The 57,671-nt window shown below is 63.6% G+C and carries 39 protein-coding genes and 6 rRNA genes (2 of these 45 only partly in view); 31 read left to right on the top strand and 14 right to left on the bottom strand.

Going from position 1 to position 57,671, the window contains the following annotated elements:
- The 3 genes in view from AC1MCD_RS18935 to AC1MCD_RS18925 are tightly spaced (each overlapping or abutting the next) and all read right to left on the bottom strand, a layout consistent with a single transcriptional unit that may run on beyond the window.
- Window positions 1–313, bottom strand: the start of a protein-coding gene (locus AC1MCD_RS18935) for an FAD:protein FMN transferase (protein WP_498674226.1). 509 nt of this gene lie to the left of the window's left edge; only the first 313 of its 822 coding nucleotides appear in the window; its start codon is at window positions 311–313; its stop codon lies beyond the left edge, outside the window.
- Window positions 297–869, bottom strand: a complete 573-nt coding sequence (locus AC1MCD_RS18930) for an FMN-binding protein (RefSeq protein WP_498674223.1) — start codon at window positions 867–869, stop codon at window positions 297–299. The genes AC1MCD_RS18935 and AC1MCD_RS18930 overlap by 17 nt, the downstream gene beginning before the upstream one ends.
- Window positions 866–2,353 (bottom strand): ferredoxin reductase family protein, encoded by a 1,488-nt coding sequence (locus AC1MCD_RS18925; RefSeq protein WP_498674221.1) that lies wholly within the window; start codon window positions 2,351–2,353, stop codon window positions 866–868. Before AC1MCD_RS18925 ends, AC1MCD_RS18930 begins: the two co-directional genes overlap by 4 nt.
- Before the next feature lie 327 nt (window positions 2,354–2,680).
- Between AC1MCD_RS18925 and rpmB the strand changes: the two genes are divergently transcribed.
- From rpmB to AC1MCD_RS18860, 13 genes are all read left to right on the top strand, one after another.
- Complete coding sequence (gene rpmB / locus AC1MCD_RS18920; protein ID WP_026532175.1) at window positions 2,681–2,917, top strand: 50S ribosomal protein L28; 237 nt, start codon at window positions 2,681–2,683, stop codon at window positions 2,915–2,917.
- The gene (rpmG, locus tag AC1MCD_RS18915; RefSeq protein WP_013602737.1) at window positions 2,917–3,084 is read left to right on the top strand and encodes a 50S ribosomal protein L33; all 168 of its coding nucleotides are present in this window, start codon (window positions 2,917–2,919) and stop codon (window positions 3,082–3,084) included. Before rpmB ends, rpmG begins: the two co-directional genes overlap by 1 nt.
- 3 nt (window positions 3,085–3,087) lie before the next feature.
- Entirely contained in the window at window positions 3,088–3,393 is a 306-nt protein-coding gene (gene rpsN / locus AC1MCD_RS18910) for a 30S ribosomal protein S14 (RefSeq protein WP_164204161.1), read from the top strand.
- A gap of 709 nt (window positions 3,394–4,102) precedes the next feature.
- A 16S ribosomal RNA gene (locus AC1MCD_RS18905) occupies window positions 4,103–5,626 on the top strand.
- Between the two features lie 543 nt (window positions 5,627–6,169).
- Window positions 6,170–9,318: ribosomal RNA gene (locus AC1MCD_RS18900) — 23S ribosomal RNA — on the top strand.
- 209 nt (window positions 9,319–9,527) lie between these two features.
- A 5S ribosomal RNA gene (gene rrf, locus AC1MCD_RS18895) occupies window positions 9,528–9,644 on the top strand.
- Together the 16S, 23S and 5S rRNA genes form the textbook arrangement of a ribosomal RNA operon.
- 777 nt (window positions 9,645–10,421) lie before the next feature.
- The gene (locus tag AC1MCD_RS18890) at window positions 10,422–10,763 is read left to right on the top strand and encodes a YciI family protein (RefSeq protein ID WP_498674215.1); all 342 of its coding nucleotides are present in this window, start codon (window positions 10,422–10,424) and stop codon (window positions 10,761–10,763) included.
- A 1,119-nt stretch (window positions 10,764–11,882) separates the two neighbouring features.
- Window positions 11,883–13,406, top strand: a 16S ribosomal RNA gene (locus AC1MCD_RS18885).
- Window positions 13,407–13,949: 543 nt separating this feature from the next.
- Window positions 13,950–17,098, top strand: a 23S ribosomal RNA gene (locus tag AC1MCD_RS18880).
- A 209-nt stretch (window positions 17,099–17,307) separates the two neighbouring features.
- A 5S ribosomal RNA gene (gene rrf, locus AC1MCD_RS18875) occupies window positions 17,308–17,424 on the top strand.
- Between the two features lie 448 nt (window positions 17,425–17,872).
- On the top strand, window positions 17,873–18,160 hold the full coding sequence (locus AC1MCD_RS18870; protein WP_056341443.1) for an HU family DNA-binding protein: 288 nt from the start codon (window positions 17,873–17,875) through the stop codon (window positions 18,158–18,160).
- A 110-nt stretch (window positions 18,161–18,270) separates the two neighbouring features.
- Window positions 18,271–20,418 (top strand): bifunctional copper resistance protein CopD/cytochrome c oxidase assembly protein, encoded by a 2,148-nt coding sequence (locus tag AC1MCD_RS18865; protein ID WP_498674212.1) that lies wholly within the window; start codon window positions 18,271–18,273, stop codon window positions 20,416–20,418.
- Window positions 20,418–22,436, top strand: coding sequence for an NHL domain-containing thioredoxin family protein (locus tag AC1MCD_RS18860; RefSeq protein ID WP_498674210.1), 2,019 nt, complete (start codon window positions 20,418–20,420; stop codon window positions 22,434–22,436). Before AC1MCD_RS18865 ends, AC1MCD_RS18860 begins: the two co-directional genes overlap by 1 nt.
- 77 nt (window positions 22,437–22,513) lie before the next feature.
- Here the strand turns inward: AC1MCD_RS18860 and AC1MCD_RS18855 are convergent, their stop codons facing one another.
- From AC1MCD_RS18855 to catA, 4 genes are all read right to left on the bottom strand, one after another.
- On the bottom strand, window positions 22,514–23,506 hold the full coding sequence (locus tag AC1MCD_RS18855; RefSeq protein ID WP_498674208.1) for a hypothetical protein: 993 nt from the start codon (window positions 23,504–23,506) through the stop codon (window positions 22,514–22,516).
- 129 nt (window positions 23,507–23,635) lie between these two features.
- On the bottom strand, window positions 23,636–25,345 hold the full coding sequence (locus tag AC1MCD_RS18850; RefSeq protein WP_498674206.1) for a helicase HerA-like domain-containing protein: 1,710 nt from the start codon (window positions 25,343–25,345) through the stop codon (window positions 23,636–23,638).
- Between the two features lie 9 nt (window positions 25,346–25,354).
- Window positions 25,355–26,692, bottom strand: coding sequence for a benzoate/H(+) symporter BenE family transporter (locus AC1MCD_RS18845; protein ID WP_498674204.1), 1,338 nt, complete (start codon window positions 26,690–26,692; stop codon window positions 25,355–25,357).
- A gap of 107 nt (window positions 26,693–26,799) precedes the next feature.
- A complete protein-coding gene (gene catA / locus AC1MCD_RS18840) occupies window positions 26,800–27,696 on the bottom strand; it encodes a catechol 1,2-dioxygenase (RefSeq protein ID WP_498674202.1) in 897 nt (298 codons plus the stop codon).
- A gap of 320 nt (window positions 27,697–28,016) precedes the next feature.
- Between catA and benA the strand changes: the two genes are divergently transcribed.
- The 5 genes from benA to AC1MCD_RS18815 all read left to right on the top strand — a co-directional run bounded on the left by benA (window position 28,017) and on the right by AC1MCD_RS18815 (window position 35,385).
- Complete coding sequence (gene benA, locus AC1MCD_RS18835; RefSeq protein ID WP_498674200.1) at window positions 28,017–29,399, top strand: benzoate 1,2-dioxygenase large subunit; 1,383 nt, start codon at window positions 28,017–28,019, stop codon at window positions 29,397–29,399.
- A 36-nt stretch (window positions 29,400–29,435) separates the two neighbouring features.
- Window positions 29,436–29,972, top strand: a complete 537-nt coding sequence (gene benB, locus AC1MCD_RS18830) for a benzoate 1,2-dioxygenase small subunit (protein WP_498674197.1) — start codon at window positions 29,436–29,438, stop codon at window positions 29,970–29,972.
- A gap of 121 nt (window positions 29,973–30,093) precedes the next feature.
- Window positions 30,094–31,665 (top strand): benzoate 1,2-dioxygenase electron transfer component BenC, encoded by a 1,572-nt coding sequence (gene benC, locus AC1MCD_RS18825; protein WP_498674195.1) that lies wholly within the window; start codon window positions 30,094–30,096, stop codon window positions 31,663–31,665.
- On the top strand, window positions 31,665–32,492 hold the full coding sequence (locus AC1MCD_RS18820) for a 1,6-dihydroxycyclohexa-2,4-diene-1-carboxylate dehydrogenase (protein ID WP_498674193.1): 828 nt from the start codon (window positions 31,665–31,667) through the stop codon (window positions 32,490–32,492). The genes benC and AC1MCD_RS18820 overlap by 1 nt, the downstream gene beginning before the upstream one ends.
- A gap of 61 nt (window positions 32,493–32,553) precedes the next feature.
- Window positions 32,554–35,385 carry an ATP-binding protein gene (locus AC1MCD_RS18815; RefSeq protein ID WP_498674190.1) on the top strand — a complete coding sequence of 944 codons (2,832 nt, stop codon included), beginning with the start codon at window positions 32,554–32,556 and terminating at the stop codon, window positions 35,383–35,385.
- A gap of 44 nt (window positions 35,386–35,429) precedes the next feature.
- On the opposite strand, the gene catC is transcribed toward AC1MCD_RS18815, so the two are convergent.
- From catC to AC1MCD_RS18795, 4 genes are all read right to left on the bottom strand, one after another.
- Window positions 35,430–35,708 (bottom strand): muconolactone Delta-isomerase, encoded by a 279-nt coding sequence (catC, locus tag AC1MCD_RS18810; protein ID WP_498674188.1) that lies wholly within the window; start codon window positions 35,706–35,708, stop codon window positions 35,430–35,432.
- Between the two features lie 42 nt (window positions 35,709–35,750).
- On the bottom strand, window positions 35,751–36,854 hold the full coding sequence (locus AC1MCD_RS18805) for a mandelate racemase/muconate lactonizing enzyme family protein (protein WP_498674186.1): 1,104 nt from the start codon (window positions 36,852–36,854) through the stop codon (window positions 35,751–35,753).
- Window positions 36,851–37,795: a LysR substrate-binding domain-containing protein gene (locus tag AC1MCD_RS18800; protein WP_498674184.1), complete on the bottom strand. Its 945-nt coding sequence runs from the start codon at window positions 37,793–37,795 to the stop codon at window positions 36,851–36,853. The genes AC1MCD_RS18805 and AC1MCD_RS18800 overlap by 4 nt, the downstream gene beginning before the upstream one ends.
- A gap of 127 nt (window positions 37,796–37,922) precedes the next feature.
- Window positions 37,923–39,308 carry an MFS transporter gene (locus AC1MCD_RS18795; protein WP_498674181.1) on the bottom strand — a complete coding sequence of 462 codons (1,386 nt, stop codon included), beginning with the start codon at window positions 39,306–39,308 and terminating at the stop codon, window positions 37,923–37,925.
- Window positions 39,309–39,590: 282 nt separating this feature from the next.
- Between AC1MCD_RS18795 and AC1MCD_RS18790 the strand changes: the two genes are divergently transcribed.
- Entirely contained in the window at window positions 39,591–40,289 is a 699-nt protein-coding gene (locus AC1MCD_RS18790) for a maleylpyruvate isomerase family mycothiol-dependent enzyme (RefSeq protein ID WP_498674178.1), read from the top strand.
- Here AC1MCD_RS18790 and AC1MCD_RS18785 read toward each other — a convergent pair.
- Both AC1MCD_RS18785 and AC1MCD_RS18780 read right to left on the bottom strand, forming a co-directional pair.
- Window positions 40,275–40,751: a GNAT family N-acetyltransferase gene (locus AC1MCD_RS18785; RefSeq protein ID WP_498678426.1), complete on the bottom strand. Its 477-nt coding sequence runs from the start codon at window positions 40,749–40,751 to the stop codon at window positions 40,275–40,277. The genes AC1MCD_RS18790 and AC1MCD_RS18785 overlap by 15 nt on opposite strands.
- A gap of 123 nt (window positions 40,752–40,874) precedes the next feature.
- The gene (locus tag AC1MCD_RS18780) at window positions 40,875–42,890 is read right to left on the bottom strand and encodes an FAD/NAD(P)-binding protein (protein WP_498674176.1); all 2,016 of its coding nucleotides are present in this window, start codon (window positions 42,888–42,890) and stop codon (window positions 40,875–40,877) included.
- A 334-nt stretch (window positions 42,891–43,224) separates the two neighbouring features.
- Here AC1MCD_RS18780 and AC1MCD_RS18775 point away from each other — a divergent pair, with 334 nt between their 5' ends.
- From AC1MCD_RS18775 to AC1MCD_RS18720, 12 genes are all read left to right on the top strand, one after another.
- A complete protein-coding gene (locus AC1MCD_RS18775; protein ID WP_498674174.1) occupies window positions 43,225–44,334 on the top strand; it encodes an amino acid ABC transporter permease in 1,110 nt (369 codons plus the stop codon).
- Window positions 44,331–45,188, top strand: a complete 858-nt coding sequence (locus tag AC1MCD_RS18770; RefSeq protein WP_498674173.1) for an amino acid ABC transporter ATP-binding protein — start codon at window positions 44,331–44,333, stop codon at window positions 45,186–45,188. Before AC1MCD_RS18775 ends, AC1MCD_RS18770 begins: the two co-directional genes overlap by 4 nt.
- Window positions 45,189–45,198: 10 nt before the next feature.
- Window positions 45,199–46,242 carry a transporter substrate-binding domain-containing protein gene (locus AC1MCD_RS18765; RefSeq protein WP_498674171.1) on the top strand — a complete coding sequence of 348 codons (1,044 nt, stop codon included), beginning with the start codon at window positions 45,199–45,201 and terminating at the stop codon, window positions 46,240–46,242.
- Window positions 46,239–47,381, top strand: a complete 1,143-nt coding sequence (locus AC1MCD_RS18760; RefSeq protein ID WP_498674169.1) for an LLM class flavin-dependent oxidoreductase — start codon at window positions 46,239–46,241, stop codon at window positions 47,379–47,381. The genes AC1MCD_RS18765 and AC1MCD_RS18760 overlap by 4 nt, the downstream gene beginning before the upstream one ends.
- Window positions 47,365–48,198, top strand: coding sequence for a DUF1684 domain-containing protein (locus tag AC1MCD_RS18755; protein WP_498674167.1), 834 nt, complete (start codon window positions 47,365–47,367; stop codon window positions 48,196–48,198). The genes AC1MCD_RS18760 and AC1MCD_RS18755 overlap by 17 nt, the downstream gene beginning before the upstream one ends.
- Entirely contained in the window at window positions 48,195–49,280 is a 1,086-nt protein-coding gene (locus tag AC1MCD_RS18750; protein WP_498674166.1) for an LLM class flavin-dependent oxidoreductase, read from the top strand. Before AC1MCD_RS18755 ends, AC1MCD_RS18750 begins: the two co-directional genes overlap by 4 nt.
- A 10-nt stretch (window positions 49,281–49,290) precedes the next feature.
- Window positions 49,291–50,664: an NtaA/DmoA family FMN-dependent monooxygenase gene (locus AC1MCD_RS18745; protein ID WP_498674164.1), complete on the top strand. Its 1,374-nt coding sequence runs from the start codon at window positions 49,291–49,293 to the stop codon at window positions 50,662–50,664.
- A gap of 658 nt (window positions 50,665–51,322) precedes the next feature.
- Complete coding sequence (locus tag AC1MCD_RS18740) at window positions 51,323–52,471, top strand: FAD-dependent monooxygenase (protein ID WP_498674163.1); 1,149 nt, start codon at window positions 51,323–51,325, stop codon at window positions 52,469–52,471.
- Window positions 52,472–52,536: 65 nt separating this feature from the next.
- The gene (locus AC1MCD_RS18735) at window positions 52,537–53,700 is read left to right on the top strand and encodes a sugar ABC transporter substrate-binding protein (RefSeq protein ID WP_498674161.1); all 1,164 of its coding nucleotides are present in this window, start codon (window positions 52,537–52,539) and stop codon (window positions 53,698–53,700) included.
- Window positions 53,697–55,223, top strand: coding sequence for a sugar ABC transporter ATP-binding protein (locus tag AC1MCD_RS18730; protein WP_498674159.1), 1,527 nt, complete (start codon window positions 53,697–53,699; stop codon window positions 55,221–55,223). The genes AC1MCD_RS18735 and AC1MCD_RS18730 overlap by 4 nt, the downstream gene beginning before the upstream one ends.
- The gene (locus AC1MCD_RS18725; protein ID WP_498674154.1) at window positions 55,220–56,245 is read left to right on the top strand and encodes an ABC transporter permease; all 1,026 of its coding nucleotides are present in this window, start codon (window positions 55,220–55,222) and stop codon (window positions 56,243–56,245) included. The genes AC1MCD_RS18730 and AC1MCD_RS18725 overlap by 4 nt, the downstream gene beginning before the upstream one ends.
- 55 nt (window positions 56,246–56,300) lie before the next feature.
- Window positions 56,301–57,251, top strand: coding sequence for a LysR family transcriptional regulator (locus tag AC1MCD_RS18720; RefSeq protein ID WP_498674152.1), 951 nt, complete (start codon window positions 56,301–56,303; stop codon window positions 57,249–57,251).
- Window positions 57,252–57,324: 73 nt separating this feature from the next.
- Here the strand turns inward: AC1MCD_RS18720 and AC1MCD_RS18715 are convergent, their stop codons facing one another.
- Window positions 57,325–57,671: the 3' portion of an acyl-CoA thioesterase gene (locus AC1MCD_RS18715; protein ID WP_498674150.1), read on the bottom strand. The gene runs 28 nt beyond the window's last position; only the last 347 of its 375 coding nucleotides appear in the window; its start codon lies beyond the right edge, outside the window; the stop codon is at window positions 57,325–57,327.

Raw genomic sequence — 57,671 nt, 5'->3', positions numbered from 1 at the left:
GGAGCCGCCACTCCAGCGCCTCCGCATACCGCTCGCGCATGCCCGGCGACGCGTCGCGGAGCGAAAGCTCGCCACGCGCCAGGCTGCTGGCCTCGGAATCCTCCTTGTACAGGCTGAAGGTCTTGTCCAGGTCATGGAAAATGCGTTCGACGACGGCGGTTGCAGCTGCGAGCTCGTCGTTGGCTGGGTGCCCTTCCGGACCGGGGTCGCCGGGCATTGTCAGGCTGATCACCGTGCCCATGCAGTGGAAGGTGGCGGCCTTGAGCGGCGGGATCGCCTTGGGGCGTGCCGGGTTCTCAGAGGTTCGCGGCATCGATGGCTGCCTGGAGGGATGAGAGGTAAGCATTGCTGGTGACCGTGGCGCCGCTGATGGTCTTGACCGCGGCGGACTGCGCTGACAGGACTTCGGTGCGGAGGAGCGGCGCGGCCCGGTTGCTGATCTGGATCGATTTGCGGTCGTCATCGGTCAGTTGGAGGGCGGTTACCTCGGAAATTTTTCCGGCGCTGACAGTTATCTGGACCTGCACGGCGCCGAATCTCGTCTGCACCACCGATCCTTTGAAGGTCCCTGCCGTGGCCGCGCTGCCGGATGTGCCGGAGCTACCTGCCGAGCCCGAGGAACCCGAGCTGCCTGTGGAACCGGAGGAACCCGACGCGCCGGACGAACCGGAGGTGCCCGACGAACCGGAGCTGCCGCTTCCCGACGCCGACGCGGCACCGCCGGAGGTTCCGGCACCGCTGGTGCCGGCCGCCGTCGTATTGCTGTTGTTGTTGGTGCTGACCCCCGCGACCTGGGTTCCGGCCTGCCAGCCGGCCAGGAGGATTCCCGCGGAGGCAATGGCTGCGGACAGTGCTCCTCGTGCTTTCACCAGTCAAACCTTTCGTGATGGATCTGGTCGGGCCGGACACCCGCGGCGCGGGCATCGGCAATGACGTTGCCCGTCCAGCGGGCCGGACCGCAGACATAAACGTCGGCATCCGCAATCTCCGGGATGTAGGACGGGAGGCTGTAGCCGCTGCGGACGGCGTCATCGGGAAGCCAGGTGGTGGAATTCCACCGCGCACGGGGGCCGGTGAGGTGGAACAGCCTTGCGCCGCGCTGCCGGCAGAGCTCGAGGATTTCGTCCTTGAGGTAGAGCTCCTGCTCGGTGTGGCCGCGAAGCAGGACGGTGGCCTGGCCGGGGGCAAACGGTGTGGTTTCCAGGAGTGCCCTCAGCGGGGTGATGCCGATGCCGGCGCCGATCAACACCACCTTGTCCCGGCTCCTGGCCGCAGTGCTGAACAAGCCGTAGGGGCCTTCCAACGCCACCTTGGTTCCAGGCCGCAGCCGGACCAGCTGGGCGGACCCGCGGCCCAGGTTTCGGACCGTGATGCGGAGGGTGCCCTGACCGTCCGGACCGTATGCGGCAGGTTCGGCGGACAGGCTGAACGGGTGGGGATGCCACCACAGGCCGGGTGCCAGGAACCGCCAGACGAAGAACCGGCCGCCCGCCCCGGCCAGCCGTTCAAGCTGCCGGCCTGTCATCTCAATGTTCACCACGCCCGGAGCCACACCGGTGACCCTGCTGACTGTCAGCTGGTGCCGTGAGGTGGCCACCAGGGGCTGGGCCACCCGGTAATAGAGGAGAGCTGCGCCGGTCGCGATGCAGACGGCGAGCCAGTACCACCGCTGCCACGTGCCTTCAGCAAAGAGCCCGCCCACACTGAACTGGTGGGGGAGGGAGGTCCCGACGGCGGCGTACGTCAGCAGGTGCACCACGTACCAGAATTCGTATGGGAAACGGCGCCGGACGGCCACCAGTGACGTCACCACCACCGCGATGAACAGGGCTATGGACACAAACGCGAGCCACATGTCCGGGACCAGCGTCCACAGTGCGATTGACTCGCTAATGGGGTCCAGCCCTTCGGCCATCCCGTAGCCCACGGCGACCAGCAGCCCATGTGCCAGGAGGAGGTAGAGCGAGGGTTTGCCGAGCTTCCGGTGGAATTCCAGGGCACGGTCGTGGCCCACGGTCCGATCGATGAACGGAATGCGGGCCACCAGCAGCAGCATCAGCAGGACAAGGTCCATACCCGCCAGGCCCGCAACGATTCCTGCGGCGGTGAAGAATGCGGCCGGTGAGCTGACCGCTGATACGCCGCCGTCGGCCAACCAGAGGGCCACCGCAGCCGCCACCGAACCCCACGCGAAAACGGTGAGGAGGTCGGCCCGCAGCATCCGCTGCCGGTTTTGCCTGGCGAAGCGGCCACGGTCGGTTCGTCCGCGCGAAGGGGCGCGGGAAGGGGAAGGGAGCCCGGGTTGGCCGGGGCGGCTTGTCGCCGGAGTGGCCGGCAGGAGCTGTGTCTTCATGCTTCAAAGGTGCGCCCCCAAGCTTTCATTTTGCTGTGAAAATGAGGGGTTGCGGGCTGTGATCTTCTGGAAAGCGCCGACGGTGCTTATACACCCTTCGCCGGCGGATTGGTCTTTAATTGCCTGAACTCGTAGACTTGGTGGGCGCTAAGTGCGCGGAGCGTGCGCAATTGCTCCGGTGGCCCGGTAAATTTCTCCAGGGTAGCCGGTAGTTAGGGGCTCAAGTTGCGTGACTAACCGTTCACCCTGATCACTTTGGGTCGCTCTTAGACGCATGATCCTGCAGCAGATATGCGGATCATTACTTTCAATTCTTGAGGAGAAGTCATGGCAGCACACTGCCAAGTGACCGGAGCCGAGCCGGGCTTTGGGCACAGCATTTCGCACTCGCACCGCCGCAACAAGCGTCGGTTCGATCCGAACATTCAGAAGAAGCGCTACTGGGTTCCGTCCCTGCGCCGTAACGTCACGCTGCAGGTTTCTGCACGTGGCATCAAGACCATCGACGTACGCGGCATCGACGCAGTCGTCGCCGCAATCCTGGCTCGTGGGGTGAAGCTCTAGTGGCTAAGGACAAGGACGTACGTCCGATCATCAAGCTCAAGTCGACCGCGGGCACGGGTTACACCTACGTAACCCGTAAGAACCGTCGTAACGATCCGGACCGCATGGTTCTGAAGAAGTACGACCCCAAGATCCGCCAGCACGTCGAATTCCGAGAGGAGCGCTAAACCATGGCTAAGAAGTCCAAGATTGCTCGCAACGAGCAGCGCAAGGTCATCGTTGAGCGTTACGCTGCAAAGCGCCTCGAACTGAAGAAGGCTCTGGTTGACCCCAACTCAACCGACGAAGCACGCGAAGCTGCACGCCTCGGCCTGCAGAAGCTGCCCCGCAACGCGTCCCCGATCCGTCTGCGTAACCGCGACATCATCGACGGCCGTCCCCGCGGTACCTTCCAGAAGTTCGGTATCTCCCGTGTTCGCTTCCGCGATATGGCTCACCGCGGTGAGCTCCCGGGCATCACCAAGTCTTCCTGGTAATTCAGCACCGCTGATTCCAGCTGCTTGAGAAGGGCCGGCAACCGATTGGTTGCCGGCCCTTCTGCGTTTAAAGTCATCGGTGAGCGAACTCGGTATAGCTCGCGCACCGATGCTATGTCTTAGCGGTCCGCGTGGACTTCCCCAAGCTGTGGGGCAGCGCACAGAAACCGAATACGACGGCGGCGGGAGACTTTGCGTGTTTGCCGGGCATGTGGGCCCGGATTGGCGGGGAAGCGGACCCCTTGAGGGGTCGATTTGCGGTGGGGGTTGGGTGGGTGTATTGTTTTCTAAGTCGCCGCGAGGGGAACAGCGAGTAGCTGGTTACCGCGGGCGGCCAAACCCCCCAATTTCAAGACCATGTTCTGGTTGCTCTTTTGAGGCGCCGATTTGTGGTGGGGGATGGTGTTTTCTGCTGGTGCGGGTCCTGGAAGATGGATTTGCGTCGGGGCGGGAAACCGGGTAACTTTGAAAAGTTGCTCCGGAGCGATCCACGGTTGTTTAGTGCTGGTGGTGGTGCCGGGTGTGTCTGTTGTTTGAGAACTCAATAGTGTGCCAAGTTTGTTGATACCAATTTATTATTAATTGGTTGAATTGACTGGATCGTGCCGCCCCTGTGGTGTGGTCTGGTTTTTACAGCTGGTTTCAAATTTTGCAGTGCGGTTTCCGCGTTATTTCCGTGGTTCCGTGTTGTGTTCGTTTTTGTTTTACTTCAACGGAGAGTTTGATCCTGGCTCAGGATGAACGCTGGCGGCGTGCTTAACACATGCAAGTCGAACGATGAACCTCACTTGTGGGGGGATTAGTGGCGAACGGGTGAGTAACACGTGAGTAACCTGCCCTTGACTCTGGGATAAGCCTGGGAAACTGGGTCTAATACCGGATATGACTCCTCATCGCATGGTGGGGGGTGGAAAGCTTTTGTGGTTTTGGATGGACTCGCGGCCTATCAGCTTGTTGGTGAGGTAATGGCTCACCAAGGCGACGACGGGTAGCCGGCCTGAGAGGGTGACCGGCCACACTGGGACTGAGACACGGCCCAGACTCCTACGGGAGGCAGCAGTGGGGAATATTGCACAATGGGCGAAAGCCTGATGCAGCGACGCCGCGTGAGGGATGACGGCCTTCGGGTTGTAAACCTCTTTCAGTAGGGAAGAAGCGAAAGTGACGGTACCTGCAGAAGAAGCGCCGGCTAACTACGTGCCAGCAGCCGCGGTAATACGTAGGGCGCAAGCGTTATCCGGAATTATTGGGCGTAAAGAGCTCGTAGGCGGTTTGTCGCGTCTGCCGTGAAAGTCCGGGGCTCAACTCCGGATCTGCGGTGGGTACGGGCAGACTAGAGTGATGTAGGGGAGACTGGAATTCCTGGTGTAGCGGTGAAATGCGCAGATATCAGGAGGAACACCGATGGCGAAGGCAGGTCTCTGGGCATTAACTGACGCTGAGGAGCGAAAGCATGGGGAGCGAACAGGATTAGATACCCTGGTAGTCCATGCCGTAAACGTTGGGCACTAGGTGTGGGGGACATTCCACGTTTTCCGCGCCGTAGCTAACGCATTAAGTGCCCCGCCTGGGGAGTACGGCCGCAAGGCTAAAACTCAAAGGAATTGACGGGGGCCCGCACAAGCGGCGGAGCATGCGGATTAATTCGATGCAACGCGAAGAACCTTACCAAGGCTTGACATGGACTGGAAATACCTGGAAACAGGTGCCCCGCTTGCGGTCGGTTCACAGGTGGTGCATGGTTGTCGTCAGCTCGTGTCGTGAGATGTTGGGTTAAGTCCCGCAACGAGCGCAACCCTCGTTCTATGTTGCCAGCGCGTTATGGCGGGGACTCATAGGAGACTGCCGGGGTCAACTCGGAGGAAGGTGGGGACGACGTCAAATCATCATGCCCCTTATGTCTTGGGCTTCACGCATGCTACAATGGCCGGTACAAAGGGTTGCGATACTGTGAGGTGGAGCTAATCCCAAAAAGCCGGTCTCAGTTCGGATTGGGGTCTGCAACTCGACCCCATGAAGTCGGAGTCGCTAGTAATCGCAGATCAGCAACGCTGCGGTGAATACGTTCCCGGGCCTTGTACACACCGCCCGTCAAGTCACGAAAGTTGGTAACACCCGAAGCCGGTGGCCTAACCCCTTTATGGGGAGGGAGCTGTCGAAGGTGGGACTGGCGATTGGGACTAAGTCGTAACAAGGTAGCCGTACCGGAAGGTGCGGCTGGATCACCTCCTTTCTAAGGAGCACCTACAACAACCCTGCCAGGCGTTATGTCTGTGTGGTGGTGTTGTCAGGAGTACGCCCGTTGCGCAGACGCAAGTTCTGCGGCGGGTGCTCACGGGTGGAATATCAGCAAATAGGTGCCTGGCGGCACATGCCGGCGGCTAGTACGAATCATGGTTCCCTTCGGGGGGTGTGGTTCTGGAACGTTCGCCGGTGTTCTATCGCTGGGTAGTGTTTGGCACACTGTTGGGTCCTGAGGCAACAGGGCCGGGTGGGATGCGTTGTGGCTTACGGGCTGTGGTGTGTTCTTGTCCTGGTACTTGTTTGTTTCTGGTTTCCTGGCTGCACCGATCACACGGTTGCTTGTCTCTTTGCGGGGGCGGGTGTGTGTGGGGTGTGTGGTTTGGGGTTGTTGTTTGAGAACTACATAGTGGACGCGAGCATCTTTTATAAGAAGCAATTTCCAAGAATATGAACCTGGATCTGTTGTTCTGTCTTTCGGGATGGAGCAGTGGTTTCTGTGGTTCTCTCGAAAATTTCTGAATTGATCTTTTGTGGTCAAGTTTTTAAGAGCACACGGTGGATGCCTTGGCATTAGGAGCCGAAGAAGGACGTAGGAATCTGCGATAAGCCTGGGGGAGTCGATAACCGGACTGTGATCCCAGGGTGTCCGAATGGGGAAACCCCGCCAGGGGAGCGATCTGCCTGGTGACCCGCATCTGAACACATAGGGTGCGTGGAGGGAACGCGGGGAAGTGAAACATCTCAGTACCCGCAGGAAGAGAAAACAATAGTGATTCCGTTAGTAGTGGCGAGCGAACGCGGATCAGGCTAAACCGTTCCATGTGTGATAGCCGGCGGGCGTTGCATGGTCGGGGTTGTGGGACTTTCCATACCAGTTCTGCCGGATTGGTGGGGTGTGATGTGCAGGCATAGGTGAACGGTCTTGAAAGGCCGGCCAGAGAGGGTGTGAGCCCCGTAACCGAAATGTTTTGTGCCGCCTGTGAGAGTATCCCAAGTAGCACGGGGCCCGAGAAATCCCGTGCGAATCTGTCAGGACCACCTGATAAGCCTAAATACTCCCTAATGACCGATAGCGGACCAGTACCGTGAGGGAAAGGTGAAAAGTACCCCGGGAGGGGAGTGAAACAGTACCTGAAACCGTGTGCTTACAATCCGTCGGAGCATCTGCAGCTTGCTGTATGGGTGTGACGGCGTGCCTTTTGAAGAATGAGCCTGCGAGTTAGTGTTACGTCGCGAGGTTAACCCGTGTGGGGAAGCCGTAGCGAAAGCGAGTCTGAATAGGGCGTTGCAGTGGCGTGATCTAGACCCGAAGCGAAGTGATCTACCCATGGCCAGGTTGAAGCGACGGTAAGACGTCGTGGAGGACCGAACCCACTTCAGTTGAAAATGGAGGGGATGAGCTGTGGGTAGGGGTGAAAGGCCAATCAAACTTCGTGATAGCTGGTTCTCCCCGAAATGCATTTAGGTGCAGCGTTGCGTGTTTCTTACCGGAGGTAGAGCTACTGGATGGCTAATGGGCCCTACAAGGTTACTGACGTCAGCCAAACTCCGAATGCCGGTAAGTGAGAGCGCAGCAGTGAGACTGTGGGGGATAAGCTTCATAGTCGAGAGGGAAACAGCCCAGACCACCAACTAAGGCCCCTAAGCGTGTGCTAAGTGGGAAAGGATGTGGAGTTGCGAAGACAACCAGGAGGTTGGCTTAGAAGCAGCCATCCTTAAAAGAGTGCGTAATAGCTCACTGGTCAAGTGATTCCGCGCCGACAATGTAGCGGGGCTCAAGTACACCGCCGAAGTTGTGGATTTCAAATTTTTGCCAAGCCGCTCACTTGTTGGGTTGGTTCAGGCGTTTGGAGTGGTAGGGGAGCGTCGTGTGGGCAGTGAAGTCGCGGTGTAAACCAGCGGTGGAGCCTACACGAGTGAGAATGCAGGCATGAGTAGCGAAAGACGGGTGAGAAACCCGTCCGCCGAATGATCAAGGGTTCCAGGGTCAAGCTAATCTGCCCTGGGTAAGTCGGGACCTAAGGCGAGGCCGACAGGCGTAGTCGATGGACAACGGGTTGATATTCCCGTACCGGCGAAAAACCGTCCATGTTGAACAGGGGATACTAACCGCCCGAGACCTGCCCAATCACCCTTGTGGTGTGCGGGTTTTGGTGGAGCGCGGGACCTGATCCTGGGAGGCAAGCGTATTAACAGGTGTGACGCAGGAAGGTAGCCGAGCCGGGCGATGGTTGTCCCGGTCTAAGGATGTAGGGCGAACGGTAGGCAAATCCGCTGTTCATGATGCCTGAGATCTGATGGGACCCCCGTAAGGGGGGATTTGGTGATCCTATGCTGCCGAGAAAAGCATCGACGCGAGGTTTTAGCCGCCCGTACCCCAAACCGACACAGGTGATCAGGTAGAGAATACTAAGGCGATCGAGAGAATTATGGTTAAGGAACTCGGCAAAATGCCCCCGTAACTTCGGGAGAAGGGGGGCCCCAACCTTGAACACCACGTGCTGGTGGGAGGGGATCGGGGCCGCAGAGACCAGGGGGAAGCGACTGTTTACTAAAAACACAGGTCCGTGCGAAGTCGCAAGACGATGTATACGGACTGACTCCTGCCCGGTGCTGGAAGGTTAAGAGGACCGGTTAGCCCTTACGGGCGAAGCTGAGAATTTAAGCCCCAGTAAACGGCGGTGGTAACTATAACCATCCTAAGGTAGCGAAATTCCTTGTCGGGTAAGTTCCGACCTGCACGAATGGAGTAACGACTTCCCCGCTGTCTCAACCATAAACTCGGCGAAATTGCAGTACGAGTAAAGATGCTCGTTACGCGCAGCAGGACGGAAAGACCCCGAGACCTTTACTATAGTTTGGTATTGGTGTTCGGAGTGGCTTGTGTAGGATAGGTGGGAGACGTTGAAGCCCGGACGCCAGTTCGGGTGGAGTCATCGTTGAAATACCACTCTGGTCACTTTGGACATCTAACTTCGGCCCGTAATCCGGGTCAGGGACAGTGCCTGATGGGTAGTTTAACTGGGGCGGTTGCCTCCTAAAAAGTAACGGAGGCGCCCAAAGGTTCCCTCAGCCTGGTTGGCAATCAGGTGTCGAGTGTAAGTGCACAAGGGAGCTTGACTGTGAGAGAGACATCTCGAGCAGGGACGAAAGTCGGGACTAGTGATCCGGCGGTACATTGTGGAATGGCCGTCGCTCAACGGATAAAAGGTACCTCGGGGATAACAGGCTGATCTTGCCCAAGAGTCCATATCGACGGCATGGTTTGGCACCTCGATGTCGGCTCGTCGCATCCTGGGGCTGGAGTAGGTCCCAAGGGTTGGGCTGTTCGCCCATTAAAGCGGTACGCGAGCTGGGTTTAGAACGTCGTGAGACAGTTCGGTCCCTATCCGCTGCGCGCGCAGGAAATTTGAGAAGGGCTGTCCTTAGTACGAGAGGACCGGGACGGACGAACCTCTGGTGTGTCAGTTGTACTGCCAAGTGCACCGCTGATTAGCTACGTTCGGATGGGATAACCGCTGAAAGCATCTAAGCGGGAAGCTCGCTTCGAGATGAGATTTCCATACACCTTGTGTGTGAGAGGCCCCCAGCCAGACCACTGGGTTGATAGGCCGGATGTGGAAGCGAGGACTAACGACTCGTGAAGCTGACCGGTACTAATAGGCCGATAACTTACACCACACACTCTCTTCGTGAACCCGTTTCAAAAGGGGTTCACACCAATGAAGAGAGTAAAAAGAAACAAGACTGCTTGCGTCCACTATGTGGTTCCCAAACAACAAACCCGTTGCTTGAGGAACAAAAAACACAACACAATAACAACACCACAATGTTGTAGCCACAGATTTCCCACCCACGGCCCACACGCCGGCAGGGTGCGGACACAAGGTTACGGCGGTCATAGCGTGGGGGAAACGCCCGGTCCCATTCCGAACCCGGAAGCTAAGACCCACAGCGCCGATGGTACTGCACCCGGGAGGGTGTGGGAGAGTAGGTCACCGCCGGAACACCATTAAACGGTCGAGAGCCTCCAGACACAGTCCGGAGGCTCTCCCGCATTTAACCCCCCACCCACGAAACCCAGGCCACCACTCAGACCCCGCAGCAACTGCGAGAGCATCCGGGGAAAACCCACATCAACTGCAAGAGCATCCCACGGACGGGCGCGGCACGTGGCGGGAACAGATAGACCGTACCCACGGCCAGGCCAACCGGCCTGTGAAATTCGTCATCAACGCGGATGGCGTCGCCGCTGCGATCTTGGCGCCCGCCTCCAGACATTCCTGCTCAGAGCCAATTCCAGAAGCGTACGCCGCGACCGCTTTGCTCGTGCTTCGGCCGCAAAGCTGGCGTCTTGGCTCCCCAACGCCCCAAGTCGACCACAGCATTGCCGGCGGATGGCGACCTCGAGGATTCGTGGAGCGCCGGCCCAGCGGTTTGTGGGGCAGCACCGGGGCCGCTCGGACTTCACGCTAGACCCTTGGGCCCGTAACGTCGGCACCATCGGCTGCTCGGCCGCCCTGGCTCGACGAACCGGACCCGCCAGTACCGCAAGATAATGCAGGAGCCGATGGAACGCCGTCGGCTCAGCTCAGGCGAAGGCGGTCGTGGGGAAGTGCCGATGACGCTCGTCGGACGGCACTGCTCGGCCAGGTTTCGCAGTTCAGTTTCAACGCATGGCCTTGACCATAGGCCGGGAGCCGGGGCCATAATCGGGCTGGGCAGCAGAACGGTGCCGCAGGAAAAGCCGACGGATGCCGCCGCCGGAGTAGAGGAGTCCTCAAATGACGAAGTACCTGATCTCTTTCCCTGGTGAGGCCATGGTGTTCCCCAAGGAGGACTTCCATGCAGTGGTCGAAACCTCGCACGCCGTCATCGACGAGGCCAAGGCGGCAGGCGTGTACGTCTTTGGCGGCGGCATCGATGAGGACGTCGCGCCAGTGCTGGTGGCCGGTGACGGCACCGTCACCAGAGGGACGTACCCCGGCCACAAGGTGCCCAACGGTGGCTACACCGTTCTCGAGCTTCCCTCGCGCGAGGCGGCGATCGAGTGGGCCGCGAAGATCGCCATCGCGTGCCGCTGCTCGCAAGAAGTCCGGCAGTTTCAGTACGACCCGGCAAGCTGACGAGGGCATCGTCAGCCAGGTACATTGTGCGTGGCGTCCGTCCATAATGGCCCTCGTGCAGCAGCTCATGGGCGACGGCCGCGGCCAGTGGGACCTCGCTGGCCTGCCCGTCAACCCATGCCGGTGGGCCTCTGCTGCACCTGTTCTCCACCGGCAACTGCTTTTGGCACGCCGGCCCTGGCGTCCCGGTTCGAAAGGCAACCTGCCCCTTACCGCCGTGCTGCGATCGGGGGCGTCCTACGGGTACCGCTGCCTGCAATTTCGTGCCGGCGGAATCGAAGCTGTGTCCTGCTGATGCTCCCGATGGCTCGACGCAAGCATCATTATCGAGACCGCGGGGCGCCCGCGTCGACGAGGAACTCCGGCATGTAGTGCTCCGCCAATGAGACGCGCCTATGGTCCAGTTCTTTGTTGCCGGAAGGCCAATGACTTGCTGCCTGAGCCATATCGCGATCCACCCCGGCGGTCCCTCGGTGGCGGCGTTGTTCAGGCGCGTCGACTCCGACCCGGCGGGATTCACACGAGGCCAGGCGCAGCGGTGGTCCTGGCCTCGTGGCTGGGTGTGATCCAGTGAACAGGGGGGAGGTTGGGCTGCCGGGGCGGTCTGTCATCTTCCGGGGGCCATAGATTCCCCGTGATTCCGGTGTTTTTTGCGGGAGAACGAGGGTGATGGGGGTCGATTTGCGGTGGGGGTCTGGGGCGTGTATTGTTTTCTGAGTCGCCGCCGCTGATGCGGAAAAATAGCGACAAACCCCCTTCTTCAACAGCCTGAAAATGGCACACTTTCTTGTGTGCCTGGTACGGGTGGGGCCGGTTCGCCGGAGCTGGAAATCGCGGAAACGCTGATTTGCAAAGCTTCTTGAAACCGGGTAAGTTTGAAAAGTTGCTCCGGAGCGATCCACGGTTGTTTAGTGCTGGTGGTGGTGCCGGGTGTGTCTGTTGTTTGAGAACTCAATAGTGTGCCAAGTTTGTTGATACCAATTTATTATTAATTGGTTGAATTGACTGGATCGTGCCGCCCCTGTGGTGTGGTCTGGTTTTTACAGCTGGTTTCAAATTTTGCAGTGCGGTTTCCGCGTTATTTCCGTGGTTCCGTGTTGTGTTCGTTTTTGTTTTACTTCAACGGAGAGTTTGATCCTGGCTCAGGATGAACGCTGGCGGCGTGCTTAACACATGCAAGTCGAACGATGAACCTCACTTGTGGGGGGATTAGTGGCGAACGGGTGAGTAACACGTGAGTAACCTGCCCTTGACTCTGGGATAAGCCTGGGAAACTGGGTCTAATACCGGATATGACTCCTCATCGCATGGTGGGGGGTGGAAAGCTTTTGTGGTTTTGGATGGACTCGCGGCCTATCAGCTTGTTGGTGAGGTAATGGCTCACCAAGGCGACGACGGGTAGCCGGCCTGAGAGGGTGACCGGCCACACTGGGACTGAGACACGGCCCAGACTCCTACGGGAGGCAGCAGTGGGGAATATTGCACAATGGGCGAAAGCCTGATGCAGCGACGCCGCGTGAGGGATGACGGCCTTCGGGTTGTAAACCTCTTTCAGTAGGGAAGAAGCGAAAGTGACGGTACCTGCAGAAGAAGCGCCGGCTAACTACGTGCCAGCAGCCGCGGTAATACGTAGGGCGCAAGCGTTATCCGGAATTATTGGGCGTAAAGAGCTCGTAGGCGGTTTGTCGCGTCTGCCGTGAAAGTCCGGGGCTCAACTCCGGATCTGCGGTGGGTACGGGCAGACTAGAGTGATGTAGGGGAGACTGGAATTCCTGGTGTAGCGGTGAAATGCGCAGATATCAGGAGGAACACCGATGGCGAAGGCAGGTCTCTGGGCATTAACTGACGCTGAGGAGCGAAAGCATGGGGAGCGAACAGGATTAGATACCCTGGTAGTCCATGCCGTAAACGTTGGGCACTAGGTGTGGGGGACATTCCACGTTTTCCGCGCCGTAGCTAACGCATTAAGTGCCCCGCCTGGGGAGTACGGCCGCAAGGCTAAAACTCAAAGGAATTGACGGGGGCCCGCACAAGCGGCGGAGCATGCGGATTAATTCGATGCAACGCGAAGAACCTTACCAAGGCTTGACATGGACTGGAAATACCTGGAAACAGGTGCCCCGCTTGCGGTCGGTTCACAGGTGGTGCATGGTTGTCGTCAGCTCGTGTCGTGAGATGTTGGGTTAAGTCCCGCAACGAGCGCAACCCTCGTTCTATGTTGCCAGCGCGTTATGGCGGGGACTCATAGGAGACTGCCGGGGTCAACTCGGAGGAAGGTGGGGACGACGTCAAATCATCATGCCCCTTATGTCTTGGGCTTCACGCATGCTACAATGGCCGGTACAAAGGGTTGCGATACTGTGAGGTGGAGCTAATCCCAAAAAGCCGGTCTCAGTTCGGATTGGGGTCTGCAACTCGACCCCATGAAGTCGGAGTCGCTAGTAATCGCAGATCAGCAACGCTGCGGTGAATACGTTCCCGGGCCTTGTACACACCGCCCGTCAAGTCACGAAAGTTGGTAACACCCGAAGCCGGTGGCCTAACCCCTTTATGGGGAGGGAGCTGTCGAAGGTGGGACTGGCGATTGGGACTAAGTCGTAACAAGGTAGCCGTACCGGAAGGTGCGGCTGGATCACCTCCTTTCTAAGGAGCACCTACAACAACCCTGCCAGGCGTTATGTCTGTGTGGTGGTGTTGTCAGGAGTACGCCCGTTGCGCAGACGCAAGTTCTGCGGCGGGTGCTCACGGGTGGAATATCAGCAAATAGGTGCCTGGCGGCACATGCCGGCGGCTAGTACGAATCATGGTTCCCTTCGGGGGGTGTGGTTCTGGAACGTTCGCCGGTGTTCTATCGCTGGGTAGTGTTTGGCACACTGTTGGGTCCTGAGGCAACAGGGCCGGGTGGGATGCGTTGTGGCTTACGGGCTGTGGTGTGTTCTTGTCCTGGTACTTGTTTGTTTCTGGTTTCCTGGCTGCACCGATCACACGGTTGCTTGTCTCTTTGCGGGGGCGGGTGTGTGTGGGGTGTGTGGTTTGGGGTTGTTGTTTGAGAACTACATAGTGGACGCGAGCATCTTTTATAAGAAGCAATTTCCAAGAATATGAACCTGGATCTGTTGTTCTGTCTTTCGGGATGGAGCAGTGGTTTCTGTGGTTCTCTCGAAAATTTCTGAATTGATCTTTTGTGGTCAAGTTTTTAAGAGCACACGGTGGATGCCTTGGCATTAGGAGCCGAAGAAGGACGTAGGAATCTGCGATAAGCCTGGGGGAGTCGATAACCGGACTGTGATCCCAGGGTGTCCGAATGGGGAAACCCCGCCAGGGGAGCGATCTGCCTGGTGACCCGCATCTGAACACATAGGGTGCGTGGAGGGAACGCGGGGAAGTGAAACATCTCAGTACCCGCAGGAAGAGAAAACAATAGTGATTCCGTTAGTAGTGGCGAGCGAACGCGGATCAGGCTAAACCGTTCCATGTGTGATAGCCGGCGGGCGTTGCATGGTCGGGGTTGTGGGACTTTCCATACCAGTTCTGCCGGATTGGTGGGGTGTGATGTGCAGGCATAGGTGAACGGTCTTGAAAGGCCGGCCAGAGAGGGTGTGAGCCCCGTAACCGAAATGTTTTGTGCCGCCTGTGAGAGTATCCCAAGTAGCACGGGGCCCGAGAAATCCCGTGCGAATCTGTCAGGACCACCTGATAAGCCTAAATACTCCCTAATGACCGATAGCGGACCAGTACCGTGAGGGAAAGGTGAAAAGTACCCCGGGAGGGGAGTGAAACAGTACCTGAAACCGTGTGCTTACAATCCGTCGGAGCATCTGCAGCTTGCTGTATGGGTGTGACGGCGTGCCTTTTGAAGAATGAGCCTGCGAGTTAGTGTTACGTCGCGAGGTTAACCCGTGTGGGGAAGCCGTAGCGAAAGCGAGTCTGAATAGGGCGTTGCAGTGGCGTGATCTAGACCCGAAGCGAAGTGATCTACCCATGGCCAGGTTGAAGCGACGGTAAGACGTCGTGGAGGACCGAACCCACTTCAGTTGAAAATGGAGGGGATGAGCTGTGGGTAGGGGTGAAAGGCCAATCAAACTTCGTGATAGCTGGTTCTCCCCGAAATGCATTTAGGTGCAGCGTTGCGTGTTTCTTACCGGAGGTAGAGCTACTGGATGGCTAATGGGCCCTACAAGGTTACTGACGTCAGCCAAACTCCGAATGCCGGTAAGTGAGAGCGCAGCAGTGAGACTGTGGGGGATAAGCTTCATAGTCGAGAGGGAAACAGCCCAGACCACCAACTAAGGCCCCTAAGCGTGTGCTAAGTGGGAAAGGATGTGGAGTTGCGAAGACAACCAGGAGGTTGGCTTAGAAGCAGCCATCCTTAAAAGAGTGCGTAATAGCTCACTGGTCAAGTGATTCCGCGCCGACAATGTAGCGGGGCTCAAGTACACCGCCGAAGTTGTGGATTTCAAATTTTTGCCAAGCCGCTCACTTGTTGGGTTGGTTCAGGCGTTTGGAGTGGTAGGGGAGCGTCGTGTGGGCAGTGAAGTCGCGGTGTAAACCAGCGGTGGAGCCTACACGAGTGAGAATGCAGGCATGAGTAGCGAAAGACGGGTGAGAAACCCGTCCGCCGAATGATCAAGGGTTCCAGGGTCAAGCTAATCTGCCCTGGGTAAGTCGGGACCTAAGGCGAGGCCGACAGGCGTAGTCGATGGACAACGGGTTGATATTCCCGTACCGGCGAAAAACCGTCCATGTTGAACAGGGGATACTAACCGCCCGAGACCTGCCCAATCACCCTTGTGGTGTGCGGGTTTTGGTGGAGCGCGGGACCTGATCCTGGGAGGCAAGCGTATTAACAGGTGTGACGCAGGAAGGTAGCCGAGCCGGGCGATGGTTGTCCCGGTCTAAGGATGTAGGGCGAACGGTAGGCAAATCCGCTGTTCATGATGCCTGAGATCTGATGGGACCCCCGTAAGGGGGGATTTGGTGATCCTATGCTGCCGAGAAAAGCATCGACGCGAGGTTTTAGCCGCCCGTACCCCAAACCGACACAGGTGATCAGGTAGAGAATACTAAGGCGATCGAGAGAATTATGGTTAAGGAACTCGGCAAAATGCCCCCGTAACTTCGGGAGAAGGGGGGCCCCAACCTTGAACACCACACGCTGGTGGGAGGGGATCGGGGCCGCAGAGACCAGGGGGAAGCGACTGTTTACTAAAAACACAGGTCCGTGCGAAGTCGCAAGACGATGTATACGGACTGACTCCTGCCCGGTGCTGGAAGGTTAAGAGGACCGGTTAGCCCTTACGGGCGAAGCTGAGAATTTAAGCCCCAGTAAACGGCGGTGGTAACTATAACCATCCTAAGGTAGCGAAATTCCTTGTCGGGTAAGTTCCGACCTGCACGAATGGAGTAACGACTTCCCCGCTGTCTCAACCATAAACTCGGCGAAATTGCAGTACGAGTAAAGATGCTCGTTACGCGCAGCAGGACGGAAAGACCCCGAGACCTTTACTATAGTTTGGTATTGGTGTTCGGAGTGGCTTGTGTAGGATAGGTGGGAGACGTTGAAGCCCGGACGCCAGTTCGGGTGGAGTCATCGTTGAAATACCACTCTGGTCACTTTGGACATCTAACTTCGGCCCGTAATCCGGGTCAGGGACAGTGCCTGATGGGTAGTTTAACTGGGGCGGTTGCCTCCTAAAAAGTAACGGAGGCGCCCAAAGGTTCCCTCAGCCTGGTTGGCAATCAGGTGTCGAGTGTAAGTGCACAAGGGAGCTTGACTGTGAGAGAGACATCTCGAGCAGGGACGAAAGTCGGGACTAGTGATCCGGCGGTACATTGTGGAATGGCCGTCGCTCAACGGATAAAAGGTACCTCGGGGATAACAGGCTGATCTTGCCCAAGAGTCCATATCGACGGCATGGTTTGGCACCTCGATGTCGGCTCGTCGCATCCTGGGGCTGGAGTAGGTCCCAAGGGTTGGGCTGTTCGCCCATTAAAGCGGTACGCGAGCTGGGTTTAGAACGTCGTGAGACAGTTCGGTCCCTATCCGCTGCGCGCGCAGGAAATTTGAGAAGGGCTGTCCTTAGTACGAGAGGACCGGGACGGACGAACCTCTGGTGTGTCAGTTGTACTGCCAAGTGCACCGCTGATTAGCTACGTTCGGATGGGATAACCGCTGAAAGCATCTAAGCGGGAAGCTCGCTTCGAGATGAGATTTCCATACACCTTGTGTGTGAGAGGCCCCCAGCCAGACCACTGGGTTGATAGGCCGGATGTGGAAGCGAGGACTAACGACTCGTGAAGCTGACCGGTACTAATAGGCCGATAACTTACACCACACACTCTCTTCGTGAACCCGTTTCAAAAGGGGTTCACACCAATGAAGAGAGTAAAAAGAAACAAGACTGCTTGCGTCCACTATGTGGTTCCCAAACAACAAACCCGTTGCTTGAGGAACAAAAAACACAACACAATAACAACACCACAATGTTGTAGCCACAGATTTCCCACCCACGGCCCACACGCCGGCAGGGTGCGGACACAAGGTTACGGCGGTCATAGCGTGGGGGAAACGCCCGGTCCCATTCCGAACCCGGAAGCTAAGACCCACAGCGCCGATGGTACTGCACCCGGGAGGGTGTGGGAGAGTAGGTCACCGCCGGAACACCATTAAACGGTCGAGAGCCTCCAGACACAGTCCGGAGGCTCTCCCGCATTTAACCCCCCACCCACGAAACCCAGGCCACCACTCAGACCCCGCAGCAACTGCGAGAGCATCCGGGGAAAACCCACATCAACTGAGAGAGCATTGGGAGCAAGCCACACAGGCCCCCGTACGCGACCCGGGCCCCCGGCACCCGCGGCATGGACCGCCGTCGAACGCGCACCAACTGCGAGAGCGATCCCCGGAAACCCGCATCTAGTGAGAGAGCGTCCGCTGTGGGCGCAATTCCCCCGGAAAAGCCCAAAAAACCGGTGATTTAAGTCAAAAAGTCGCGGAAACACGCGGAATTTGCGGACCTCGCGGGCCCAAGCTGGTAAGTTTTCGAACAGTGGCTTGCACGCATGCCGCGTTCAGGCTCCAGAAATCGTGACCGTCCAGGAGGACATCAATGGCTAAGAACCGTAGTGAACTTGTTTCAGAGGTAGCAGGCAAGGCCGGCACCAGCCAGGCAGCCGTCAACTCCGTCCTCGATGCACTGTTCGAGGTTTTCGAGACGTCCGTCGCCGCCGGCGAGAAGATCACCATCCCGGGCTGGCTTGCAGTTGAGCGCACCGACCGTGCAGCACGCACCGGCCGCAACCCGCAGACGGGCGAGACCATCCAGATCGCAGCAGGCCACAGCGTCAAGCTGACCGCCGGCTCCAAGCTGAAGGCTGCGGTCGCCAAGAAGAAGTAGTCTTCTTCAGCACCAGCTCAGGGAGCGGCAACCTTCGGGTTGCCGCTCCTTTGCTGTTTTCCCGCAGAGGCCGATTCGCCGCCTAGGCGCGGGTAGCAGACAATGGATAGGTGCCTTCTGCAGCAAAGTCCCGACCCACAGCACCCCAACCGGCCCCTCGCAGGGGCGCTACGACGCTGGGTTCCCGTACTGTGGGGGTTTCCCGGCCCTGGCAGCTTCTGGGGCTTGCAGCCCTGCTCCTGGGACTCGTTGCAGCACTCCTTTTCTCCGGGGCCGCAGCAGCCCGTGTGGTCTCCGACCCCGGGGCGCTGGCCCGCTGGGGACTGCCCATCAGCAAGGCCATCCACAACGTGTCCCTGGCAACGGTCATCGGCGGGTTGATCTTCGCCGTCGGCATCCTGCCCAGGACCTCCGGTCCACGGTCCCGGACCAACGATGCGGATGCCCCCGAGCACCCGGCGTTTGCAAGGGCCCTGGCCGTCGCCGCCGCAGCCGGTGCCGTCTGGACGCTGTCAGCGATTGCCGTGCTGGTCCTGACGTACTCAGATGTCGCGGGCCAGGGGCTTTCCGGGGACGCGGAGTTCACCCGCGCCCTCGTGTACTTTATGACGGATATCGACACCGGCCGGGCGTGGCTGGCCGTAACCATCATCGGGGCCGTGGTGACCACCGCACTGTTCGGCGTCAGATCCCTCGGCGGTCTCGCGCTCACGCTGGTCCTGGCGCTGGCCGGCCTGGTTCCGGCAGCGCTGATCGGACACTCGTCGAGTTCGTCGGACCACTCCGCGGCCGTCAACTCCCTGGGCCTGCACCTGGTGGGGGTCAGTGTCTGGGTAGGCGGCATCATCCTGCTGGCGCTGCTGTCCGGCATCCTGACGGGACCGAAGCCGGGCACGGGCACAGACATCACCGAGCCGACCCTGCGGCGGTTTTCGGCCCTGGCCGGTTTTGCCTTTGCACTGGTTTTTGCCTCAGGCGTCATCAACGCAAGCATCCGCGTCACCAACTGGAACGACCTCTTCGGATCTCCCTACGGCCAGCTCATCCTGGCCAAGGCGTCGGCAACCGTGGTCCTCGGCGGTATTGGGTTCATGCACCGGCAGTGGGTTATCCCGCAGCTGGGCCGTAAAGGCTCAGCACTGTCCTCGCGCCGCGTGCTGTGGCAGCTGGTCATTGCGGAACTCCTGATCATGGGTGCCACCTCGGGTGTCGCCGTCGCACTGAGCCGTTCGGCGCCGCCCGAGCCCACCACCTTCGCGCCTGACGCATCGCCGGCATTCATCCTCACCGGCTACGAGTTGCCGCCCGAACTGACCCCGGAGCGCTGGCTGACGGAGTGGCGCCTCGACTGGCTCTGGGTGGCCGTGGTGCTGTTCGCGTTGGTCGCCTACTTCCTCGGCGTGGTCAAGGTCCTCCGGCGCGGGGACAAGTGGCAGTGGTTCCGCTCCGTGAACTGGGTGGTCGGCCTCCTGGTGCTGACCTACATCACCTCCGGGCCGCCGACGGTCTACGGCATGGTGCTGTTCTCCGCCCACATGATGGGCCATATGGCGCTGACCATGGTGGCACCGCTCTTCCTGGTGCTGGGTGCCCCGGTGACCCTGGCGCTGCGGGCCCTCCCGGCCCGTGCCGACGGCTCCAGGGGACTGCGCGAGTGGGTGCTGGTCTTTGTCCACTCCAAGTTCTCGCAGTTGGTAACGCACCCCCTGTTTGCAGCAGCAAACTTCGCGGGTTCCATTGTGCTGTTCTACTTCTCGGACGCCTTCGGCTATGCGATGCGGGACCATGTGGGCCACGAGCTGATGAACCTGCACTTCCTGCTTACCGGCTACATCTTCGTGCTGAGCATGATCGGCACGGATCCGTTGCCCCGCCGCGCGCCCTACCCCATGCGACTGCTGCTCCTGCTGGCCACCATGGCCTTCCACGCCTTCTTCGGCGTCACGATCATGGGCGGCACCAGCCTGTTGGCTGCGGACTACTTCGGCAACCTCGGGCGCCCCTGGGGACCGTCCGCCCTCCTGGACCAGCAGCTGGGCGGTGCCGTGACGTGGGGCATCGGCGAAGTCCCCACCCTGCTGGTGGCTATCGGCGTCGCCATCATGTGGTCCCGCTCCGATGAACGGGAGACGCGCCGCACCGATCGGGCAGCGGACAGGAATAACGACGCCGATCTCACCGCTTACAACGATATGTTTGCCAAATTGGCCGAACGCGACGCCAGATTGGCTGAACGCAACAAGCTGGAAGGACGCTGATGAGCGAAACCGTACGCACCCAACTCCGGGTCCGCGCCTCCGAACTGGTGGGCCGTAACTGGCTCAACACCGGCGGGAAGTCGCTGGACCTCGAAGCCCTGCGCGGCAAGATCGTGCTCCTCGACTTCTGGACGTTCTGCTGCATCAACTGCCTGCACGTCCTCGATGAGCTGCGCCCGCTCGAAGCGAAGTACTCCGACGTCCTCGTTACCGTGGGTGTGCACTCGCCCAAGTTCGAGCACGAGGCAGATCCGGTAGCCCTTGCCGCCGCGGTTGAGCGCTACGAGATCCACCACCCCGTCCTGGACGATCCTGAGCTGGACACCTGGAAGGCCTACACCGCCCGTGCCTGGCCCACCCTGGTGGTCATCGACCCGGAGGGGTACATTGTGGCCCACCTGTCCGGCGAAGGCCACGCCGACGGCCTCGCCGTGCTCATTCCTGAACTGATCGCCGAGCACGAGGCCAAGGGCACGCTGCACCGCGGCTCCGGCCCCTACGTGGCACCGGAAGCCACCTCCGGCACTCTGCGTTTCCCCGGCAAGGCACTCTTCCTCCCCGCCGGGCGGGGCACTTCCGCCGCAAACACTTCCGACGAAGACACCTCCGACGCCGGGACGTCCGACGCCGGCACCTGGCTCGTGACCGATACCGGTCACCACCGTCTCGTGGAGCTGGGCACCGACTTCCAGACGGTGCTGCGCACCTACGGCTCGGGCACCAAGGGGTACGCCGACGGCCCCGCCGCGGACGCCGATTCCGTCACACCGACCGCCCAGTTCAACGAGCCGCAGGGCCTTGTGCTGCTTCCGGAAGACGTGGCAGCGAAGGCTGGATACGACGTCGTGATTGCCGACTCAGTGAACCACCGCCTGCGCGGGCTATCGCTCTCCGACGGAACAGCCACGACACTCGCCGGCAACGGCGTTCAGCGTCTGCTGGAGACGGGTCCTGCGCGCGTGGACGAAGACGCCGCAGGCTTCACCGGCCAGCTCAGCGGGCACCCGCTCGAGGTCTCGCTCAGCTCGCCGTGGGACGTTGTCTGGTCCACCAAGCTCAAGGCCGTGGTGGTGGCCATGGCGGGCACCCACCAGATCTTCAGCTTCGACCCGCTGACCGGCGCTGTGGCCATCGTGGCCGGCAACGGACTGGAAGGGCTCCTGGACGGCAAAGCCCACGAGGCATGGTTCGCCCAGCCGTCCGGCCTTGCCGAGGACGCCGACGGGAACATCTGGGTGGCGGACTCCGAAACGTCTGCCCTCCGCAAACTGGCAATCGCTGACGACGGCACGGTCACCGTGGAAACCGCCGTCGGCAAGGGTCTGTTCGACTTCGGCTTCCGGGACGGTGACGCGGCCGAGGCGAGGCTGCAGCATCCCCTGGGCGTCACTGTCCTGCCGGACGGCTCGGTGGCCATCGCGGACACGTACAACGGTGCCGTGCGCCGCTACGACCCCGCAGCAGGAAAGGTCTCCACGCTCGCGCGGGGCCTCTCCGAACCCTCCGACGTGATTGTGGACCACACACAGGCGGCCGGCTCTGAACCGCTCCTGGTGGTGGTTGAGGCCAACAAACACCAGCTGGTGTACGTGCCGATCCCCAAGGAGGCGCAGCAGGTGGATGAGGGCGCTTCGCAGACCCAGCGGCCCAAGAGCCCGGTGGCTCCCGGCCTGTTGGACCTCACCGTGCGTTTCACCGCGCCCACGGGCCAGAAGCTCGATGACCGTTGGGGAGACCCCACCCAGTTGAAAATTTCCTCCACGCCGCCGGAGCTGTTGGTGGCCGGCGGAGGCACCTCTGTGGGTCTGCTCCGGACGCTGGAGCTGGCCCCGGGAATTCCGGAAGGCGTCCTGCACATCACCGCCCGCGCCGCGGCCTGCGACGGCCCCGAAAACGAGGACGGCGAGATTCCGGACCACGCGGCCTGCCACCTGTATCAGCAGGACTGGGGCATCCCCGTCCTGCTCACGGACGACGGCGACACCGAGCTGGTCCTGGACCTGCGCGGCATGGACTGACCACCGCCGTCGTACTTACCGAAAAGGCTGCCTCCCGGGACATTGCGTCACGGGAGGCAGCCTTTTGTGTGCGGCCCCTAGTAGCTCAGGAGCGGGGTGACCTTGATGGTGTCGCCCTCGACGTCCAGGCGGGTGGTGAAGCTGAAGTCCACCTCTTCGCTTAGCGGGAACCAGGCGCCGGTGAAGGAGCTCTGCTGGACAGCCTCCACCTTGGCTTTGCCATCCAGGGGGGCAACCACCCAGCGGCCGCCGAAGGGTTCGATGGAGATTTCCGGGTACTCCGTGATGGTCCATTTGATGGTGCCATCGTCCACGTTGTTGGTGCTGGAGAAATAGAACGGGCAGTCGGGCTGCAGCCGCTGCTGTTTCACGGCCTCGGCGGCACAGCCGTCGAGGAACTCCTGCACTCGCTGGCCCACGTCCTTCCGCAGCTGGTCGGTGGCCTCGGTCAGGAGGTTCAGCGGGGCCACCGGAGCATCGCGGGAGGTGATGGTGGCGCGGGTGGCCGGGGCGGCAAAGTACTCACCGTTGAGGGAGGCCTCGTATTCGCCAGGGTAGAAAACGGCAAAGGTGTTCCGGCCGCCCGGCATGTTCACGGGCACACCGTTGACGTTGGCTTCGCTGGCGTTCACCACCGTGATGCCCAACGTGGGCAGCCGCGATGGCACAAAGGCCCAGGTCTTAAAGAACAGCCATTCCGTGCCGGTCTGCTCCAGCAGGAAGTCGGTACGCAGGCGGCTGCCGTCGATCGTGTACTGGACCGGCACCATGACCTGGTTGCCGGAGCGCTCTTCAGGTTCGCCGATGGTGACGTTCGCCAGGCGTGAGGCAGCCGTCTTCAGGGCGGTCCCGTCAAGCATGGCGGCGTTGCCGGGCGGCACAGTGGCCCGCAGCAGCCCAAGGGCCTTGCCGCCGTCGCCCTCCTGCAGCGCGGCCAGGTATTCGCGGACCGGCTGCTGGGGGCTTGCCACGGTATTGTTCACCACGTTCACGCCCACAATGGAAGCAGCCACGGCAAGCATGAGGCCTAGCAGCCATCCGGCCGCTATCCTCACCAACGCTTGACTCATCTGCACGCCCCTTACGTTACCTGCAAGCCCGCTGAACACAGGAGCTGGGGCGGCCGGTAGCGGCGGAGAACGGCGGCTTTGTTAATGGCCGACGGCGGGGGTACAGCGGGTGGCATCGTCCGGTGTTGCCTAACGGCGGCGCCGGGACGAAGTACCGAACACGCCACGGAGCAGTTCGCGGCCGAGCTGCGTGCCCATGGACCGGACCATGCTCTTGAGCCCGCCACCCAGAGCTCCGCTGAGGGCTCCGGCCAGCTCGCCGGCGATCCCGCCGCCCGCCGGTGCCGCCGGTTCGGGGGCGCGCGGCGCCCGCGCCCGCTCCGGGGCGCGGTCCGGGACCGGAGCGGGGCGGCTGCTGGGCCGGCCCAGGATCTCCTCTTCGATCCGGCGGGCGTCGGCGTCGACGTCGGTCTGGCCGCCATCGGCCTGCCCTGCGCCAGCGGGAGCGGGCGGCTCACCCGGGGCCGCGGCGCCGGTGGGCGCGGCGCCCTTGCCGGTGAGTTTTTCGTAGGCGGAGATGTTGTCCACGGCGGTCCCGTACTTGGCGAGGAGCGCAGACCCGGCCACCGTGCTCGCGATGAGGTCGTCCGCGCTGGGGCCCATGACGGACTCCGGGGCGCGAAGCCGGGTGAGGGCAACCGGCGTCGGGGCACCCTTTTCGTTCATGACCGTGATGACTGCCTCGCCGATCCCCGCAGACGTGAGGGTCTCTTCGAGGTCGTAGTCGCTGACGGGGAACGTGGAAACGGTGGCTTTCAGGGCCTTGGCATCCTCCGGGGTGAACGCGCGGAGGGCATGCTGGACGCGGTTGGCCAGCTGGCCCAGGACGTCCGCGGGAACGTCCTTGGGGGTCTGGGTGACGAAGAATATACCCACACCCTTGGAGCGGATTAGCCGGACGGTGGTGGTGATGGCGTTCAGGAAGGCCTTGGAAGCGCCGTTGAAGAGCAGATGGGCCTCATCCAGGAAGAACACAAGCTTGGGCTTGTCCAGGTCGCCTGCCTCAGGCAGGTCTTCGAACAGGTCAGCCAGCAGCCACATCAGGAACGTCGAGAACAGCATCGGTTTGGTCTGCAGTGTGGGGAGTTCCAGACAGGTCACCACGCCGCGGCCGTCCGGAGCCGTCCGGAGCAGCTCGGCGGTATCGAACTCCGGCTCGCCGAAGAACTTCTCCAGGCCCTGCGCCTCCAGGTTCACCAGTTCGCGCAGGATGACGCCGGCGGTGGCTTTGGACAGGCCGCCCAGTTCCTCAAGCTCGTCCTTGCCTTCGTCCGAGGTCAGGAACTGGATGACGGCGCGGAGGTCCTTCAAATCGATCAGCTCAAGGTTGTTCTTGTCCGCAAAGTGGAAGACCAGCTGCAGGCTGGATTCCTGGGTGTCGTTGAGCTCCATCACGCGGGAGAGCAGGATGGGGCCAAACGAGGTGATGGTGGCGCGGACCGGAATGCCGTTGCCGTCGCCGCCCAAGGCCAGGAACTCCACCGGGTAGGTCTTGCCGGCCCAGGCCTGGCCGATGCTGTCAGTGCGTGCCTTCAGTTTCTCGCTCCCGGCCGCGGCCGTGGCCAGCCCGGAGAGGTCGCCCTTGATGTCCGCCAGGAAAACGGGAACGCCAGCCGCGGACAGTTGCTCCGCCATCATGTGCAGCGTGACCGTTTTGCCGGTGCCGGTGGCACCGGCAACCAGGCCATGCCTGTTCATCATGGACAGCGGCAGCCGGACCTGGGCTTCCTTGTGAAGCTCGCCGTCCACAATGGCGGCACCCAGCTCGATGGTGGCACCTTCCAGCGTGTAGCCCTTCTGGATGGTGGCAAGCTTTTCTGCAGTGGTTTTGTTGGCCATGCCGTTAGCTTAGTTGGCGGATGCCTTCACAGGGGGTGCAGACGTGCCGCTTTTCAACTTGGCGTGAGGGCCGGCATGGTCCGCGTGCTCCAGCACCCGGGACACCGTGTAGCCGATGACCAGGCCCCAGAACGCCGGATGGATGTTGAAGAGGCTCATGCCGGACATGGTCACCACGAACGTCACCAGGGACCCCAGGGTGAATGTCGTGGCGAAGGCCGTCACAAAGGCCTGCTGGAGAGCCCGCAGCATGGCAATGCCGCCCAGGGCAAGGATGAATTCGGTGGGTGTGGCGAGCATGAGCCGGGTGAGGGCGGGAGCCAGGAGGGCGCAGGCCACGGCCAGGACACCGAACACCACGGCAGCAGTGTACTGGCGCTGCCTGGTTCCGGATGACGTCATGAGGGCGTTGGTAGGGCCGGTCACGCACGCAGAGACAGCACCGCAGCCTGCATTGAGCAAAGAAAACGCGCCCGAAACGATGGCGAAGACGTTGACCGGCGGATTGTGGCCGGCGGCACGGAGAACGGCGATGCCCTGGCCGTTCTGGACGAACAGCACAGTGAGGGCCAGGGGAACAACGAGTTCAAGCTGGGCAGCCCACGTGAACTCAGGAACGGTGAAGACCGGGGTGGCCAGAATCGGTCCGCCCCCATGGAAGGAGAACTGGCCGCTTGCCGCAACGGCGAGGCACCCAACCACAAGGGTGCCGAGCACCGGCGGAATTAACCGGCCAAGGGCGGGCACCGCCGTGAGGACCAGGAATGCCACCACCATGGGGGCGGCCACCACGGGGTTCGCCTGGGTCGAGGAGACGATGTCCGTGCCGAATTTTAGGAAGACGGCGGCCACCATGGACATGACAATGGGCATCGGAACCACTGCCATGATCCGCCGCACCACTCCGGTGGCACCCAGCGCGAGGACGAGCACTCCGGACGTGAAGAAGGCCCCCACCACTTCCGCAAAGGACAGGTGCTGCAGGGACGGACCCAGGAGCACGGTCCCGGGAATGGACCAGGCGAAGCCGAGCGGCTGCCGATAAAGGAGGGACATGACCAACGTGGCTGCCCCGCCCGAAAAGAGGATGCCAAACACCCAGGACGCGAGCTGGGCTTCGGTGAGACCTCCCGCCGCCCCCACGGCCAGGGTAACGGCTATCGGGCCGGAGGCGGAGAAGATGAGGCCGATCACCCCGTTGGAAACGTAGGGCAGCCCCAGGTCACGGAAGACCCGGCGCACGCCTGCCGGGCGGACACCCGGGCGTTCCAGCAGGGGCTGGGGTGCCTGAGCCGCAACGGGTCCAGTCTCGGGGACGGCGGGCGGGTCCTGACGGGATGGCTGCATTCTGGCTCCTGGGAACGGGTGCAAAAAATACAGGCGCCCCCGAGTTTGCACTCAGGGGCGCCTTCGGTGCCGGGCCGAGGCGCCGGCACCTGATGAGCGGTGCTGTTTTACTTGTGCTGGCCTTCTTTGGCGAGGACGTAGTCGTAGACCACTTCTTCGCCGGCCCCGCCGTCGGTGCGCGTCGAGGGATCGAGCATGAGCTCGGGCTTGACAGCCGAGGCGATGTCGTCGGCGTTGTGCGGGTCGCCGGGGAAGTACAGCTGCTGGGTTACGGGCTGGAAGCCGGGCGCTGAGACCTTGATGTGGATGTGCGCCGGACGCCAGGCGTGCCAGCCTGCGGCGTCGATCAGCTGCCCGCAGGCGCCGTCCGTAGGAATCTGGTAGGGCGCCGGGCGCATCGTGTTGATTTCGAAGCGGCCGTCGTCGTCTGCCTTGACCGTGGCCCGGAACAGCCAGTCGGGCAGGCCCGGTGCGTACTGGGAGTAGAACCCTGCGCTGTCGGCGTGCCAGATTTCCACCTGGGCGTTCTGGATCGGGTTACCGTCCGTATCCGTGAAGCGGCCGCTGAAGTGCAGCGGGGTGCCCTCCTCGTCCTCACGCATTTCGACGGTGCCCGGGGTCTGGAGCACCGGGGAGTCCGGCACGTAGTAGGGCCCTTCGATGGTGCCCACGGTGCCCGGGCGGTCCTGGGAGTTGACGTCCTCCACGGTGTGTTCCAGCCACACGTCGAGGAACAGCGGCCATTCCCCGTCAGTTCCTACCTTGATGAGCCACGCTTTGAGTGCGTTGTATTCCTCGTAGGTGACCTCGTGCTCGACGACGATGTCGTTGGCGGCTTTGATGAGTGCCCCCGCCAGCAGGCTCACTCTTTCCTTCGGCACATCCAGGCGGGCGAGCTTGCCAGAGGCGGCGAAGCGTTCGGTGGCCTTTGAGCCGGCTTCGACTGCAGTGCCCTCGTCTTCTTTGCGGGTGTCTGCTTGGGTCTCGGTCATGGTGATGTCCATACTCCTCTTTGAATAGGGGACAGGAACTGCTCCTGAACCCGTGCGAACCGGTGGAGGGGCAGGATCTGAACCTGTCGCGACGCAGTTCGCGTGATGACCGTCTCATCCTAGGCGCGAAATAAGGACGCTACAAATATCGATTTGGCCTGTTTTCTGTCATGAAGCATACATAAAGGCACCCTTGGCCGAACCTAGGTGTTTGCCTGATGTGAGAGCGATCACGGTACGGAAGACTGACGTGACAACGTCCCCCTGGGCACCGCGGGTTGGCCCGGACCTCCCGCTCATCCGTCCAGCACCCTCCAATGAAGGAGCACGCCATGACCGAGAACCTGGCCCATGTCCGCGAGGTCCTTGCCGACGCCGTGATCGACGACCGTGAGAACGGCGTCATCCGTGCCAAGCGCGAAATTTTCACCGACGAAGAGATCTTCGAACTGGAGATGAAGCACATCTTCGAAGGCAACTGGGTTTATCTCGCCCACGAATCCCAGATCCCCAACGTGGGGGACTACTTCACCACCAACATCGGCCGCACGCCCGTGATGATCACCCGGGACAAGGACGAAAACCTTAACTGCCTCGTCAACGCCTGCTCACACCGGGGCGCCATGCTGTGCCGCCGCAAGACGGACAACCGCACCACGTTCACCTGCCCGTTCCACGGCTGGACGTTCAAAAACTCCGGTGAGCTGCTGAAGGTCAAGGACTCGCGAAATGCGGGCTACCCGGAGACCTTCAACAAGGAAGGCTCGCACGACCTCACCAAAGTGGCCCGCTTCGAGTCCTACCGCGGCTTCCTCTTTGGTTCCCTGAAGGCTGACGTGCTCCCGCTCGAAGAGCACCTGGGTGATGCCACCAAGGTGATCGACTCGATCGTGGACCAGTCCCCGGAGGGACTCGAGGTGCTGCGCGGCTCGTCCACGTACACGTACGACGGCAACTGGAAGGTGCAGGCCGAGAACGGCGCAGACGGATACCACGTCACCGCCGTGCACTGGAACTATGCGGCCACCACGGCCCGCCGCACCGCCGGGGACTCCGCCAACAAGACCAAGGCCATGGACGCCGGCAAGTGGGGCAAGGTCAAGGGCGGCTTCTACTCCTACGACCACGGACACCTGCTGCTGTGGCAGGAATGGACCAACCCGCAGGACCGCCCGCTCTGGGACCGCCGCGACGAGCTCGTCGCGAAGTATGGCGAGGAGATGGCCAACTTCATGATCAACATCTCGCGGAACCTCTGCCTGTACCCGAATGTCTACATCATGGACCAGTTCTCCTCGCAGATCCGCCATTTCCGGCCCATCTCCGCGGACCAGACCGAGGTGACCATCTACTGCATCGCACCCAAGGGCGAATCGCAGGAGAACCGGTCCAAGCGGATCCGCCAGTACGAGGACTTCTTCAACGCCACCGGCATGGCCACTCCCGATGACCTCGAGGAGTTCCGGTCCTGCAACAAGACCTACTGGGCCACCTCTGCGCCCTGGAACGACATGACCCGCGGGTCCACCCATGAGATCGCAGGCCCCGACGAGCAGGCTCGGGCGCTGGGCATGACCAAGGTCATCGCGTCCGGGGTGCGCACCGAGGACGAGGGGCTTTACCCCATTCAGCACGGGTATTGGAAGGAAGTCATGGACCGGGCTCTGGCGGAAGCGGAGACCTCCGCGCTGGACGCCGTCCCAGTCACAGCCTGACCCAGTCCACGTGGAACCAGAGAGAGTGCAGAACCCATGACCAACCTGACAATGCCGGCTGCGGCGCTCAAAAGCGCCGAGGAGATCGCCACCCTCGAAACCGTCCGCGCCTTCCTGTACAAGGAGGCCCGGCTGCTCGATGACCGCCAGTTCGATGAGTGGCTTCAGTGCTACCACCCGGACTCCGAGTTCTGGATGCCCGCCTGGGACGTCGATGGCCAGCTGACCGAGGACCCGCAGAACGAGATCTCGCTCATTTACTATGACAACCGCGGCGGCATTGAGGACCGTGTCTTCCGGATCAAGACGGACCGGTCCTCGGCCACCTCCCTGCCGGAGCCCCGCACCGGGCACAACATCACCGACGTCGAAATCATGGAACACGACGGCCACCAGGTGAAGGTGCGCTTCAACTGGTTCACCCTGTACGTCCGGTACGACACCACGGACACGTACTTCGGGACCAGCTTCTACACGATCGACCTCGCCGGCGCAGAGCCGGTCATCATGAAAAAGAAGGTCGTCCTCAAGAACGACTACATCCACCACGTAGTGGACGTCTACATGATCTGACGGCCCCGCGCCGGTGCCCGGCATGTGCCCGGCACCGGCCTTGGCCGTTTCACACCCGTGCCCGCAGGGCACATCCGCACTACCAGGGTCGCCTCGGCGCGCCCCCAGCCAGGAGGAAACCATGGGCCACAAAGTAGCCCTCAGCTTTGAGGACGGCGTCACCAAAGTCATCAAGGTCGGCGATTACGAGACCGTGATGGACGCCGCGTACAAGGCACGCATCAACATTCCGTCGGACTGCCGGGACGGGGCGTGCGGCACCTGCAAGGCCTTCTGCGACTCCGGCTCCTTCGATCCGGGCGACTACATTGACGACGCGATGACGGAGGAGGAACTCGAAAAGGGGTACCTGCTCACCTGCCAGGCCGTTCCGGAGTCGGACCTGGCCATCCAGATTCCTGCCACGTCGGAATCCGCGAAGACCTCGGCCACCACCTTCACGTCCACCATGAAGGACCTCAACAAGCATTCGGAAACGACAGTTTCCTTCACCCTGGAGGCGGAAAACCGGGACGCTTTGGCCTTCCTCCCGGGCCAGTACGTCAACATCAAGGTCCCCGGAACCGACGCGGAGCGCTCCTATTCCTTCAGCAGCGGCCCCGAGGTGCAGGATGCGTCGTTCATGGTGCGGGTGACGCCGCAGGGTGCGATGTCCGAATACCTGCGGGACAGGGCTGCGGTGGGCGACACCATCGAGTTCACGGGTCCGTACGGCTCATTCTTCCTGCGTGAGCCCAAGCGGCCCCTGCTCCTCCTGGCAGGCGGCACAGGCCTGGCCCCGCTCCTGTCCATCCTCGAGAAGCTTTCCGAGAACCCGCCGTCGGTACCGGTCCACCTGATCTACGGCCTGACCCGTGAGGCGGACATCGTCGGCCTGGACTGGCTGCGCGAGTACGAGGCGAAGCTGCCCGCCTTCACCTGGGATTACATTGCCTCCGAACCGGGGACGTCCGCCCCCCATACGGGCTATGTCACGCAGATCATTGCGCCAAAGCACCTGAACGACGGCGACGTGGACATCTACCTGTGCGGTCCGCCTCCCATGGTGAACGCCGTGTCGAAATGGCTGGATTCCGAGGGCATCAAGCCTGCCAACTTCTACTTCGAGCGGTTTGCCCCGAAGGAAACCACCGGGGGCGACGCCGAAACAGGCGCACCGGCACCGGCAGAGAAGATCGAGGCCGAAGGCGACACGATGAGCCGCAGCGAGGCGGTCTCCTCCCTGGAGACCGGCCGGCTGGACTTCCGCAAGGAGGACAGCTTCGCGCAGCTGGACGCTCGCATGGGCCTGGAGCTCGCGGTGAGCGAACTGATGCTGGGCCGCCTCAGCGACGAGCAGCTGCAGCAGTTCCGCCGGCTCGCCGAGGCCACCGCCCGCTCAGTGACGGGGGGCACCATCCAGGAACCGGATGAGTTCGCGCGGACCAACGAGGAGTTCCACGAATACCTCTTTGTGGTCTGCGATAACCCCATGCTGCTTGAGTCCTACCGCCGGCTCGACGTCCACGCGCAGATGGCTGCGGCCCTCGAGTCGGGGACCCCCATCTTCGAGCGGGTCACCCAGGACCATCTTGACGTGGTTGACGCCTTTGAGCGCCAGGACAAGGCGCGGGTGCGGGAGGTCATCATGGCCCATGCGCACGACGCCAAGGAAACCATGGCCGGAGCGATCGACGCCAAGGCAGGCCGCTGATGACACGGCCATATGCGGGACAGTTTGTGACTCCTGGCCGGTACGCCGGCAAAGTCGCTTTGGTGACCGGTTCCGCCCAGGGCATTGGGCAGAAAGTGGCCGAGCGCATCGGTGCCGAGGGCGGCGCCGTCGTCCTCGTAGACCGGGCGGAGCTGGTCCATGAGGTGGCGCAAGGGATCCAGGCGGCGGCGGAGGCTTCCGGTTCAGGAGGCTCTGCCACTTCCGTGACCGCAGACCTTGAGACCTTCGCGGGAGCGCAGCAGGCAGTGGAGGCGGCGCTGGCCGCCCACGGCCGGGTGGACGTGCTGGTCAATAACGTCGGCGGCACCATCTGGGCCCGCCCCTACGAAGAGTACGACGAGGAAAAGATCGAGAAAGAGATCCGCCGCTCGCTCTTCCCCACCCTCTGGACCTGCCGGGCTGTGCTGCCGGCCATGCTGGAACAGGGTTCAGGCACCATCGTCAACGTTTCCTCGGTGGCCACCCGCGGCATGCACCGCGTGCCGTATGCGGCGGCGAAGGGCGGGGTCAACGCCTTGACCCAGTCCTTGGCGATGGAGGTGGGCGGCCGCGGAATCCGCGTGGTGGCGGCAGCCCCCGGCGGTACCGAGGCGCCGCCCCGCAGGGTCAAACGCGGGCCCGAAGCCGAATCCACCACGGAAAAGGCCTGGTACCAGGTGATCGTTGACCAAACCGTGGACTCGTCCTTTATGAAGCGTTACGGGACCTTGGACGAACAGGCCGCACCCATCGTGTTCCTCGGATCTGATGAAGCGTCCTACGTCACCGGCAGCATCCTTCCGGTCGCCGGCGGGGACCTGGGCTGAGGACACCTTGATGGATGGCCGCAGCCGGGCCCGGCAGGCCGGCTCCGGTAGAGTTGCGGCCATGACGGCGGCCTCCATACACGGTGAAATGGCGGAGGACTTACCGCTTGTGGGCCGGTCGGGGGTCTTCGAGGAGCTGTTGGGGATCTTCCGGACCGTCCGCAAGGGCAAAGTGGGTGCCGTGGTGATCTCCGGCCCCTCCGGGTCCGGGAAGACCGCGGTTCTGGAGTTCTTCCTTGAGCACTGCCGCACCGGCGCCCGTGGTGTCCGGGTGCTGTCCGCCATGGGCGATGAGTGGGAGGCGCAGTTTCCCCTCGCCGGCTACTCCCAGCTCATGCTCACGTTGCCGCTGCGTTCGGCAAAGGATTACGACGGCGGCCCGGCCCTGCCGGCGGGTCCCGTCGCGGCTCTCACCCCCGACCAGGTGGTTAATTACGCTTCCACCCTCAGTACCCACCTCGAAGGACTGCAGTCCCACGGCAGCGTGGTTGTCGCCGTGGATGACGTCCACAAACTCGACGTCGAGAGCCTGCGCATCCTCACCTTCGTCATGCGGCGGCTGCATGGAAAACGGATTCTGTTCGTGCTCACCCTCAACCCCGACGACGCGTTGCGCGTCCCTACCGGTGCGTTGGACTTCCTGACAGGCCACCAAGTGGTCACAATCCCGCTGGAACCGCTCACCCCGCAGCAGGTGCAGGATCTCGCCAGGCGGATGCTCGGCGTCGATTTGAGTGCGACGGCGGCCTACGGCCTGGTCCGGCACACCCGAGGGCTTGCGCAACCGATCGTGGAGCTGCTCCATGAGCTGCCCGCGGAAACCTGGCAGACCTGGTTTCCCTCCCTCCCTCCGACGTCCCGTGTGCGCGCCCGGGTGCGTAGTGTCCTGGCTGTGGCGTCCCCGGGCCTGATCGCCGTCGCGGAGGCCGCGTCAGTGCTCGGGAGCGCCGCAAACATGGCCGAGGTTGCGGCGGTCAGCGGGGCGGGGTCCGTCATGGCGGCACTCGATGAGGGACACCGTGCCGGGCTGCTGGGGTTGACCGTTGACCAGGCCCGTTCCGCCGTCGTGTTCTTGGAACCAGGGACCGCGGAGGCCGTCTACGAACAGATCGTTCCCAGCCGGCGCATTGCGCTTCATCGGCTGGCTGCTGAGGCGGTGCAGCCCGAGGGCGAACGGCTGGGCCACCGTGTCTCCGCCACCCCCGGTGCGGATGAGGCCCTCGCTGAGGAGCTGGAGGACTTCGCCCGTCGCCAGGCCCGGGTGGGAGCGTGGCAGGACGCCTCAACAGCTTTGTTCTCCGCTTCCCGGCTTTCCCTGGACATCCGTTCCCGGAACGACAGGCTCCTGAGGGCCGTGGATGCCCTGGTGGGTTCGGGCAACATTGCCCAGGCCCAGATGTGGACTGCGGCCGTGGACGCCCTGCCGCCGTCGCCGCTCCGCTCCTCCGTCCTGGGCTACCTCTCCACCGCGTCGGGACAGAACGACAGCGCGCAGACGCAGTTGGAGATGGCCTGGCGCACCTCCAACCCGCAGCGTGATCCGGCCGCCGCCGCGCAGGTTGCGCAGCGCTTCGTCCTGCACGGGGTAGCGTCCTGGGACGGCCCGATGATTACCACCTGGGCCGAGCGGGCCATGGAACTTACGCCGCCGGAAACGCCGGCCCACATCGAATCAGAGGCAATCTACGGCTTGGGCCTGTATGCGCAGGGCCGGGTTTCGGAGGCGGAGGCCTCCTATCACCGGGCCTTCGAACATGCTGCCGAGAACGCCCAGAAACAGCGGGTCCAGATGGGCGCAGGCTGGCTGGCGCTGCGCCTGGACAACGTTGAGACGGCCCTGGTGAACTTCGAGTCCGCGGCACCCACTGAATACCGCGGCGGCTCGATGCGCATTTCGCTCTGGGCGGAGGCCTGGCTGGCGCGCACCCACCTGGTGCTCGGGAATTGGGATGCGGCAGCCGCCACCGTGGCCCGCGCATCCGTGCGTCTCGAGACCTCGCGAATGCCGCTGATCCGCCCGCTGCTCTACTGGACTGCGGCGGAACTCTGGTCCATGCGGGGAGACTGGGAACGGGCCCGGTACTACGTTTCCCAAGCCGCGGTGCAGCCCGGAACATACCGCGCCATGCAGGTGCCGGCGAGCCTCGCGCGTGCCCGCTTCCACGAGGCGAGGGCGGACTATGAAGGCGCTTTGGCTGTCCTGCAGCCGCTGACGGAGCTGGACCCGTGGACCGAGCACCGCGTGTCCTTCTGGCCTTGGCAGGACACCTACGTCAACGCCCTTGTCATGACCGACCAGCTCGACGCCGCGGATTCGTTCCTCACAGCGTTCGAGCGTGTGCCGCGCGAACGGCAAATACCCTCGGATATGGCGCGGATGGCGTGGGCGAGGGGCCGGCTCGTGGCCGCGCAGGGAGACCCGGACACTGCCAGGGAACATTTTGAGGCGTCCCTGGGCCACCTCAGGGGGCTGAACCGGCCGTATCTGCGCGCACGGATTAGTTTTGCCTTCGGCCAGAGCATGCGCCGGGCAGGCAAGCGGCGCCTGGCGTCAACCGTCCTGCGCGCAGCCCGCGACTTATACGACACCCTGGGGGCGGCCACCTACGTGGAACGGTGCGACCGGGAGCTCAAGGCAACGGGGCTCGACGTCGGGAACGTGCCGGACCCTGCCGATCCGGTGCTCACCGCTGTCAGCAACCACCATCTCCAGCTCACAGCGCAGGAACGGGCGGTGGCCGAGCTGGTGGCGGGCGGTGCCACCAACAAGGAGGCGGCCCGGGCGCTGTTCCTTGCGGAGAAGACCGTGCAGTACCACCTGACCCGGCTTTACCGGAAGATGGGAATCCGCTCCCGCAGCGAGCTCGCGGCCGTGTTCCGGGCCAAGGACTGAGTGACCCGGAACACATGCGTCCGCTGCCTGCTTGCGCCCTTTGCCTACTTGACGTCTGAGGGGTGCTTCGCGAGCGGCACCACCGAAATGTCCATGTAGGGGAACAGCGGCAGGTTCTGCAGGATCTCATGGAGTTCGTCGTTCGAATCGACGTCGAAAATCGAGTAGTTGGCGTATTCGCCCACCACGCGCCAGATTTCCGGCCACTTGCCGGAGCGCTGCAGCTCCTGCGAGTAGGCCTTCTCCGTGGCTTTGATCTCCGCGGCCTCATCGGCCGGCAGGTCGGCGGGGATGTTGACGTCCATGTGGACCAGGTACTTCATAAAAATCCTTTCGGTAATGGGGTTGCTATCGGAAAGGCGGTGCTAGCGGTCGGTGCGGTAAAGGGCGAGCTTGTCTTCGTCAACAGACGTACCCACGCCGGGGCCCTCAGGAACGCGGATGCGTCCGCCGGTGATGGCCAACGGCTCAGCCAGCAGGTCGTCTGACATGTCCAGGTAGTTGGAAAGTTCCGCCGCGCGTTTGGCCGTATGGGCGAAGGCGGCACCGAAGGTCACGGAGGCGGCCGTACCGACCTGGGTGTCGATCTGGTTGCCGATGTAAACGTCGATTCCCATGCCCTCGGCCATCCCGACGATTTTGGCCGCCTCGGTGAAGCCGGACCGCGCCGTCTTCACCGCCAGGAGGTTGGCGCCGCCGGTGAGGATTTCCCGTGCGGCCTCACCGAGGTTGGCAGCGGATTCGTCTGCGGCGATGGGGATGGGGGAGTTCGTCACGAGGCGGCGTCGGCCCAGGACTTCGCGGGCGTCGTCGGGCTCTTCCAAAAACTGCAGGCCCAGATCCGCCGTGCGGCGAAGTACTTCGGCCGCCTCGTTGGCTGACCAGCCGCGGTTGGCGTCCATGTAGAGCTCCGCATCCTCGCCCAGGCCCTCCCGCAGTACCCGGGCGGCCTCGACGTCGAGGTGGAGGGGGCGGCGGCCGGTCTTGAGCTTGAACGTGTTGATGCCGTACGTCGCGCGGAACTCCAGAGCCAATGCCAGCAATTCCTGGGCGGGCTTAAAGCCGAGCATGTGGGAGACACGCAGGGAGTCCGTGTACCCGCCCAGCAGTTTTGTCACCGGCTGACCGAGAGTCTTGCCGATGACGTCCCAGAGGGCGATGTCCACGGCCCCCTTGGCGGTCTGGTTGTGGACCGTCCGGTACAGGATTGACTGGACCTTTTCGCGGTCAAAAATGTCGACGCCGATCAGCTGCGGAGCAAAAATGTCCTCCACCACTGCAACGATCGACTTCTGCGTCTCGCCGTAGGTGTAGGGACGCGGCGGGGTGTCAGCGGTGCCCACCACGCCGTCGTCCGTGCGAAGCCTGATGAGCACGTGGTCTGCCTCGTGCACGGAACCGGACGCGAAGTGAAGGGGATGAAGGTAAGGGATCGAGTAGGGAATCGCCTCAATGGCCGCGATCTTCATGCGTGGGTAAGCCTTTCATCAGAGGGAAACGGCGCAGGGCCGGGGGCCGGAGCAGGCGCCGAGGCTCCCGCAGTTGCGGTCACCACGACCTCCAGGAAGTTGTGGAGCAGCGCAGATTGATGCCCCCGCAGCCAGGCGACGGCGAGCTCCACGTCGGGGACGTTTTCTATCTCCCGGTAGGCCACGCCTTCAAGCTGGAAGGCCTGCACGCTGGACGGCATGACCGCCACCCCGCCGCCTGCGGCCACGAATGCCAGCATCGTCGAGGTCTCCCCAACCACCTGGGTGATGCGTGGCTGGAAACCCGCCTGGCGGCAGAGGTCTGCGGTGGTGCGGTAGAGCACGGACTCGGGTCCGTAGGCGATAAAGTCCTGGTCCTGCAGTTCGTGCATTGCCACGGGCCGGTCCACGGCCAGGGCGCTGAACGAGGGAAGCGCGACGACGAGCGGCTCCTGGGTGACGGTCCGGTAGTCGATGTCCTGCGAGGCGACCGGCGGGCGCAGCAACGCTGCGTCCAGAGTGCCGTCCCTCAGCCCCGCTTCCATGGATGGCGTGAGCATTTCGCCGTGCAGCGCGAGGGACAGGCCTGGCAGGACCTGTTTCGCAAGGCGGGCGATCTGGGGCATGACGCCGTAAGTTGCAGACCCTGAGAAGCCCACGCGCAGGACGCCGGTGGCGCCCCTGCCCACCTGATAGACATCGGCCTGAAGGGTGGCGACATCGTTGACGATCTGCCGTCCACGGTCCAGCAGGAGTTGACCCGCCGCCGTGAGGTCAACCCTGCGGGTGGTCCGGTTGAGCAACCGCACGCCGAGCTGATCTTCCAGCTGGCGGATCTGCTGCGAGAGAGGTGGCTGCGCCATATGCAGGCGCTTGGCGGCTCGGCCGAAATGCCTCTCCTCGGCAACCGCGATGAAATAGTTCAGCTGGCGGATGTCCAAGGTGGTCCCGTCCTTCCGCTAACCGGCCCCGATGCTGCCCTGGGCTCGTGATTGATTCAAAGAATAACCATAATAAGCCCTACTAGGATAATTCGCAGGCGTAATGTGCCCAGGGCGGCCGGGAGCGCTACCTGAGTTGCTCAGCCGGGACGCTGTCCTCCGCCCGGCCCTCGGCGAGCTCCTCGACTTTGTGTTCGGCCTCCTCCAGCTTGCGCTGGCGGGGCACCAGGACGGTGACGAGGGCGCCGACCAGGGCCACGGCCCCGTAGATGTAGAAAGCCGTGGATCCGCCGATGCCTGCGGCTGCCAGCCAGCCGCCGATGATCGGGCCGAGCACCCCGCCCAGCCGCCCCACGCTTGCGCACCATGCGACGCCCGCGGCCCGGGCGTTGGTGGTGAAGTAGTTGGACTGGAACCCGTAGATAAGTACTTGGGTTCCCAGTGTTCCCACGCCTGCGAGGGCGATAAAGGCAAACAGCAACGGCAGCGGAAAGCTGAAGGTCATCAACGCCAGGGAAATCGTGGCCAGCGCGAAGGTGGCCGCGATGACCCGCTGGGGGCCGCTCTTGTCCGCCAGTCTGGATGCGAGCAGGCCGCCTGCCACTGCGCCGAGGTTCAGTGCCAGCGGGAAGAACAGGGAGTATGTCCGCCCGTAGCCGTAGCCCTCCATGATTTTGGGCAGCCAGGTGTTGAGGCCGTACGTCAGCAGAAGACCGCAGAAGGACATCAGGCCCAGCAGAATGGCTGCCACGGCGAACTGGCGGGAAAAGACGGCTGCAAAGCCTGATTTCTGCGGCGCGGCGCCGGCCTGCAGGATGACCTGTTCTTCGATGAGCGGTACGCCGGTACGCTCTGCGGCGGCGAGGGCCTCCTCTTCACGGCCCCGGGACAGCAGCCACCGCGGTGATTCGGGGAGCTTGCGCCAGGCAATAGGCAGGAGAATGACCAGCGGCAGGGAGCCGATGATGAAAAGCCCGCGCCAGCCGATGCTGTCGAGGAAAAGGATGCCCAGGATGGAGGCCAGGACGCCGCCTGCCGGGATACCCGAATAAACAATTGCGTTGTAGAACTGCCGCCGTCCCGCGGGTGCGAATTCAGCCATGGTGGCGCCGGCGCTGGCGATAACGATGCCCAGGCCAAGTCCGGTCGCAAACCGCAGGGCACCGAACGCAGGGACGCTGGTGGCAAAGGCGGTGGCGAACATGCCGACCGAGAACCAGGCTATGCCCAGGAGCATCAGCCGGCGGCGGCCGAAGAAGTCACCCACAGCGCCGCAAACCAGTGAGCCTACAAGCACCCCGATCAGGGCCCAGGATCCGAGGAGGCCGGCGGTGACTGCATCAAATGCTCCGATCTGGCCCGGGTCTGCGAGCAGCCCTGGCAGGACGGTGCCATAAATGACGAGATCGTAGCCATCAAACAGGAGGGCTGTGCAGATGATGAAGGCGACCCAGTTGGCAGTGCGCGCCTCCTTTTGTGGATTTTCGGCGATAACGGCATGCGGTTGAGACATGGGCCCAAGTCCTCTCTGACTTAAGTGGAGGCTTGCGGCGCCGGGAGAATCCGAGGGGCCGTCCTCCGAGTGCTTTTAGCCTGACAGAGGTGTGATGCACAACATATGAGGGGAATGCCCGGCTTTCCGCCCGGGGGGTATTCATATGCTGGTGATCTCAAACTGCCGATTTTGGGAGGTCAGCCCTCGGCAGTGCTGCCCGTCTCAGTCGAGACGATCTGGATATGGACGGCGGGGCCGAGAACGGTGGAATGAAAACTGGCCCGTGGGTAGGCTGGCCAAATGATCAACCCTGCACGCCTTCACTCCGACCTGTCCCGCCTCGGCAGGGAAACGGACATGTTCCTGGCCACCGTTGAGTCCCTTGCCGACGACGAGATGATCGTCCCCTCGCTTTGCGAGGGATGGAGCCGGGCCGACGTTATTGCGCACGTCGCCTCCAGCGGCCGTGCCCTGGTAAATCTCATCGACTGGGCAACCTCCGGCGAGGAACGTCCCCTGTACGCTTCACGCGAGGCCCGCTCGCAGGAGATCGCTGCCTTGGCGGCCCTGCCGCGGAAGGAACTCATTGAGGCAGTGCGGGAGTCCGCCCGGAACTTTGCTGAGCAGGCGCAGCGGCTCTCAGGGGAACTCGCGGCCACGGAAGTGCAGGTAAATGGCAAGGCGGTCCCCGCCACATCCATCGTGGCGCTCCGGATTGCCGAGGTGGTGGTTCATCACCATGACCTCGACACGGCCTGGACCATTGAGGAGGCCGATCCGGATTCGCTGCTGAACGCCCTCGAGGCCGTGGTGCGGTCCCTGCGCGCCAAGGATGCTCCAGGTATGACGCTGGTGACCGAAGAGCGTGACGAGTGGGTGATCGGCGACGGCGGATTGCGCGTTGTGTCCGACCGCGAAGGCCTGCTCCAGTGGCTGGCACGTGGGGACGCCGAACATATTGAGGTTGACGGCCCGGTGCCGGCACTACCGACCTGGTGAGGCCGGTGCCGGCAGATCCTTGGTGAAGGTGAGGGCCCCGATGAGTTCGGGGTCCTGGTCCAGATCGAACTGTGCCTCGTATCCCGTGGTGAGGTACAGGTGTTTGGCTTCGGGCTGGCGCGGACCGGTGGTGAGATAAACGTGCCGGTAGCCCCGCCGGGCGGCCAGTGACTCCAGCTCTGCCAGCACCAGGCGCGCTAGCCCGCGGCGGCGGTGTGCCGAGTGGGTCCAGATCCGTTTGAACTCAGCCGTGTCCGCGTCGTACCGGCGGAAGGCGCCTCCGGCCACGGACTCGCCGTTCTCCTGGATCACCAGCAGCGCACCGCCCTGCCCCTCGAACTCCGACGCCGGGTAGCGGTTGAGTTCCTCGGCGGCGGCACCGCGGCCAAAAAGGTCGCCGTAGCGGGAGTCGTACTCCACGGCCAGTTCGTCCAGGAGGGGACGGACCCGCGGATCGTGCATGGGAAGGAGCAGGACCGCCAGCGCCGCGGGGCCAGGTGCCGCGGGGTTAGGTGCCGCGGGATCAGGCAGCGCCGGCTTCAGCGTCTTGGGACTGACGGTGTTGCTGGTTGTCACGTTCATCATTCAGGCCTTTACGACGACGGCGGGTCCGGCAGGTGCGTCCTGCCCGGTTGTGGGGGTGGACGCTGCGGGGGTGCACGCAGAGCGGGCGGCAACCAGTTCCGCTGCCACGCCCAGGACAGTCCTGGCCAGGGCGTCGTTCTCGCGGAACGGTGCGGCGTTGGTGCGGGGCCTGGCGAAGGCCCCGGCACCCCAGCCGGACGTCCCCGGGCCCACGCCGAAGAGCCGGCCGCGTGCCCGGCCGTCCCCGTCCACGAGCTGGTGACTGTCCGAGACGAGCAGCTTACCGGTCGAATGGATGCCGTCCGCCGTGAGCAGTTGCTGTTCGCTTCCCAGTCCCGAGGTGTGGAGCGATGCCAGCAGCGGATTGAGCGAGCGGGCCACGGACGTTGCCGGCAGCCGCGCTTCAATGAACGCGTTGGCCCGGACGCTGAAGCCGCCCTGCGGGGAGCCTGCCACAAACTCGCCGGTGGACTCGTCCGCGGTGATGTCCACGCCCGGGCCCAGGAAGTGCAGCAGCCCTGCCCGGTGCAGGGCCAGCATCTCGCGCAGCCGGCGCGGAGGCGGCCCGGAGTCCACGAAGCTGAAGAATCCGTGCCACCAGCCGTGGATGGTCTGCTGGGACCGGGCATTGAGGCGCTCGGCCGGGACCAGCCGGCCAAGATCCATGTACACCTTCAGGAGTGCAATAAAGAGGGCCATCGTCTCGGGGTGGTCCGGACTGTCGCGAAGTTCCAGATCCCGTTCGATGTAGCGGGCCACTGCCGTCTGGATATCAGCCACGCTCCCGAACGGCTCGCGGGCAAACGGCCTGTCGAGGGCTTCGAGGTCCAGGCGCAGGGCAGGGTCGGTGACCGCCGACGCCACCAGCTCCTCCCGGGCCGCGCTGTACCAGTCCAGCCCGGCGAAGCTGGCAGAAAATTCCGCCCAGCCGGTGCTGACCCGGTCCGGGCTGCCGGTGAACAGCTCCCGGTAATAGCCATACCCGGCTTCCTTGGCGATGAGCGGCCACAAGTGCGCCCGGAAATCCAGCTCGGTGTGGTGTTCCAGCAGCGCCCCCACGGCCTCGGCAGTAAAGAAACGCAGCTCGCCGGGGGCCTCGCCGCGCAGTGCAGCGGAAATCTTGGAGTGGTAAGGCACGCCGCGCCGCGATCCCGCCCACAGCCGCGGCTCCCTGCCGGACGCCCGGTACCTCAGGCCGCCGTCGGGGGTTTCCTCGAACCTGCCGCCGCGCCCCTCCATCAGCAGCACCAGCAGGTCCACAAACGCGAGGCCCATACCGGCCACAATCACGTCCTGGCCGGGGGCAAGGGCCGAATAGTCGACGTCGGTGGTGTAGCTGGGTGCCGCGTGGAATCCGCCGTGGCGGGCGGCGAAACCGGACCAGGCCGCGGACGCGGCGTCCGGACGCGAGTCCGTGTGGCCGAGCGCGGTGATGATGACGTCGGCGGGCAGCGTCCCGCCGTTGGCCAGCCGCACGAGGTGCTTGCCGGCGTCGTACCCCTGGTTGCTGGAGACCGCGGCAGCGGGGACGTGGGCAGGCTCCACCGCGACGGCGGTGGTGCGGTGGACCGTGACGCTGCCCCCAAGTTTGGCAACGGCGCGGCGGAAGAACCACTCAAGGTACTGGCTCTGCAGCTGCCGCGTGGGGAACGTCGCCCCGGTCAGGGACTGCAGCTGCCCGCGGAGGGCCAGAGGAAAATCCGGGACGTCCGTGATGGACCCGTCCAGCACACCCGCGGCCCACTCGGCGAGCCCCGGGCCGTCGACGGCGGGGCCGCTGCAGGCCACGGAGGTGTCGGTGAACATGGTGACGTCCGTGGCTGCGGAGTTGAGCATGAGGCCGGGGTGCTGGTCGTAACGCCAGATCCGGCCGGAGCCCGGCTCGTAGGGTTCCACCACATGGATATCCAGCGCGCCCGGGAAAAGTGCGGCCCGGTTGGCGGCAAGGCGCTCCAGCACCCCCGCGGTCCGCGGACCGCCGCCGATGAACACAACGGAAGGTACGTGCGCTGGCATGGGGGCTCCTGATCGGGGATGGCTTGGCGTGGGTTGCTGACTCGGGCAGCAGGCTGACGGGACGGCGGCTGAGTGCCCATGCTAGGCAGCACGCACGAGGCCGGTCGAGGGCATGGTCACGCCCGTTAACTCCGCGTCACAGCACGTCAAACAGCGCAAAAAACCGACTCATGACGCTGCGCTAAGCCGCGTGAAGCAATGCAACCTGGCGCCTTGCTGCCCCTTTCCCGGCGGCCCTAGATTGGCAGCCAGAACGCGAGGTTTAACCCCGCATCACGGTCCCGGCACATCAGTGCCGGGTTGCCCCGGCACAACAGATGAAACGAGGTGGCGCATGAGTTCAGCAGTAACCAACGAGACTCGACTGGCAGGGTCCGGATCCGGATCAGCAGGGTCAGGACCGGCAGGGTCAGTGCAGGCGGAAGCAGAGTCAGCACAGGCACAGCCGGCTCCCGGACCGGCGTCCACCGCGGCAGGAACATCCGGCCCGTCCGGCACCAACCCGGGCGCCCGCGGCCCGGCCACCGACTACTCCGGCTACCCCGTGGTGGGTTCGAAGCATCCGTGGCGCTGGGTGGGAACGGCGGCGGTAGCGCTCGGCGTTGTGGCCATCGCCTGGTCACTGGCCACCAACCCGCGTTGGGAATGGGGTGTGGTGGCGCAGTGGTTCACCGCCCAGTCAGTGGTCAACGGTCTCCTGGAGACGCTGAAGCTCACGGCCATTTCCGGGATCCTCGGGTTCGTCCTGGGTTTCATCCTGGCGCTGATGCGGCTGTCAGCCTCGCCGCTGCTTGTGTCCGTCTCGTGGACCTTCTCCTGGATCTTCCGCTCCACGCCGCTCCTGGTCCAGATGCTGCTCTGGTACAACCTGGGCTACCTGTACGAGAAGATCAGCCTTGGTATCCCTTTCACCGACGTCCGCTTCTTCGAGGTGCAGACCACCACGCTGATCAGCCAGTTTGCGGCAGCAGTGCTGGGGCTGACCCTGAACCAGGCCGCGTACTCGGCGGAGATCATCCGCGGCGGCATCCTGTCCGTGGATCAGGGGCAGCTCGAGGCGGCAGCCGCACTGGGCATCCCGGCGTGGCGCAGGTCCACCCGGATTGTCCTGCCGCAGGCCATGCGGGCCATCCTGCCCACGGCCTTCAATGAGATCATCGGCCTGGTCAAGGGCACGTCCATTGTGTACGTGCTGGCCTACTCGGAGCTGTTCTACACCGTGCAGGTCATCTACAACCGCACGCAGCAGGTACTGCCGCTGCTCCTGGTGGCCACGCTCTGGTACGTGGTGATCACGTCCGTGCTCAGCGTGTTCCAGTACTACATCGAACGGCACTACTCCAAGGGCGCCGTGCGGACGTTGCCGCTGACGCCCCTGCAGAAGGCCCGCAAATTCTTCGCCACCCACGCGGTGGCCCCAAGCCGAGCAAGGAGCCCGCGATGAGCACCGCCACCGCCGCCCAGACCTCCACCGAAACTGCCACCCACTCTGGCGTCCGCACTGAAGCCGCAGCACCCACCCGCGGCCTCGTGGAGATCACCCAGGTCCGCAAGTCGTTCGGCGCCACCGAAGTCCTGAACGGCATCACCCTGACTGTTGAACCGGGCGGAGTGGCCGTGATCGTGGGCCCGTCCGGCTCGGGCAAGTCCACCCTGCTGCGCACCATCAACCACCTGGAAAAAGTCGACGGCGGCCACATCGCCATCGACGGCACACTGGTGGGATACGAGGTCCGCGGACGGCGGCTGCACGAGCTCCGCGAGAAAGACATCCTGAAGCAGCGCACCGAAATCGGCATGGTGTTCCAGAACTTCAACCTCTTCCCGCACCTCACCGCCCTGGAAAACGTGACCGAGGCGCCGGTGGTTGCGCAGGGCCGCTCCAAGGAGGAGGCCCGGAAGCGCGGCCTTGAACTCCTGGACCGGGTGGGCCTGAAGGACCGTGCGGGCGCCTACCCCCGCCAGCTGTCCGGCGGCCAGCAGCAGCGCGTGGCCATAGCCCGCGCGCTTGCCCTGAACCCCAAGATCCTGCTGTTCGACGAGCCCACTTCCGCCCTTGACCCCGAGCTGGTCAACGAGGTGCTGGACGTCATCCGCGAACTCGCGAAGTCCGGCACCACGCTGATCATCGTCACGCACGAGATGGGCTTCGCCCGCGACGTCGCGGACACGGTGGTGTTCATGGACGAGGGCCAGATCGTGGAGCAGGGCAGCCCGGAACAGATTTTCGCCAACCCGCAGGAATCCCGCACCCGGAGCTTCTTCTCCAAAGTGCTTGAACCGGCTTTCAACCTCTAAAGGATTCACCATGGCATTTTTCACTGGTCCCCACCGCACCCCAGGCCGCGTGCGCTCGCTGGCGGTACTCCCCGCCGTCGTACTTCTCGGAACGGCCGCACTCGCCGGGTGCTCAGACCCCGGCGCTTCCGCCTCAGCGTCCGGCGGCGCGTCCGCGACGGCGGCGCGCAACGGCGTGGTCTACAACACCGCTCCTGATCAGCAGCGGATCCGGGCGGAGAAGGACGCGGCGCTCGCGGCCAAGGTCCCGGAGCTGATTGGCAAGGACGGCAAGCTCACCGTGGCCACCACGGCAGGATCCATTCCGCTGACCTTCCACGCCACCGACGACAAGACGCCGATTGGTGTGGAACTGGACCTCGCCCAGCTCGTGGCGGACAAGCTGGGGCTGGAACTCGACATCCAGGTCACCTCCTGGGAGAACTGGCCGCTGAAGACCCAGTCCGGCGACTTTGAAGCAGTGTTCTCCAACGTGGGCGTCAACAAGGACCGCGTGAAGCTGTTCGATTTCGCCACCTATCGCGCGGCGTTCATGGGCTTCGAAGCCAAGAAGTCGGCCACCTACGACATCAAGGGCGCCGACGACATCTCCGGCCTGAAGGTATCCGTGGGTTCGGGCACCAACCAGGAGAAGATCCTGCTGGCTTGGAACAAGGAGTTGGAGGATAAGGGCAAGGCCCCGGCCGTCCTGCAGTACTACTCCACCGACGCCGACACCATCTTGGCGCTCTCCTCCGGCCGGACCGACCTCAACATCGCCCCGTACCCGTCCACCGTGTACCGGGAAAACACCCGCGATGACCTCAAGGTAGTGGGCAAGGTTAACGCCGGCTGGCCCTCCGAAACCCTCGTGGCCGCCACCACGCTCCGCGGCAACGGCCTGGCTCCCGTGCTCACGGAAGCCCTCAACTCCGCCATCAAGGATGGTTCCTACGCCGAGGTTCTGGAGCGCTGGGGCCTGTCCGAGGAAGCCCTGCCGGAATCCAAGACAGTCACCGCGGAAAGCTTCGCTGCTGCCCAGGCCAGTGCCACCCCGACCGGAGCCGCAAAATGAAGTTTCAGGTCCTGGACATCATCCCGCATCTGAAGAACCCGCTGACCGGCGAGATCGTCTCCACGGCGGACCGGCTCAACCAGGTGGTGGAGACCGCGCGCCGGGCCGAAGAACTTGGCTTTGACAGCTTCTCGGTAGGGGAGCGGCACGCCGGCGAGTTCATCTCTTCCTCGCCCACCACCGTCCTGGCAGCCATCGCCGCAGTCACGGACAGGATCCGGCTGCAGAGCGGCGTGACAGTACTCTCCGTGCTGGACCCTGTGCGGGTGGCGGAGGATTACGCCACCATCGACCAGCTGAGCCGTGGGCGGCTGGAACTGGTGATCGGCAAAGGCAACGAAGTCCTCCAGTACCCGCTTTTCGGCCTCGACCTTGCTGACCAGTGGGACCTGCTGGCGGAAAAGTATGAGCTGCTGCGGCGGCTCTGGCGCGAGGAAGGCGTCACCTGGTCCGGCCGGTTCCGCGCCCCGCTAACCGAACCGACCACCACCACGCCACGGCCGTTCGCCGGCCCGCTCCGGATTTGGCACGGGTCTGCTACAACACTGACCTCGGCGGCGCTTGCTGCACAATGGGGCGACCCGCTGTTTACCGCCAACGCCATCCAGCCGCGGGAAAACTACCAGGTGCTGATTGACCACTACCGGGAAGAATACGAACGCCACGGCCACGATCCGAAGCAGCAGTACCTCGGTTCGGGCAGCGGCGCCGGCGGGGTGTTCATCGCGGACACCACTCAGGAAGCCATCCGCCAGTACGGCCCGGTCTACGAGGCCCTCACCGCCAACCGCAACGTCCCGGGGAACAACTCGCCGTTCCGCGACATCCAGCACGCGGTGGCCGAGGGGCCGGCGCTGGTGGGCAGCCCGGAACAGGTGATCGACAAGATCCTGAGCTACCACTCGCTGTACGGCCACGATCTGCAGTCCGTTTCGCTGCCCACCACGCTGCCGTTTGAACAGCAGCTGGACATCCTGGAACGGTTCGCACTGGAGGTCATCCCCGCCGTCCGGACCGCAGCGCCCACCACACTCTGGGAGGCCGAAGACCCGTACGGCAGCCGCCCGGAGTCCGCCGGCCCGGCCGCCGACTCGGCTAACCACCCGACCAACAGGAGAACAGATGCCCTCGTCCACTGAGACCGCCCTTGAGTCCTTCGACGCCGACTGGCAGGACTGGCACGCCGCCCACGAGCGCAACCGCGCACACCCGCACGGCTTCCTCGCGGTGACCCACCTGCACTGGCTGGGCGCGGAAGCCACGCCGCTCGAAGGTGCCCCCGGCACCTGGAGCGCGGAGAACGACGTCGTCCGCGTGGTCCTTGAGGCGGGCGAGAGCCTGCAGCGGGACGGGCAGGAACTGAACACCGAAGCAGGGGCAACCCTCAAGTTCGGCCCCCTTGAGGAGCGCGGCGGGCTCAATCTCGCCTCGGGCGGTACGGTGATCGAGGTTGCCAAGCGCGGCGGTGAGTACATTGTCCGGCCGCGGAACCCCGGCAACCCGCTGCTGCTGGAATACCAAGGGACCCCCGCCTATACGCCGAATGCGGCCTTCGCCGTGGCCGGAAAGTACGTGCCGTTTGAGGTGCCGCGCTCAACCACGGTGGGCGCCGCCGTCGAAGGCATCCAGCACGTGTACGAGGCGCCGGGTGAGATCCGGTTCAAGCTGGCCGGACAGGAGCTGGCGCTGACCGCGTTCAACGGCCACGCCCCCGGCTCGCTGTCGGTGCTGTTCACGGACCAGACCTCGGGCAGAACCACCTATGAGGCGAACCGCTCGCTCTCGGTGGTTCCCGCAGCCGACGGCACCGTGCACCTGGACTTCAACCGCGCCGTGAACCTGCCCTGCGCCTACACCGACTTGGCCACCTGCCCGCTGCCGCCGGCCGAAAACCGGCTGCCGGTGCCCATCGAAGCAGGGGAAAAGATTCCCTACGAACGTCAGGACCAGAAGTGAGCACTCCAAAACACCGCACCGCGAAGTCGGGCAGCGCCGGCTTCCTGGCGATCGAACTCGACGGCGCGGGCTGGGGCGGCGGGGAGTTCGCCAGCCTCGCCGAGGCCGTCCTGGCCGCTGAATCCGCAGGGTTCCACGTGGCCACTTTCGCGGACACACCGGTTCCAGGCCGCGCCAACGCCCTGCAGCGCGCCGCCTACGCCGGGCCGCTGACCCGGACCATCGCCCTGGTTCCCGAGGTGGACACCGTTTACACCGAGCCGTTCCACGTCTCCACCCAGCTCGCCAGCCTCGATTATGTCTCCGGCGGCCGTGCCGGGTGGATCGCAACCGCGGCGGAATCACCGGAGGCTGCCGCCGCCGTTGGGCGCCCGTCTGTAACTGGGGGTGCGCTGGCCCAGGAAGCCGCGGCCTCCATCGAGGTGTCCCGCCGGCTGTGGGACTCGTGGGAGGACGGCGCCGTGATCCGCGACGTTGCCACGGGCCGGTACATCGACGTGGACAAGCTGCACTACGCGGACTTCGAGACCCCGGCCGATTATGCCGGCCCCGGCTACTCGGTCAAGGGCCCGTCCATCATTCCCAGGCCGCTGCAGGGGCAGTTGCCCGTGCTGGCGGCCGCATCCGTGGTCGGCGCGGGGCAGGTTGCGGCGGATGCCGTGGACGCTGTCCTCGTCACCGCGCCCACGCCAGAATTGCTCGCCGCGGAGATCCGGGATGTCCGCGCCCGGGTAGGTGCCGCCGTGGCGGTCATTGCCGAACTCGACGTCGTCGTGGACTCGCGCGGGCAGGGTGCGGCTGAGCGCCAGGGCGGCAACGAAAGCGGCCGCGCGCGCTACACCGGCACTGCTGCCGGGCTCACGGACTTCCTTGAGCTGCTGTTGACGGAGGCCGACGGCGTCCGTCTCCACCCGGCGTCGCTCGCCCTGGAGCTGGACGAGCTTTCACGCCTGGTCCTGCCGGAGCTGAGGCGCCGGGGGGTCCTTCGGGCGCCGGTGCAGGACGGCACCTTCCACGACCTGCTGGGGCTGACCCGTCCGGCCAGCCGCTACGCATCCGCCGCCGTCGGCGCCGGAAACTAAGGGGATAACCATGACACAGCACAGCAGTGCTAAATCCGAAGTTTTCACGCCCACGGGCAAGCTGCAGTTCGGCATCTTCTTCCAGGGGGTCAACTCCGGCACCATCTGGAAGGCCACGGAATCGGGCTCCCAGACCGACTTCGAATCGTTCCGCCGCATCATCCAGACCGCCGAGCGCGGGCTGTTCGCAGCGTTCTTCCTGGGCGAGGGGCTCCGCCTGCGGGAGCACCTCGGCAGGCCGCACGCGCTGGATGTGGTGGGCAGGCCTGACGCGCAGACCATGCTTGCCGCCCTGGCGTCGGTGACCAAGAACATCGGGCTGGTGGCCACGCAGAACACCACGTACAACGACCCCGCGGACCTGGCGCACCGGCTCGCCTCGCTTGACCTGATCTCCGGTGGCCGTGCCGCGTGGAATATCGTGACCACGGACAACGCCTGGACCGGTGCGAACTTCCGCCGCGGCGGATACCTGGACCACGCCGACCGGTACAGGCACGCCGAAGCCTTCGTCGAGACGGCCAAGCGCATCTGGGATTCCTGGGAAACGCCGTCCGGTCCCGCCCGCCGGGTGCTCCACGAGGGCCAGCACTACACGGTGGATGTGACCCCGCGCCTGCCGCGAAGCGCGCAGTACCGACCGGTGCTTTTCCAGGCCGGTGACTCGCCGGAAGGGCGCGACTTCGCGGCCCGTCAGGCGGACGTCATCTTCTCGGCCCACCCCAAGTTTGAGGCCGCCGTCGAGTTCCGCAAGGACCTCGTGGCGCGTTCAATCGCCGCCGGGCGGGGTGCCAACGCCGTGCAGATCATGCCGGCCAGCGAATTCATCCTCGCCCCCACCGCCGAGGAAGCTGCCGCAAAGAAGGAGTGGGTGCGCAGCCTGCAGATCGGCCCGCAGCAGGCCGTGGCCTACCTGGAGCAGTTCTGGGGCCGCGAGCTCTCCGAATACGATCCGGACGGTCCCCTCCCGGAGATCGACCCCGTGGTGGAGGAGACCTCCGAGACCCGGGGCAGCGGCTTTCATGGTGCCAAGGCGCGGCAGTTGGCGGACCAGTGGCGGGCGGAGGCCAAGGACAAGGGCCTCTCCATCCGGCAGTTCGTCACCTCGAAGACGGCCCGCATTGATGCGACCTTCACGGGTTCCTACTCTGCGGTGGCCGACCAGCTGGCTGAATTCGCCCGGGTGGGCGCCGTGGACGGCTTCAACATCTCGCCGTGGCTGGTCCCCACGGGCCTGGACGACATCGTGAACCACCTGGTGCCGGAACTGCAGGAGCGCGGCGTCTATCCGACCGAGTACGCGGGAACGACGCTGCGGGAAAACCTTGGGCTGGAAACACCGGTTCGCACTGCGGATGAGACCGCGGAGACGGTCCGCGCCTGATGCACGTGGCCGGTTTCGGGAGAAGGCACGACGACGGCGGTGAGGAGAGCGCCGTCGTCGACCCTTCCGCTGATGGTGCCGGTGGCCGCGGTACTGTCATGCTGCAGCTGACGGTGTGGGAGCAGCCGCTGTAGGGTTTCTGGCCCGCGGTGCCGGTTTTGCTCGATAACTTGTCAGAGTGAAATCTATGACTGTCACAGCGAGATGTTCGGGACGCTTGCATCGGACTCCATCCTGACGCTGTTGGGACCAGGACCTGACGTCAGGATAGGGTGTGCCCCAACTGGACGAACTCCGCGCCGTTAGCCAGGCTCTCAGGACTTTCTGAGTCCGGTTACACACGAGGCCGCGTTTGACCTCACTTAACTTTGAGCAGGCCTGCTCCAACAACGCTGTTCAGAAGCATCCGGTGCGGATGCCACGGACCTCGAGATTCATCTCCACCTGGTGACCCGGGAGCCTACCAAGTCGGCAATAAGCAGGCCTGGACGGCAGCGGCCATGCCTGGCCTAATGGCCGCCTCCCGGCTTACGGCTCTCATCGATGTAATCGATAGCACATATCTTAATTGTTTGTTTCCGTTGGTGTTAGCCAGCTCACTACATTGAGGAAAGCCGGCGGCCGAAGCCGCCGCAGCAACCAATGGAGGTACTGCACGGTGGGTATTCGACGGGTCCTGATCGTGGGGGGCGGAATCGGCGGACTCGGTTTGGCCGCGGCACTGGGCCAGCAGGGGGTGGATGTTGAGATCGCGGAGCGGCGCACCGAATACAAGCTCCTGGGGGTAGGTATTAACCAGCCGGCCAACTCCCTCCGCATCCTGGGCCGTTTGGGACTTCTCGAGCAGATCCGCTCGGTGGGTTTCGCTTATGACCGCAATGAATTTTTCGATTGGCAGGGAAACCATATCGTCACCTGCCCGTCGAATCTGGGCGAAGAGGGCGTACCGGCCAATACGGCACTGACCCGCCTGAATCTGCACGAATTTCTGCTCGGTGCTGCCCAGCGGGCAGGGGCAGAGTTCCACATGGGAACCACGGTGGAGGAATTCGAGGATGCAGGAGATCACGTCGATGTCGTGCTGAGCAACGGACGAGCGCAGTCCTATGATCTCGTCGTCGGCTTCGATGGCGTGCACTCGGACATGCGCCGCCGCATCTTCGGCGACGAGTTCGAGCCTGTGTATACCGATTGTGCCGTCTGGCGCCTGTCGCTGCCCCGGCCGCCGGAAGTCACCCACACAATGCTCTTTCAGGGCGACAGGACAAAGGCCGGCGTCATCCCCTTGTCGGAGTCCCTGATGTACCTTCTGGTGGTCTCCCCGGAACCGGGTGCCCCCCGGCACGATCCGGCAAGGTTCGGGGAGCTTCTCCGCAGCCGCCTGGCCGGGTACGGCGGTCTCATCGGCCGGATCCGGGATGCGATCAACGGGCCTGAGGGTATTGTGTACAGCCCCATCAACGAGGTCAACCTGCCTGACCCATGGTTCAGGGGGAGAGCAATCGTCCTCGGAGACGCCGCGCACGCGTCCGCCCCACACCTCACCCAGGGCGCCGGGATGGCCCTTGAAGACGCCTGGGTCCTCGCCGAGGAACTCGTCAAAGAGCGGCCCATAGAGGATTCACTTTCCGCAGTGATGCTGCGGAGGTTCCAGCGAACCAAACTCGTGCAGGACGTCTCACGTGAGGTTCTCAAGGCCGAGACGACACTCACGGCCGAGGCGCTGCCACACGCCATCGACCATATGCGCACCGCGTTGCCCGCGCAGTTCTTCGAGATCGAAGCGCGCCTCAACCAGCCCGCCTGACCCCGGATACCGCGCCCAAGGCCGCGGGTCCGCCAAAAATTACAGCCACATCACAAGGAGACATCATGCCCAAAAGAGCCTGGCTCACCTTCCTGGCCGTCACGGCATTAACGCTGACAGCCACCGCCTGCGGCGGCGAGGGAAACGCTTCGAGCACTGCTACTTCCGTGGACGTATCCGGTCAGAACACGTCCACCATCGCCGACGCCGATTTCAAGGGCACAAGCGGCAAGGCACCCACAGATGCCGTCAGGACCGAGGAAGGCAAGAAGGTCTGGATCATCTCCTGTTCCCAGATGTCCGAAGGGTGCGCCACGGTCAGTGCCGCGGCCACCGAGGCCGCCGAAACGCTGGGCTGGACCACGACAGTGTTCGACGGGGCATTCGGCGCCGGCGGAGCGTACTCGGCTGGAATCCGCCAGGCAGCTGCCGCCAAGGCCGATGCCATCATCGTCGTCAGCGTCGACTGCAACCTCATCCTGGCGCCCCTGCGCGAGGCTAAAGCCGCCGGAATCCCAGTAGTGCAGGCCTTCTCGTTCGACTGCGACGACCCCCATGTAGGCGGCGAGCCGCTCTTCGCAGCATCCATGAAGATGACGGAGGCGCACCCCGACCTTGCCAGCTGGCTGCAGGCGTGGGGCGCGGCCAAGGCCCGCTGGATCATCGGCGCCACGGACGGCGAGGCAAAGCTCCTGAACACCGTCTTCGACGGCAAGATCCTCGGCGATTACGTCAACAAAGGCTTCGCAGAGGAGCTGAAGACCTGCGCCGACTGCGAAGTTCTCGCCGACGTCCACGTCGCCGACAGCGACATCGGCTCCGGCGTGCTGCGGCAAAAGTTTTCCGCGGCACTGACCGCCAACCCCACGGCCAACGCCAGTAACGTCCTCTTCGATGGCTGGATGAGCGGTTCCGGCCTCGCCCAGGCAATCAACTCCACCGGGCGGGCTGCCTCCATCGCCGCCATGGGCGGCGAAGGCCTGAAACCGAACCTTGGGTTCATCAAGGAAAAGCGCGGCCAGAGCGCGGCCGTCGCTTACGACGCCGAGTGGCTCGGTTGGGGAATGATCGACGTTCTCGCCCGGGTTCTGGCCGGACAGCCCCAGGTCACCCAAGGCCTCGGCTGGCAGACGGTCGATGCCGAACACAACCTTCCCGAATCGGACACCGCCTACCGTTCCAGCTACGACTTCCGCGCAGACTACAAACACGCCTGGGGCACGAAGTGACCACAGCACGGCTGCGTCTGCGGGGGCTGCGGAAGTCCTTCGGCAGCACGCTCGCACTCAATAACCTCGACCTGGACGTCCAGGCGGGCGAAGTCCACACCCTGCTGGGTGCGAACGGGTCGGGGAAGTCCACGCTGGTCAAGATCCTCGCCGGCGTCGTAGCTGCAGACAGCGGCGCCATCACCCTGGCGGGCAAACAACTGGCGGCAAAGGACGTCTCACCGCAAGCGGCCAAGGAGCTCGGCCTGCGGTTCGTTCACCAGGATCCGGCGGTGTTCCCGAGCATGTCCGTCATGGAAAACCTCGCCCTCGGCCATGGGTATCCTTCACGGTTCACCAAGGTCAGTTGGCCCGTCCTCCGGGAACGCGCCGCCGCGCTCATCGACCGGTTCGACCTCAACTGCGAGCCCGAAACCCCTTTGGTTACGCTGGGACCCGCCCAGAGGACGATGGTCGCCATCGCCCGCGGGCTTCAGGACGAAATAGACGGTGCACAGCGCGAACACACACTGGTGCTGGACGAGCCCACCGCCTCCCTGTCCGCGGGTGAATCCAACCAGCTGCTCGAGTACATCCAGGTCCTGGCGGGCAAGGGGGCCTCGATTCTCTACATCACCCACCGCCTCCAGGAACTGGACCAGGCCGCTGACACGGTAACGGTCATGCGGGACGGCAGCCGGGTGTTTGCGGGCCCCTACGAGCAGGGATCCAGGGAATCGCTCATCGAGTACATCGCGGGACGTCCGCTGGACGGACTGTACCCGGAACCCTCCGGGCGCACCGCCGTGACTCCGGTCCTGACGGTTGCTGCGCTGAATGCCCCGGGCCTGGAAGACATCACTTTCCAGGCCAACAGCGGTGAGATCCTCGGCATCGCGGGGTTCCTCGGCGCGGGCCGGAGCCACCTGTTGGAGTGCCTCTTCGGCGTGGAGGAGAGGGAAGGAACTGTCGCGGTCGAAGGGACCGTTGTGCCCCCCGGAAGCATCACCGCGGCGATGAAGTCCGGAATGGCCTTCGTCCCCGAAGACCGGCTCGAATCAGCAGCCTTCACCGACCTGTCCATCAGCGAAAACCTGTCCGCCGGAATGGTCAGGAACTACTGGAACAGGTTCCGCCTCGACCAGCGGCGCGAGAAGCATGACTCGCACCGGCTGCTGCACGAGTACCGCATCAAGGCCCACAGCCACCAGCAGCATCTGGGCGCGCTCTCCGGCGGCAATCAGCAGAAGGTCGTCATGGCTCGATGGCTGCGGCGGTCCCCGAAGGTGTTGCTTCTGGACGAACCCACCCAGGGCGTTGACGCCGGAGCCCGGCCGGAGATCTACAGCATGGTCCGGGCACAGACCAACGCCGGGGCCACCGCCGTTATCGTCAGCTCGAATTTCGAGGAGCTGGCCAACCTGTGCGACCGGGTCCTCATCCTCAACAACGGCCATGTCACCGACGAGATCCCCGGTGATGGCTTGACCGCCCAGCAACTCACCCGTATGTGCTTCACCCCGACCGGAAGTAGGACCGTATGACGGCGCCCGTCCAGACCCCCACGCCCCCGCGTACGAAAGAGAACCCGGGCCTTCGGGATTCGTCGGCCCGTCGGCAACACCTGTTCGAGAAGTATGGACTGGTCCTCGTTTTCGTCCTGGTCTTTGGCTTCTTCTCGGTCTTGGGCGCGACGTCGGATGTCTTCTCGACGAGTGCGAACATCACCACGACGGTGGGTAACTCCGCTGTCATTGCCCTGGCTGCCCTCGCTACCGTGGTACCCTTCCGGGCAGGATTCCTCGACCTGTCCGTCAGCGCCAATGTCGGCGTCGCCTCGGTGGTCACCGCCGCTGCGATGTCGAGCTTTTCCGCCCCGCTGTGGGTGGCCATCCTCGCGGGATTAATCTCAGGCATCGTCGTGGGCGCCATCAATGGCTTCCTGGTCACCGTCGCCAAGCTGGACGTCTTCATCACGACACTCGGCATGGCCACGATCCTGGCCGGTGTGCTGCAGTGGTACACCGGGGGCATGCCGATCACCAGTGGTCTTTCGATGGCGCTTCAGGACTTCGGTTCCCTGTCTTGGTTGGGCATCCCGCGGCTCGTTTTCCTGCTTATTCCAGCCATCGCCGTGGCCTCGTACCTCCTGGAGAGCACCCCCTTCGGGCGGGAACTTACAGCCATCGGTTCCAACGCCCGCTCGGCCCACATGGTGGGGATCCGCACGTCCCGCGTCATCTGGCAGAGCTTCCTGTTCAGCGGGCTGTTGGCAGGGATCGCGGGTGTGCTGCTCACCGCACGGTCCGGGGCTGCGGATCCTCTGACGGGCCCTGGCCTGATGTTCCCTGTCCTCGCCGCCGTCTTCCTGGGAAAGACAGCGATCCGCCCGGGCCAGGCCAACGTGATCGGAACGATCATCGGGGTCTTCTTTGTGGCCTTCACCGTCAGTGGCCTGAGCATTGCCGGGGCCCAGGCATGGGTCGGACCGGTCTTCAACGGCGCGGCCCTGGTTGGCGCGATTGCCCTGTCAACCTACTTCGGCCGGCACAGGTCCCGGCGCTGACCTCCCACCGCCACGTGAGTGGCCGGGGTACCAGCGCACGGTTGATTAGGATGGGATGAACTATTTCTTTAGCCACAAGGGTGTGCCGGAGTTGGATTTGAATCGGGTGGACCTTAACCTCCTGGTGGCGTTCGATGCCTTGCTGGCCGAGCGGCATGTGACCCGGGCAGCGGCACGACTTTCGGTGGGGCAATCGGCGATGAGCGCCACGCTCGGCAGGCTCCGGAAGCTCTTCGATGACCCCATCTTCGTCAAGCAGGGGCGGGACCTGGTGGCGACGCCGCTGGCCGAGTCCATGGTGGAACCGGTGCGTGAGGCGCTGTCCCAGATCCAGACCCTCCTGTCGGTGCGTGAAGGGTTCGATCCGAAAACCAGCCGGCGGACTTTTTCCATCACTGCCAGCGACTATGTCACCCTGATCTTCCTCCACCCTCTGCTGAGGCGGCTGGCGGCGGAGGCACCTAATGTGACCCTGCAGATCCAGCCGGTGGGTGATGATTATTCCGGGAAGCTGTGGCGCAATGAAACAGACCTGCTGATCCTCCCGGCGGAAATCATGCCCGACCCGGAGCGCTTCGAGCGCCGCGTGCTGTTCACGGACCGCTACGTTTGCGCCGTGGACGGCGCCAATGACGCCGTCGGCGATGAGATCACCCTTGAGGAATTCTGCACCCAGCCCTATATGGCCACCAGTCTGGGGGGTATGCCGGCCTTCGCGGAACTTCAGCTTGAGGGCCAGGGCATCAAGCCGGACTGGGAAATCACCGCGAGCTCGACCCTTGCCCCGTTCCTGTTGCGGGACACCAGGTTCATCATGCTGATCCTGGAAAAGCTCGGCCGGTATGCCGCCCGCGAGGTCAACCTCCGGCTGTTGGAACCTCCGATGCCGCTGACCCCGATCACGGAAACCCTGTTTTGGACCGGACGTTTCACGAACGACCCCGGCCATCTTTGGCTCCGCAACAGGCTGCACGAGCTGGTTGAGGAGCTCGGAGTCCGGGAATGAACGGCGTGTAGCGCACGAACGGGCCCTCCCCAGCTGAGCTGGGGAGGGCCCGTTCATCGTGCTGTCGGTGCGGTCAGCTTTGGGGTGCGAGCTGGTTCCGCAGTGCGTCCGGTACTGTCGCGGGTTTGCCGTCGGGGCCGACGTGCACCACGGTGTGGTGGCCTTCTATGGCCGGTTCGCCGTCGTGGAAGATCGTCCAGGCGTAGTTGATGGACGAGTTGCCTACCCGCTCGGCGGTCAGTTCGACGTCGAACGAGTCTCCGGCAGCCAGAGGCCGTCGGTAGGTTGATCCCACCGTGAGGCGCGGGAATGAACCCACCTCGATGCCGGGGTCCGTCTGCCGGTACAGGGCATGTTCGACAGCCTCCACCCAGCGGAAGGGAGCGGTGAAGTGGATCCGGCCGGAGGCGTCGGTGTCCA

It is taken from the genome of Arthrobacter sp. BF1 (genome assembly GCF_056680215.1).
Note: the sequence above shows the minus strand (reverse complement) of the source record. Positions and strands in the feature narration are given on the sequence as shown.

What these genes read in the sequence shown, in the direction of transcription:
- AC1MCD_RS18925 (WP_498674221.1), bottom strand. Translation starts at nt 2,353, where the DNA reads ATGAAGACACAGCTCCTGCCGGCCACTCCGGCGACAAGCCGCCCCGGC.
- rpmB (WP_026532175.1), top strand. Translation starts at nt 2,681, where the DNA reads ATGGCAGCACACTGCCAAGTGACCGGAGCCGAGCCGGGCTTTGGGCAC.
- rpsN (WP_164204161.1), top strand. Translation starts at nt 3,088, where the DNA reads ATGGCTAAGAAGTCCAAGATTGCTCGCAACGAGCAGCGCAAGGTCATC.
- AC1MCD_RS18890 (WP_498674215.1), top strand. Translation starts at nt 10,422, where the DNA reads ATGACGAAGTACCTGATCTCTTTCCCTGGTGAGGCCATGGTGTTCCCC.
- AC1MCD_RS18870 (WP_056341443.1), top strand. Translation starts at nt 17,873, where the DNA reads ATGGCTAAGAACCGTAGTGAACTTGTTTCAGAGGTAGCAGGCAAGGCC.
- AC1MCD_RS18860 (WP_498674210.1), top strand. Translation starts at nt 20,418, where the DNA reads ATGAGCGAAACCGTACGCACCCAACTCCGGGTCCGCGCCTCCGAACTG.
- AC1MCD_RS18855 (WP_498674208.1), bottom strand. Translation starts at nt 23,506, where the DNA reads ATGAGTCAAGCGTTGGTGAGGATAGCGGCCGGATGGCTGCTAGGCCTC.
- AC1MCD_RS18850 (WP_498674206.1), bottom strand. Translation starts at nt 25,345, where the DNA reads ATGGCCAACAAAACCACTGCAGAAAAGCTTGCCACCATCCAGAAGGGC.
- AC1MCD_RS18845 (WP_498674204.1), bottom strand. Translation starts at nt 26,692, where the DNA reads ATGCAGCCATCCCGTCAGGACCCGCCCGCCGTCCCCGAGACTGGACCC.
- catA (WP_498674202.1), bottom strand. Translation starts at nt 27,696, where the DNA reads ATGGACATCACCATGACCGAGACCCAAGCAGACACCCGCAAAGAAGAC.
- benA (WP_498674200.1), top strand. Translation starts at nt 28,017, where the DNA reads ATGACCGAGAACCTGGCCCATGTCCGCGAGGTCCTTGCCGACGCCGTG.
- benB (WP_498674197.1), top strand. Translation starts at nt 29,436, where the DNA reads ATGACCAACCTGACAATGCCGGCTGCGGCGCTCAAAAGCGCCGAGGAG.
- benC (WP_498674195.1), top strand. Translation starts at nt 30,094, where the DNA reads ATGGGCCACAAAGTAGCCCTCAGCTTTGAGGACGGCGTCACCAAAGTC.
- AC1MCD_RS18820 (WP_498674193.1), top strand. Translation starts at nt 31,665, where the DNA reads ATGACACGGCCATATGCGGGACAGTTTGTGACTCCTGGCCGGTACGCC.
- AC1MCD_RS18815 (WP_498674190.1), top strand. Translation starts at nt 32,554, where the DNA reads ATGACGGCGGCCTCCATACACGGTGAAATGGCGGAGGACTTACCGCTT.
- catC (WP_498674188.1), bottom strand. Translation starts at nt 35,708, where the DNA reads ATGAAGTACCTGGTCCACATGGACGTCAACATCCCCGCCGACCTGCCG.
- AC1MCD_RS18805 (WP_498674186.1), bottom strand. Translation starts at nt 36,854, where the DNA reads ATGAAGATCGCGGCCATTGAGGCGATTCCCTACTCGATCCCTTACCTT.
- AC1MCD_RS18795 (WP_498674181.1), bottom strand. Translation starts at nt 39,308, where the DNA reads ATGTCTCAACCGCATGCCGTTATCGCCGAAAATCCACAAAAGGAGGCG.
- AC1MCD_RS18790 (WP_498674178.1), top strand. Translation starts at nt 39,591, where the DNA reads ATGATCAACCCTGCACGCCTTCACTCCGACCTGTCCCGCCTCGGCAGG.
- AC1MCD_RS18785 (WP_498678426.1), bottom strand. Translation starts at nt 40,751, where the DNA reads ATGCACGATCCGCGGGTCCGTCCCCTCCTGGACGAACTGGCCGTGGAG.
- AC1MCD_RS18780 (WP_498674176.1), bottom strand. Translation starts at nt 42,890, where the DNA reads ATGCCAGCGCACGTACCTTCCGTTGTGTTCATCGGCGGCGGTCCGCGG.
- AC1MCD_RS18775 (WP_498674174.1), top strand. Translation starts at nt 43,225, where the DNA reads ATGAGTTCAGCAGTAACCAACGAGACTCGACTGGCAGGGTCCGGATCC.
- AC1MCD_RS18770 (WP_498674173.1), top strand. Translation starts at nt 44,331, where the DNA reads ATGAGCACCGCCACCGCCGCCCAGACCTCCACCGAAACTGCCACCCAC.
- AC1MCD_RS18765 (WP_498674171.1), top strand. Translation starts at nt 45,199, where the DNA reads ATGGCATTTTTCACTGGTCCCCACCGCACCCCAGGCCGCGTGCGCTCG.
- AC1MCD_RS18760 (WP_498674169.1), top strand. Translation starts at nt 46,239, where the DNA reads ATGAAGTTTCAGGTCCTGGACATCATCCCGCATCTGAAGAACCCGCTG.
- AC1MCD_RS18755 (WP_498674167.1), top strand. Translation starts at nt 47,365, where the DNA reads ATGCCCTCGTCCACTGAGACCGCCCTTGAGTCCTTCGACGCCGACTGG.
- AC1MCD_RS18745 (WP_498674164.1), top strand. Translation starts at nt 49,291, where the DNA reads ATGACACAGCACAGCAGTGCTAAATCCGAAGTTTTCACGCCCACGGGC.
- AC1MCD_RS18735 (WP_498674161.1), top strand. Translation starts at nt 52,537, where the DNA reads ATGCCCAAAAGAGCCTGGCTCACCTTCCTGGCCGTCACGGCATTAACG.
- AC1MCD_RS18725 (WP_498674154.1), top strand. Translation starts at nt 55,220, where the DNA reads ATGACGGCGCCCGTCCAGACCCCCACGCCCCCGCGTACGAAAGAGAAC.
- AC1MCD_RS18720 (WP_498674152.1), top strand. Translation starts at nt 56,301, where the DNA reads ATGAACTATTTCTTTAGCCACAAGGGTGTGCCGGAGTTGGATTTGAAT.